The 53340-nt window shown below is 64.7% G+C and carries 47 protein-coding genes, 1 tRNA gene, 1 rRNA gene and 1 pseudogene; 38 read left to right on the top strand and 12 right to left on the bottom strand.

The genetic code is table 11. The annotated features are described in order from the left end of the window. Positions 1-215: 215 nt before the first annotated feature. The 19 genes from rrf (at position 216) to E3O46_RS17955 (ending at position 19418) form a co-directional block, all read left to right on the top strand. A 5S ribosomal RNA gene (rrf, locus tag E3O46_RS17870) occupies positions 216-332 on the top strand. A 157-nt stretch (positions 333-489) separates the two neighbouring features. Then, positions 490-2670 carry a primosomal protein gene (locus E3O46_RS18810; protein WP_241987462.1) on the top strand — a complete coding sequence of 727 codons (2181 nt, stop codon included), beginning with the start codon at positions 490-492 and terminating at the stop codon, positions 2668-2670. After that, on the top strand, positions 2663-3676 hold the full coding sequence (locus E3O46_RS17880) for an HAD-IIA family hydrolase (protein ID WP_420897760.1): 1014 nt from the start codon (positions 2663-2665) through the stop codon (positions 3674-3676). The genes E3O46_RS18810 and E3O46_RS17880 overlap by 8 nt, the downstream gene beginning before the upstream one ends. Before the next feature lie 64 nt (positions 3677-3740). Next, positions 3741-3875, top strand: a complete 135-nt coding sequence (locus E3O46_RS18895) for a hypothetical protein (protein ID WP_277612989.1) — start codon at positions 3741-3743, stop codon at positions 3873-3875. A 58-nt stretch (positions 3876-3933) separates the two neighbouring features. Further along, positions 3934-4734: a TlyA family RNA methyltransferase gene (locus E3O46_RS17885; RefSeq protein WP_134450266.1), complete on the top strand. Its 801-nt coding sequence runs from the start codon at positions 3934-3936 to the stop codon at positions 4732-4734. A gap of 4 nt (positions 4735-4738) precedes the next feature. Next, positions 4739-5659, top strand: coding sequence for an NAD kinase (locus E3O46_RS17890; RefSeq protein WP_134450153.1), 921 nt, complete (start codon positions 4739-4741; stop codon positions 5657-5659). Positions 5660-5752: 93 nt separating this feature from the next. Continuing rightward, on the top strand, positions 5753-7465 hold the full coding sequence (recN, locus tag E3O46_RS17895) for a DNA repair protein RecN (protein WP_134562269.1): 1713 nt from the start codon (positions 5753-5755) through the stop codon (positions 7463-7465). Between the two features lie 14 nt (positions 7466-7479). After that, entirely contained in the window at positions 7480-9222 is a 1743-nt protein-coding gene (locus E3O46_RS17900; protein WP_241975280.1) for a CTP synthase, read from the top strand. Between the two features lie 3 nt (positions 9223-9225). After that, complete coding sequence (locus E3O46_RS17905; protein ID WP_134558560.1) at positions 9226-9864, top strand: NUDIX domain-containing protein; 639 nt, start codon at positions 9226-9228, stop codon at positions 9862-9864. Beyond that, positions 9861-10766 carry a site-specific tyrosine recombinase XerD gene (gene xerD, locus E3O46_RS17910; RefSeq protein WP_134558559.1) on the top strand — a complete coding sequence of 302 codons (906 nt, stop codon included), beginning with the start codon at positions 9861-9863 and terminating at the stop codon, positions 10764-10766. Before E3O46_RS17905 ends, xerD begins: the two co-directional genes overlap by 4 nt. Positions 10767-10902: 136 nt before the next feature. Next, entirely contained in the window at positions 10903-11790 is an 888-nt protein-coding gene (locus E3O46_RS17915) for a ParA family protein (RefSeq protein ID WP_241975279.1), read from the top strand. Continuing rightward, on the top strand, positions 11774-12598 hold the full coding sequence (locus tag E3O46_RS17920; protein ID WP_134558558.1) for a segregation and condensation protein A: 825 nt from the start codon (positions 11774-11776) through the stop codon (positions 12596-12598). The genes E3O46_RS17915 and E3O46_RS17920 overlap by 17 nt, the downstream gene beginning before the upstream one ends. Next, positions 12588-13235, top strand: coding sequence for an SMC-Scp complex subunit ScpB (gene scpB, locus E3O46_RS17925; RefSeq protein ID WP_134562271.1), 648 nt, complete (start codon positions 12588-12590; stop codon positions 13233-13235). The genes E3O46_RS17920 and scpB overlap by 11 nt, the downstream gene beginning before the upstream one ends. Then, positions 13232-14020 carry a pseudouridine synthase gene (locus E3O46_RS17930; RefSeq protein ID WP_134450161.1) on the top strand — a complete coding sequence of 263 codons (789 nt, stop codon included), beginning with the start codon at positions 13232-13234 and terminating at the stop codon, positions 14018-14020. The genes scpB and E3O46_RS17930 overlap by 4 nt, the downstream gene beginning before the upstream one ends. 32 nt (positions 14021-14052) lie before the next feature. After that, positions 14053-15135: a prephenate dehydrogenase gene (locus E3O46_RS17935; RefSeq protein ID WP_241987463.1), complete on the top strand. Its 1083-nt coding sequence runs from the start codon at positions 14053-14055 to the stop codon at positions 15133-15135. Between the two features lie 3 nt (positions 15136-15138). Next, complete coding sequence (cmk, locus tag E3O46_RS17940) at positions 15139-15831, top strand: (d)CMP kinase (RefSeq protein ID WP_134450162.1); 693 nt, start codon at positions 15139-15141, stop codon at positions 15829-15831. Beyond that, positions 15824-17335 carry a ribosome biogenesis GTPase Der gene (gene der / locus E3O46_RS17945; protein ID WP_134450163.1) on the top strand — a complete coding sequence of 504 codons (1512 nt, stop codon included), beginning with the start codon at positions 15824-15826 and terminating at the stop codon, positions 17333-17335. The genes cmk and der overlap by 8 nt, the downstream gene beginning before the upstream one ends. A 252-nt stretch (positions 17336-17587) precedes the next feature. Then, positions 17588-19228 carry a hypothetical protein gene (locus tag E3O46_RS17950; RefSeq protein ID WP_134562273.1) on the top strand — a complete coding sequence of 547 codons (1641 nt, stop codon included), beginning with the start codon at positions 17588-17590 and terminating at the stop codon, positions 19226-19228. 113 nt (positions 19229-19341) lie between these two features. After that, positions 19342-19418: transfer RNA gene (locus tag E3O46_RS17955), tRNA-Pro, on the top strand. A gap of 233 nt (positions 19419-19651) precedes the next feature. On the opposite strand, the gene E3O46_RS17960 is transcribed toward E3O46_RS17955, so the two are convergent. From E3O46_RS17960 to E3O46_RS17985, 6 genes are all read right to left on the bottom strand, one after another. Then, entirely contained in the window at positions 19652-21577 is a 1926-nt protein-coding gene (locus E3O46_RS17960; protein ID WP_134562275.1) for a hypothetical protein, read from the bottom strand. Then, a complete protein-coding gene (locus tag E3O46_RS17965) occupies positions 21574-22575 on the bottom strand; it encodes a tyrosine-type recombinase/integrase (protein ID WP_166791101.1) in 1002 nt (333 codons plus the stop codon). The genes E3O46_RS17960 and E3O46_RS17965 overlap by 4 nt, the downstream gene beginning before the upstream one ends. 76 nt (positions 22576-22651) lie before the next feature. Further along, complete coding sequence (locus tag E3O46_RS17970; RefSeq protein ID WP_134562279.1) at positions 22652-23575, bottom strand: tyrosine-type recombinase/integrase; 924 nt, start codon at positions 23573-23575, stop codon at positions 22652-22654. Next, a complete protein-coding gene (locus E3O46_RS17975) occupies positions 23575-23877 on the bottom strand; it encodes a hypothetical protein (RefSeq protein WP_134562281.1) in 303 nt (100 codons plus the stop codon). The genes E3O46_RS17970 and E3O46_RS17975 overlap by 1 nt, the downstream gene beginning before the upstream one ends. Positions 23878-23909: 32 nt before the next feature. Next, positions 23910-24218, bottom strand: coding sequence for a hypothetical protein (locus E3O46_RS17980; protein WP_134562282.1), 309 nt, complete (start codon positions 24216-24218; stop codon positions 23910-23912). 85 nt (positions 24219-24303) lie between these two features. Beyond that, a complete protein-coding gene (locus E3O46_RS17985; protein WP_134562284.1) occupies positions 24304-24591 on the bottom strand; it encodes a hypothetical protein in 288 nt (95 codons plus the stop codon). A gap of 579 nt (positions 24592-25170) precedes the next feature. On the opposite strand from E3O46_RS17985, the gene E3O46_RS17990 reads away from it, so the two are divergent. From E3O46_RS17990 to E3O46_RS18015, 5 genes are all read left to right on the top strand, one after another. Then, positions 25171-25521, top strand: a complete 351-nt coding sequence (locus E3O46_RS17990) for a helicase associated domain-containing protein (RefSeq protein ID WP_134562286.1) — start codon at positions 25171-25173, stop codon at positions 25519-25521. A 176-nt stretch (positions 25522-25697) separates the two neighbouring features. After that, a complete protein-coding gene (locus E3O46_RS17995; RefSeq protein WP_134562288.1) occupies positions 25698-26594 on the top strand; it encodes a metallophosphoesterase family protein in 897 nt (298 codons plus the stop codon). Positions 26595-27088: 494 nt separating this feature from the next. Beyond that, entirely contained in the window at positions 27089-27277 is a 189-nt protein-coding gene (locus E3O46_RS18005) for a hypothetical protein (protein WP_134562290.1), read from the top strand. 160 nt (positions 27278-27437) lie between these two features. Then, positions 27438-28601, top strand: a complete 1164-nt coding sequence (locus E3O46_RS18010) for an ATP/GTP-binding protein (RefSeq protein WP_134562292.1) — start codon at positions 27438-27440, stop codon at positions 28599-28601. After that, positions 28598-28939 (top strand): hypothetical protein, encoded by a 342-nt coding sequence (locus tag E3O46_RS18015; protein ID WP_134562294.1) that lies wholly within the window; start codon positions 28598-28600, stop codon positions 28937-28939. The genes E3O46_RS18010 and E3O46_RS18015 overlap by 4 nt, the downstream gene beginning before the upstream one ends. 116 nt (positions 28940-29055) lie before the next feature. On the opposite strand, the gene E3O46_RS18815 is transcribed toward E3O46_RS18015, so the two are convergent. Then, positions 29056-29958, bottom strand: coding sequence for an Ltp family lipoprotein (locus E3O46_RS18815; protein WP_241987464.1), 903 nt, complete (start codon positions 29956-29958; stop codon positions 29056-29058). 73 nt (positions 29959-30031) lie between these two features. Continuing rightward, a complete protein-coding gene (locus E3O46_RS18025) occupies positions 30032-30559 on the bottom strand; it encodes a hypothetical protein (protein WP_134562296.1) in 528 nt (175 codons plus the stop codon). A 308-nt stretch (positions 30560-30867) separates the two neighbouring features. Between E3O46_RS18025 and E3O46_RS18030 the strand changes: the two genes are divergently transcribed. The 6 genes from E3O46_RS18030 to E3O46_RS18055 all read left to right on the top strand — a co-directional run bounded on the left by E3O46_RS18030 (position 30868) and on the right by E3O46_RS18055 (position 40544). Next, on the top strand, positions 30868-33054 hold the full coding sequence (locus tag E3O46_RS18030; protein ID WP_134562298.1) for a hypothetical protein: 2187 nt from the start codon (positions 30868-30870) through the stop codon (positions 33052-33054). Then, positions 33054-34670: a class I SAM-dependent DNA methyltransferase gene (locus E3O46_RS18035; RefSeq protein WP_134562300.1), complete on the top strand. Its 1617-nt coding sequence runs from the start codon at positions 33054-33056 to the stop codon at positions 34668-34670. Before E3O46_RS18030 ends, E3O46_RS18035 begins: the two co-directional genes overlap by 1 nt. Next, positions 34667-35788, top strand: coding sequence for a restriction endonuclease subunit S (locus E3O46_RS18040; protein ID WP_134562302.1), 1122 nt, complete (start codon positions 34667-34669; stop codon positions 35786-35788). Before E3O46_RS18035 ends, E3O46_RS18040 begins: the two co-directional genes overlap by 4 nt. Beyond that, entirely contained in the window at positions 35788-38976 is a 3189-nt protein-coding gene (locus tag E3O46_RS18045) for a type I restriction endonuclease subunit R (protein WP_134562304.1), read from the top strand. Before E3O46_RS18040 ends, E3O46_RS18045 begins: the two co-directional genes overlap by 1 nt. 85 nt (positions 38977-39061) lie before the next feature. Beyond that, complete coding sequence (locus E3O46_RS18050) at positions 39062-39508, top strand: hypothetical protein (protein WP_134562306.1); 447 nt, start codon at positions 39062-39064, stop codon at positions 39506-39508. A 10-nt stretch (positions 39509-39518) separates the two neighbouring features. Continuing rightward, entirely contained in the window at positions 39519-40544 is a 1026-nt protein-coding gene (locus E3O46_RS18055; RefSeq protein WP_166791102.1) for a serine/threonine-protein kinase, read from the top strand. 228 nt (positions 40545-40772) lie between these two features. On the opposite strand, the gene E3O46_RS18060 is transcribed toward E3O46_RS18055, so the two are convergent. Continuing rightward, the gene (locus tag E3O46_RS18060) at positions 40773-41351 is read right to left on the bottom strand and encodes a hypothetical protein (protein WP_134562310.1); all 579 of its coding nucleotides are present in this window, start codon (positions 41349-41351) and stop codon (positions 40773-40775) included. Between the two features lie 198 nt (positions 41352-41549). After that, the gene (locus E3O46_RS18065) at positions 41550-43391 is read right to left on the bottom strand and encodes a hypothetical protein (RefSeq protein ID WP_134562312.1); all 1842 of its coding nucleotides are present in this window, start codon (positions 43389-43391) and stop codon (positions 41550-41552) included. A 164-nt stretch (positions 43392-43555) separates the two neighbouring features. On the opposite strand from E3O46_RS18065, the pseudogene E3O46_RS18070 reads away from it, so the two are divergent. The 6 genes and pseudogenes from E3O46_RS18070 to E3O46_RS18095 all read left to right on the top strand — a co-directional run bounded on the left by E3O46_RS18070 (position 43556) and on the right by E3O46_RS18095 (position 48831). Further along, a pseudogene (locus E3O46_RS18070) lies at positions 43556-44704 on the top strand (IS3 family transposase). Positions 44705-44886: 182 nt separating this feature from the next. Continuing rightward, on the top strand, positions 44887-45066 hold the full coding sequence (locus E3O46_RS18075; protein WP_134562314.1) for a hypothetical protein: 180 nt from the start codon (positions 44887-44889) through the stop codon (positions 45064-45066). A 147-nt stretch (positions 45067-45213) separates the two neighbouring features. Next, positions 45214-46482: a hypothetical protein gene (locus tag E3O46_RS18080; RefSeq protein WP_134562316.1), complete on the top strand. Its 1269-nt coding sequence runs from the start codon at positions 45214-45216 to the stop codon at positions 46480-46482. 141 nt (positions 46483-46623) lie between these two features. Then, a complete protein-coding gene (locus E3O46_RS18085) occupies positions 46624-47331 on the top strand; it encodes a hypothetical protein (RefSeq protein ID WP_134562318.1) in 708 nt (235 codons plus the stop codon). Next, complete coding sequence (locus E3O46_RS18090; protein WP_134562320.1) at positions 47318-47956, top strand: hypothetical protein; 639 nt, start codon at positions 47318-47320, stop codon at positions 47954-47956. Before E3O46_RS18085 ends, E3O46_RS18090 begins: the two co-directional genes overlap by 14 nt. Next, positions 47953-48831 carry a nucleotidyltransferase family protein gene (locus E3O46_RS18095; RefSeq protein ID WP_134562322.1) on the top strand — a complete coding sequence of 293 codons (879 nt, stop codon included), beginning with the start codon at positions 47953-47955 and terminating at the stop codon, positions 48829-48831. Before E3O46_RS18090 ends, E3O46_RS18095 begins: the two co-directional genes overlap by 4 nt. Positions 48832-49028: 197 nt before the next feature. Here E3O46_RS18095 and E3O46_RS18100 read toward each other — a convergent pair whose 3' ends face one another. Then, on the bottom strand, positions 49029-50060 hold the full coding sequence (locus tag E3O46_RS18100) for a hypothetical protein (RefSeq protein WP_134562323.1): 1032 nt from the start codon (positions 50058-50060) through the stop codon (positions 49029-49031). A gap of 154 nt (positions 50061-50214) precedes the next feature. On the opposite strand from E3O46_RS18100, the gene E3O46_RS18105 reads away from it, so the two are divergent. Both E3O46_RS18105 and E3O46_RS18110 read left to right on the top strand, forming a co-directional pair. Next, a complete protein-coding gene (locus E3O46_RS18105; protein WP_241987466.1) occupies positions 50215-50805 on the top strand; it encodes a hypothetical protein in 591 nt (196 codons plus the stop codon). A gap of 385 nt (positions 50806-51190) precedes the next feature. Next, positions 51191-52111: a hypothetical protein gene (locus tag E3O46_RS18110; RefSeq protein WP_198413736.1), complete on the top strand. Its 921-nt coding sequence runs from the start codon at positions 51191-51193 to the stop codon at positions 52109-52111. 3 nt (positions 52112-52114) lie between these two features. Here E3O46_RS18110 and E3O46_RS18115 read toward each other — a convergent pair. After that, on the bottom strand, positions 52115-53340 hold a 1226-nt coding region (locus tag E3O46_RS18115), incomplete at its 5' end, for a hypothetical protein (protein ID WP_166791103.1).

Genomic DNA, 53340 nt, shown 5'->3' on the forward strand with positions numbered 1-53340 from the left:
CGCAGCTAGACTACTGCGTTGATAGGCCGGATGTGGAAGAGGGGACTAAAGACCCTTGGAGCTGACCGGTACTAATAAGCCAATAATTTGATAACACACCAGTTTGAATAAGCTGCAAGCGTCCACTATGTGGTTCTCGACGTACGGTCGAGAACAAACCCCTTCCAGGAGGGGTCTATAACTGAAAAATATAGAATCGATCCATCGAAAGATGTTTCGGCGGCTATAGCGAGAGGGAAACGCCCGGTCACATTCCGAACCCGGAAGCTAAGACTCTCAGCGCCGATGGTACTGCAGGGGGGACCCTGTGGGAGAGTAGGACACCGCCGGACTTAACTTAGCAACACCAGAAAAACACAAAATGGCCACCTAACGGGTGGCCNCAACACCAGAAATACACAAAATGGCCACCTAACGGGTGGCCATTTTGCGTTAAGCCGTAGGCTTGACGAGTCTGCCTTCGAGGCAACCAATTACACAGGAGACACAGTGAGCCCTTCAGGAACTAACGGTAATGACGCACGCGACGGCGGACGCCCGCCCGGGGCTCGCGGCAACAACGGCTCCGGCGGCTATCAGGGCCGCTCCGATCGCCCTCAGCGCGACGGTGAGCGTCCTCCCTATAAGGGCAACTCCGACCGTCCCCAGCGTGACGGCGAACGTCCCCCTTACCGTGGCACCAACGACCGTTCGCAGGGTGGCGAACGTGCACCGTACCGCGGAAACAATGACCGTCCCCAGGGCGACCGCCCCCAGTACGGCGACCGTCCCGCCTATCGCGGCAACACCGACCGCCCGCAGAGCGGCGAGCGTGCCCCGTACCGCGGGAACAGCGAGCGCCCCCAGGGCGATCGTCCCCAGTACCGTGCAAACAGCGACCGTCCGCAGCGCGACGGCGATCGTCCTCCGTACCGCGGCAACAACGAGCGTCCGCAGAGTGGCGAGCGTGCCCCTTACCGTGGCAATTCCGATCGTCCGCAGCGTGATGGTGAGCGTCCCCCCTACCGCGGGAACTCCGACCGTCCCCAGGGCGACCGTGCTCCGTACCGTGGCAACTCCGATCGTCCGCAGTCCGGTGAGCGCGCGCCCTACCGCGGCAACACTGAGCGCCCGCAGCGTGATGGTGAGCGTCCTCCGTACCGCGGTAATTCCGAGCGTCCGCAGTCGGGCGAGCGTGCCCCGTACCGCGGTAATTCCGAGCGCCCCCAGGGCGACCGTGCTCCGTACCGTGGCAACTCCGAGCGTCCGCAGTCCGGTGAGCGCGCGCCCTACCGCGGCAACACTGAGCGCCCGCAGCGTGATGGTGAGCGTCCTCCGTACCGCGGCAACTCCGATCGTCCGCAGTCGGGCGAGCGCGCCCCGTACCGTGGCAACTCCGACCGTCCGCAGGGCGGCGCCGAGCGCAAGCCCTGGTCGAAAGACGCGCCCCGCACCGACCGCCCGCAGCGCGACGGCGAACGTCCCGCGTACCGCGGCAACTCCGATCGTCCCCAGACCGGCGAGCGCAAGCCGTGGTCGAAGGACGCACCGCGCACCGAGCGTCCGCAGTCGGGCGGCGACCGCAAGCCCTGGGCGAACGCGACCCAGCGCGGCGGTTCGGCCACCCGCGCCGGAGCACCGCGCGGCGACGCCGGCAAGAAGCTCTGGACCCGCGACGGCGCCCCCGCCCGCGGCGACCGCGATGCCCGCGCCGTCGAAGAGGAAATGACCGAAGAGCAGCGGATGCAGCGCGAGCTGCGTTCGGTGCGCCCGCGCCACGACGACCCCGAGCTCCCCGACGACATCTCGTCTGCCGACCTCGACCGGATCGCACGGAATGAACTCAAGACCCTGACCAAGGACAACGCCGAGGCCGTCGGCGCCCACCTCGCCATGGCCGCCCGGGTCATCGACGAAGACCCCGAGCTCGCCCACCGTCACGTGATGAGCGCCGCCCGCCGTGCCGGCCGCATCGCGGTCGTGCGGGAGAGCCTCGCGATCACCGCGTACGCCACGGGCGACTTCGCCCTTGCTCTGCGCGAACTGCGCACCTACCGCCGCATCTCCGGGTCCAACTCGCAGCTGCCGCTCATGGTCGACAGCGAACGCGGCGTCGGTCGCCCGGACCGCGCCCTCGAGCTCGGCCGTTCCGTCGACCGCTCCACCCTGCCCGCCGGCGTCCAGGTCGCCCTGGCGATCGCGATGTCCGGTGCCCGTCTCGACCTCGGGGAGACCGAGGCCGCCCTGGCCGAGCTCGACATCCCGCAGCTCGACCCGAAGACCGCGTTCTCCTACAGTGCCGAGCTGTTCTCCGCCTACGCCGAGGTGCTCGAGGAACTCGGCCGCACCGACGAGGCCGCGCAGTGGAATGAGCGCGCCGACCGCGCGGATGCCGCCCAGGCATCCGCCGCTGACATCGACGAGACCATCGAGATTCTCGAGATCGACGAAGAGGACACCGACGACGAGTACTTCGACGTCGACGATGCGAGCGACGACGACGACGAAGACGGTGACGAGCCCGAAACCGACGAGCCCGCCGCCGAAATCGACGAGGTCGAAGAGCTCGATGAGATCGACGAGATCGACGTCGCCGACGAGACCATCGACGTGGTGCTGCCGGACTCCGAAGGGGACCCGGCGACGGGAACCGACGAGGAGTCCGATGCTCAGGCGCCGACGCATGAGTGAAACGACGACGCCGCTCACCGGCGTCGACGTGGTGCTCGCTGACCTCGACGGAGTCGTGTACCAGGGACCGCACGCGATCCCGTTCGCGATCGAGAGCCTGAACAAGGCCGCGGAGACCGTGCGGGTCGGCTACCTCACCAACAACGCCTCCCGCACCGACCAGACCGTCGCCGACCACCTCACCGAGCTCGGGCTGCACGCCCGCGCCGAGGACATCGTCACCTCGCCGCAGGCCGCCGTCCGGCTGCTCGCCCAGGAGGTGCCCGCCGGCGCGCGCATCCTCGTCATCGGGGGAGCCGGCCTTGTGAAGGAGGTCGAGAAGGGTGGATTCGAGATCACCCGCTCCGCCGACGACCACCCCGCAGCCGTGATCCAGGGCTTCACGCCCGAACTCGGCTGGAAGGACCTCGCCGAGGCGGCTTTCGCCCTGCACCCGAACGAAGACGGCATCGAGATCCCTTGGGTCGCGACGAACACCGACTGGACGATCCCCGTCGCCCGCGGCATCGCGCCCGGCAACGGCACTCTCGTCGCCGCCGTGCACAGCGCCGTCGGCCGTCTCCCGATCGTGGCAGGCAAGCCGGAGGTCGCGATCTTCGACGAAGCCATGACCCGCTTCCAGGCGAAGCACGCGCTCTTCATCGGCGACCGGCTCGACACCGACATCCTCGGCGCAAACCGGGCGGGCATTCCCGCGGTGCTCGTGCTGACCGGCATCGACAAGGCCAAGCAGGCCCTCGCCGCCGCAGAGAAGGAGCGCCCCCGCTTCATCCTCGACGACCTGCGCCAGCTCCACGAGCCCTACCCGGAGACCGTGTTTTCCAAGGACCGCGTCACTGCGACCGTCGCAGGCGCGAGCGTGCGCATCACTGGTGCCGACGTCGAGATCGTCGCGGAGGGCGACGGCGGGATTAACCTGCTCCGCGCCGCGTGCGCCGTGATCTGGGCGTCCGGCCGGCCCGTCTATGGGCTGAATGTTCCGGAGCGACTGTATCTCAGACGGTAACGTGGAGAGGGTGCAGCAGAACCCAGCGGACATCCCCCCGGGCGTCAGCCCCGAAAATGTGACCATGGCGGACGAACTCCTGTCCCGGCTCGGAGACATCGGCGACCTGCCCCTCGAAGACCGCGCGGCGGCATACGCGCAGTTGCACGACGAGCTGCGCACGCACCTCGAGGGCGGCGACAGTGCACCCCGGCCCTGAGGCGAACGCGGATGCCGGGGCGGACTCCGGGTCCGAGGCTGAGCTTGTTCCTGAGCGGATGCCCGACCAGCGCCTCGACACGGCCCTCGCCGACCGCGGGCTCGTGCGTTCGCGCACGGTAGCGGCGCAGGTGATCGCCGGAGGCCTCGTGACGGTCGACGGCCAGCCCGTCGTCAAGGCGTCCACCAAGGTGCGCGCCGACCAGGTGCTCGTCGTTGCCCCGACCGACCACTACGTCAGCCGCGGCGCCCACAAACTCATCGCGGCGCTCGATGCGTTCGACATCCCCGTCGCGGGCCGGACCGTGCTCGACGCGGGCGCCTCGACGGGCGGCTTCAGCCAGGTGCTCCTCGAACGCGGCGCCGCACAGGTGCTCGCCGTCGACGTCGGCCACGGCCAGCTCGCCCCCGAACTCGCCCTCGAACCGCGCCTCGCGGCCGTCGAGGGGTTCAACCTGCGCTACGCGACGCCGGAAACGCTCGCCGCGGCATCCGGTGTCGACACCCGCCCCGACCTCGTCGTCGGCGACCTGTCGTTCATCTCACTCCCGACCGTGCTGCCTGCCCTCGTGGCGACGGCAGCGGAGGGCGCCGATTTCGTGCTGCTGATCAAGCCGCAGTTCGAGGTCGGCAAGGAGAGCATCCGCGAGGGCGTCGTGCACCGGCCGGCCCTGCGCGCCGACGCGATCGCCGGCGTGCTCTGGGCGGGCTGGGACCTCGGCCTCCGCACAAACGGCCTGATCGCATCCCCGATCGTCGGCGCCGCGGGCAATCGGGAGTATCTGTGCTGGATGAGCGCGCGGGTGGGCAGCAATCCGACAGAATGGATCGACCGCACAACGGCACTGGTGGGAGCGTGACGAGATGACTGCATCACCCCGGCACATCCTTGTCGTCGCGCACACCGGGCGCACGGACTCGCTCCGGGCTGCTGTGACCGTCTGCCAGCAGCTCCTCGCCTCTGACGCGACCCCCGTGCTCGCGCCGACCGAACTCACGGACATCCTCGCCGCCTGCCCCGAGCTCGACGGCCGTCTCGCCATCCTCGGCGAAACCGTGCAGGCGACCGAGCTCGAGCTCGTCATCGTCCTCGGCGGCGACGGCACCATCCTGCGCGCCGCCGAGGTCGTGCGCGGCTGCTCGGCGCCCCTGCTCGGCATCAACCTCGGTCACGTCGGCTTCCTCGCCGAGAGCGAACGCGACGACCTCGGCGAAGCCGTGCGCCGCGCCCTCCTCCGCGACTACCTCGTCGAAGAGCGCATGGCCCTCGCCGTGCGGGTCAAACTCGGCGACGAGGTCATCTACGAAACCTGGGCCCTCAACGAGGCGACGGTCGAAAAGGCGAGCCGTGAGCGGATGCTCGAAGTCGTCGTCGAGGTCGACGGCCGGCCGCTCTCCTCCTTCGGCTGCGACGGCATCGTGATGTCCACCCCGACCGGATCGACCGCGTACGCCTTCTCGGCGGGCGGCCCGATCGTCTGGCCGAGCCTCGACGCGCTCCTGCTCGTCCCGCTCAGCGCCCACGCGCTCTTCTCCCGCCCGCTCGTCGTCGGGCCGGACTCGTCGCTCGCCGTCGAGGTGCTCGCGCACTACGGCGGAGCCGCGGTGCTCTGCGCCGACGGCCGCCGGGTGCACGACCTGCCCGCCGGATCCCGCGTGATCGTGCGCCGCTCCCCGGTGCCGGTGCGCCTCGCCCGCCTGCACTCCGGCCCGTTCACCGACCGCCTGGTGAACAAGTTCAACCTGCCCGTCACGGGCTGGCGCGGACCGGTCGGACGTGAGTGAGCGCCGCGTGAGTGAGCCCCGCGTGGATGAGCCCTGCGCGCCTCGCGCGAGTGAGCCGCGCGTGACCAGGCCCGTCGCGGGGGAGGCCCGCTCGTGATCGAAGAACTCGTCATCCGCGACCTCGGCGTGATCAAGGAAGCCACCCTCCCGCTCGGCCCCGGTTTCACCGCCGTCACGGGCGAGACCGGCGCGGGCAAGACCATGGTCGTCACCGCGCTCGGCCTGCTGCTCGGCGCCCGCGCAGACCCCGGCCTCGTGCGCCACGGCGCGCAGCAGACCTGGGTCGAGGGCCGCTGGCAGGTCGACGCCGACGGCACCGTCGCCGGCCGCGTGCGCGACGCCGGGGGAGACCTCGACGGCCCGGACCTCATCCTCAGCCGTTCGGTTTCGGCCGAGGGCCGCAGCCGCGCCATCGTCGGCGGCCGCAGCGCCCCCGCGAGCGTGCTCGGCGACCTCGGCGGCGACCTCGTCGTCGTGCACGGGCAGTCCGACCAGGTCCGACTCCGCTCCGCCGGCGCCCAGCGCGCCGCCCTCGACCGCTTCGCCGGCCCCGAACTCGGCCCGGTGCTCACCGACTTCGAGACCCACTACCACCGCTGGCAGGACGACCGCGCCGAACTCGCCCGCCTTGTCACCGAACAGGACGAGCGCACGAGCGAGGCCGCCGACCTCCGCGCCGCCATCGACGAGATCGAGGCGATCGCCCCGCAGGCGGCCGAAGACGACGACCTCGCCGCCCGCGCCGAACGGCTCGGCAACCTCGAGGAGCTCCGGCTCGCCGCCGCCCAGTCCCGTGAACTCCTCTCCGCGGAAGAGAACCCCGACGGGCTTCCGGATGCCGTCACCCTGCTCGACGCCGCGCGCCGGCAACTCGAACGCGCCGGCGACCACGACCCTGCCCTGTCCGAGCTCGCCCAGAGCCTCGCCAATGCCGGCTTCCTCGTGGCGGATGTCGCCGCGCAGCTCTCGAGCTACCTCGCCGGCCTCGACGCCGACGGCGCCCGCGAGCTCGAGATCGTGCAGGAGCGACGGGCCGTGCTGACCGGCCTGGCCCGCAAGTACGCCGGCGGCCTCGACGAGGCGATCGCCTTCCTCGACACCGGCAGCGCCCGCCTGCTCGAACTCGACGGGGACACCGACCGGATCGAGCAGCTCCGCGTCGACACCGAAGCCGAGCTGCTCGTCGTCGAGGCTCTCGCGGACCGGCTCACCGGCATCCGCACCACGGCGGCCGCAGCCCTCGGCACCGCCGTCACGGCCGAGCTCAGTGCCCTCGCGATGCCCGACGCCGCCCTCGTCGTCGAGGTCGACAGCGGAGGAGAGCTCACCGCGCACGGCCGCGACCAGGTCGGCATCCTCCTGCGCCCGCACGCGGGAGCCGAACCGCGCACCCTCGCCCGCGGCGCGTCCGGCGGCGAACTGTCCCGGGTGATGCTCGCCATCGAAGTCGTGATCAACGCGACAGACCCGGTTCCGACCTTCGTCTTCGACGAGGTCGACGCCGGCGTCGGCGGCGCGGCCGCGATCGAGATCGGCAGAAGGCTCGCCCGGCTTGCCGAAACCGCCCAGGTCATCGTGGTGACCCATCTCGCCCAGGTCGCGGCCTTCGCGGGCAACCACCTGAGCGTCGTCAAGGACAGCGACGGTTCCGTCACAGAGTCGAGTGTTCGCCAGCTGACCGGCGACGATCGCGCCGCCGAAATGGCCCGGCTGTTGTCCGGCCTGCCCGACTCCGTGAGCGGCCTCGAACACGCCCGCGAACTGATGAACCTCGCGAGTGCTGGCGGATCCACGAAGATCCGATGATAGAGTCGAAGCCCGTGGTGGAAAATAGAAACGCGGACAATTCAGACGGCACGACCAAGCACATCTTTGTGACTGGTGGTGTCGTTTCTTCATTAGGCAAGGGCCTGACGGCGGCAAGCCTCGGCAATCTCCTGACGGCCAGCGGCTTACGCGTGGTCATGCAGAAGCTCGACCCCTACCTCAACGTGGACCCGGGAACGATGAACCCGTTCCAGCACGGCGAGGTCTTCGTCACGGACGACGGCGCGGAGACCGACCTCGACATCGGTCACTACGAGCGGTTCCTCGACATCAACCTCAACCAGGCCGCGAACGTCACCACCGGCCAGGTCTATTCGCAGGTGATCGCGAAGGAACGCCGCGGCGAGTACCTCGGCGACACCGTGCAGGTCATCCCGCACATCACCGACGAGATCAAGCGCCGGATGCGCCTCCAGGCCGACGACGCGCTGCGCCCCGACGTGATCATCTCCGAGATCGGCGGCACCGTCGGCGACATCGAGTCGCAGCCGTTCCTCGAGGCCGCCCGCCAGGTGCGCCACGAGCTCGGCCGCCAGAACGTGTTCTTCGTGCACGTCTCCCTCGTGCCCTTCCTCGGCGCGGCCGGCGAGCAGAAGACCAAGCCCACCCAGCACTCCGTCGCCGCGCTCCGCTCGATCGGTATCCAGCCCGACGCGCTCGTGCTGCGCAGCGACCGTCCCGTCTCCGACGCCAACAAGCGGAAGATCGCGCTGATGTGCGACGTCGACGAAGACGCCGTGGTCAACTGCGTCGACGTGCCCAGCATCTACGAGATCCCCGCCGTGCTGCACGAGCAGGGCCTCGACAAATACATCACCGACCACCTCGGCCTGCCCGTCACGAGCGTCGACTGGACCGGCTGGCAGAAGGTGCTCGACGCCGTGCGCGAACCCAAGCACGAGGTCACGATCGGCCTCGTCGGCAAGTACATCGACCTGCCCGACGCCTACCTCTCCGTCACCGAGGCCCTCCGCGCCGGCGGCTTCGCCCACAAGACCAAGGTCCACGTCCGCTGGATCGCCTCAGACGAGTGCGAGACCGAGGAAGGCGCCACCCGCCTGCTCGGCGACCTCGACGGGATCTGCGTTCCCGGCGGCTTCGGCGTGCGCGGCATCGAGGGCAAGCTCGGGGCTCTCCGCTTCGCCCGCGAGAACGGCATCCCGGTGCTCGGTCTCTGCCTCGGCCTGCAGTGCATGGTCATCGAATACGCCCGCAACAAGGCCGGCCTCACCGGGGCGTCCTCCTCCGAGTTCGACCCGGACACCGAGTTCCCCGTGATCGCGACCATGGAAGAGCAGGTCGAGATCATCGCCGGCGGCGACCTCGGCGGCACCATGCGCCTCGGCCTCTACCCGGCCGACCTCGCGGCGGGCTCCCTCGTCGCCGAGCTCTACGGGGCCCCCTCGGCTTCCGAACGCCACCGTCACCGCTACGAGGTCAACAACGCGTTCCGCGAACAGATCGCGGATGCCGGCATGTGGTTCTCCGGGACCTCTCCCGACGGCCACCTGGTCGAGTACGTCGAGCTGCCGCGTGCAGAGCACCCGTTCTACGTCGGGACCCAGGCCCACCCGGAGCTCCGCTCGCGCCCGAGCCACGCGCATCCGCTCTTCCGCGGCCTGATCGGCGCCGCACTCGACCGCCAGCAGGCCAGCCGCCTGTTCGAGGTCAACGAGGGCAACGACACGGGCGACGAGACCGTCGACGTCGCTGCGGTCGTCGGCGCCGAGGCCTGAGCCGTGACTGAGCTCCTCGAGGACGAGGTCGCCTCCGCGGCGGTCTCCGAGTCCGATGTGGTCTTCGCCGGCCACGTCTGGGACATCCGCAAGGACACCTTCCGCTACGGCGACTCCGACATCGTGCGCGACTACGTCGACCACACCGGTGCCGTCGCCGTCTTCGCCCTCGACGAGGACGACCGGGTGCTGCTGATCAAGCAGTACCGGCACCCCGTCGGCATGCGCGAGTGGGAACTGCCCGCCGGCCTCCTCGACGAGGCCAACGAGCATCCGGTCGAGGCGGCCAAGCGCGAACTGGGCGAGGAAACCGACTACGTCGCCGCCGAGTGGCACGTTCTGAGCGAGTTCTACACGTCACCGGGCGGCAGCAACGAGGCCTTGCGCGTCTACCTGGCCCGCGGCCTCACCGCCGCGCCCGAGGTCTTCAACCGCACCGAAGAGGAAGCCGACATGGAGATCCGCTGGGTCCCCTTCGCCGACTGCCTCGACGCCGTGCTCGCACGCCGGGTGCAGAACCCCGCGCTCGTGATCTCGGTGCTCGCCGCGTTCGCCGCGAAGGAACGCAACTGGAGCACCCTCGGCGCCGCAGACCTGCCCTGGCCGCGGCACCCGAACAATTGGAATCACACCGGCCGATGACGGTCGCGGCGGCGGTCGAAGCGTTCCTGCGGCACGTCGCGATCGAGCGCGGGCTCAGCGCGAACACCGTCGCCGCCTATCGGCGCGACCTCGTGGTCTACGCCGGCTGGCTCGAGGCCGAGGGCCTCACCGAACCCGGTCAGGTCACGGCGCTGCACGTCTCCGCGTTCGTGCGGCACCTCGCGACCCGATCCGAGTCGCCGCTCACGGCCGCGTCGATCGCGCGGATGCTGTCGACCGTGCGCGGGCTGCACCGGTTCCTGCTCGAGGAATCCCTCGTCGACGCGGACGTCGCCCACGACGTGAAACCGCCGAAGCTCGCGACCCGGCTGCCGAAGGCCATCAGCATCGAGCAGGTGGCCCTGCTGCTCGCGGCGACCGACGGCGAGGACGTTCACCAGCTGCGCGACAAGGCGCTCCTCGAATTGCTCTACGCGACCGGCGCGCGCATCTCCGAGGCCGTCGACCTCAACGTCGACGACGTGCTCGACCTCGACGTCGTACGGCTCACCGGCAAGGGCGACAAGCAACGCCTGGTTCCGGTCGGCAGCTTCGCCCGTGCGGCCGTTGAGGCCTACCTGGTGCGGGGGAGGCCCCTGCTCTCTGCACGCGGCCCTGCGACCCCCGCGCTCTTCCTCGGGCTGCGCGGCCGGCGCCTCGGCCGCCAGAACGCCTGGCTCCTGATCCGCGCCGCCGCCGAGCGCGCCGGCCTCGAGGGCCACGTCTCGCCGCACACGCTCCGGCACTCCTTCGCGACGCACCTCCTCGCCGGCGGCGCCGACGTGCGCGTCGTGCAGGAACTCCTCGGCCACTCCTCCGTCGCGACGACCCAGCTGTACACCCTCGTCACGGCGGACACCCTCCGCGACATGTACACCACGGCACACCCGCGCGCCCGCTGAGCCCGCTGAATCCGGGGCATCCGCGGTATCAGGCGGATGCGGAACCGCGGCTTCCCGGCGATCCTTGCGGAAGGGCGCCGATCGGCTCGCTACACTCGACTGAGTGATGGGTGCAGGACGGAACGAGGACACCGGAGTGAAGCGCGAAAAAGCTGACCGGACACTACTCCCCGGATTCGAGGACGTGGTCGTCGGTGCGACCGGACGGCCGAAACACGAATTCGACGAACCCGCGGCGCTGAAAAGCCACGGCCCCGCGCGCATCATCTCGCTCTGCAACCAGAAGGGCGGCGTCGGCAAGACGACGACCACCATCAACCTGGGTGCCGCACTCGCCGGTTACGGCCGCCGCGTGCTCGCCATCGACTTCGACCCCCAGGGCGCACTCTCCGCGGGCCTCGGCATCCCCACGCACGACCTGCCGACCGTCTACGACCTGCTGCTCGGCAACAAGTACACCCCGGCCGAGGTCATCCAGAAGACCGCTGTCGAGAACCTCGACATCATGCCCGCGAACATCGACCTCTCCGCCGCGGAGGTGCACCTCGTCAACGAGGTCGCCCGCGAGCAGATCCTCGCCCGGGTGCTCCGCAAGGTGTCCGCCGACTACGACGTCATCCTGATCGACTGCCAGCCCTCGCTCGGCATCCTCACCGTCAACGCCCTGACCGCGAGCCACGGCGTGCTCATCCCGCTCGAGTGCGAATTCTTCGCCCTGCGCGGCGTCGCCCTCCTGATCGAGACCATCGACAAGGTGCGCGACCGCCTCAACCCCGCGATCGAACTCGACGGCATCCTCGCGACCATGTTCGACTCGCGCACGCTGCACTCCCGCGAGGTCCTCGAGCGCGTCGTCGACGCCTTCGGCGACAGCGTGCTCGAAACCGTCATCGGCCGCACGGTGAAGTTTCCAGACGCGAGCGTCGCCGGGGTGCCGATCACCGAGTTCGCGCCGGAACACGCGGCCGCCAAGGCCTACCGCCAGGCGGCGCGGGAACTGATCCAGCGTGGCGCTGTCGCCTGACACCGTCCCCTCGCGGACATTCTCGGTCGCCCTGGGCAACTTCGAGGGCCCGTTCGACCTGCTGCTCTCCCTGATCGGCAAGCACGAACTCGACATCACCGAGGTGTCGCTCAGCCGCGTCACCGACGAGTTCATCGCCCACCTCAAGGGGCTCGACCAGGCCGAGGAACTCGACCAGGCGAGCGAATTCCTCGTCGTCGCCGCGACCCTGCTCGACCTCAAGGTCGCAGGGCTCCTGCCGCAGGGCGAGCTCGTCGACGCCGAGGATGCCGCCTTGCTCGAGGCGAGGGACCTGCTGTTCGCCCGGCTCCTGCAGTACCGCGCCTTCAAGACCGCCTCGGCCTGGTTCCTCGGCCGGATCGAGGTCGAGTCCGGCCGGCACGTGCGTTCCGTGCGCCTCGAGGACAAGTTCCGGCAGCAGACCCCTGAGCTCGTCTGGACGCTCTCCCTCGCCGACTTCGCCGCCCTCGCCACCCGGGCGCTCACCCCGCGTGAGGTGCCCACCGTGGGGCTGGACCACCTGCACGCGCCGCTGGTCAGCATCCGTGAGCAGGCGGCCTGGCTCGTCGGGATGCTGCGCTCAGGCGACACGCTCACCTTCCGTGAACTCATTGCCGACGTCGAACTGACCGGCGTGATCATCGCGCGTTTTCTCGCCGTGCTCGAGCTCTACCGGCGCGGCTTCCTCTCCTTCGACCAGCTCGAACCCCTCGGCGACCTGAGCCTGCACTGGAGTGCCGCGGCGTCCCCGGACGAGGACTGGTCGGACGACACCCTCGCGAACCTCGGAGCGGACTATGACAACTGACACCCTGGCCGGCCCCGGTGCAGGAACCGGCGCGACCCGCACGCCCGGCGCAGCTCCTGCACCCGGCAGCGCACTTGCCGTCGAGGCCGCCGCCCTGGACCGCTCTCTCGAGGCGATCCTGATGGTCGCCGACGAACCGCAGAGCCTGCTGCACCTCGGCACCGCGCTCCGCAGGCCGCTGAGCGACGTGCGCCGCTCGATCGCCCGGCTCGTCGCCGACTTCGACGGCACGGCAGGCACCGTGCGCCGCGGTTTCGAGCTGCGCGAGGTCGCCGGCGGCTGGCGCATCTACGTGCGACCGGAATACGACACCGCCGTCGCCGACTTCGTGCTCACCCAGAACCCGAGCAAACTGTCCCAGGCGGCCCTCGAGACCCTCGCCGTGATCGCATACAAGCAACCGATCAGCCGCGGGGCGGTAGCCTCAATCAGGGCCGTTAACGTGGACTCGGTCGTACGCACCCTCGTGGGGCGCGGCCTGATCACCGAGGTCTTCACCGATAGTGAGACCGGTGCGATCAACTACGGCACCACAGACTTGCTGCTCACACAGCTGGGAATCAACTCGCTCGACGAGTTGCCCTACTTATCGCCCCTGCTCGCAGACGGCGCAAATGGATTTGAGGATTCACCATGACGATCGACCCCCAGGGCACGCCCACCAACCCGGAAGCCGCCGCGGACGGCGTTCGTCTGCAGAAGGTGATGGCCTCGGCCGGTGTCGCCTCCCGCCGGGTCTCCGAAGACCTCATCGCCGCGGGCCGGGTGCGCGTGAACGGCAAGGTCGTCACCGAACTCGGGCGTCGCATCCACCCGGACCACGACCAGATCATGGTCGACAACGTCGCCATCCAGCTCGACACCAGCCGCCGCTACGTGATGCTCAACAAGCCCGTCGGCGTCGTCTCCTCGATGCAGGACGAGAGCGGTCGCCCCGACCTGCGCGAATTCACCGAGCAGTTCGAGGAGCGCCTCTTCAACGTCGGCCGCCTCGACGCCATGACGAGCGGCCTGCTCATCCTGACCAACGACGGCGACCTCGCCCACATCCTCGCGCACCCCTCCTTCGGCGTGATGAAGACCTATATCGCCAAGGTCGAGGGCCGCGTCACCGCGCAGACCATCCAGTTGCTGCAGACCGGCATCGAACTCGACGACGGTCCGATCAACGCCGACAAGGCCCGGATCCTGACGAGCCCTCCCGGCGACGGCTTCAGCCTCGTCGAGCTCACCCTGCACTCCGGGCGCAACCGGATCGTGCGCCGGATGATGGAGGCCGTCGGCCACCCCGTCGTCGACCTCGTCCGCCGCCAGTTCGGGCCCCTGCACCTCGGCACCCTGCGGGCCGGTGACCTGCGCGACTTGACTAAGGTTGAACTCGGTCAGCTGCTCACGATTTCGCGGGCGGACACCGAATACTAGAGGCACAACACGCACGAAGTCAGGAGACACCCGTGGTCGAAAGTCGCCTGATCGGGCCCGTGCGCGTCGTCGGCACCGGGCTGCTCGGCACGAGCATCGGCCTCGGCCTCCGCGCGCGCGGCATCGAGGTCATCCTCGCCGACGCCTCGCCGACGAACCTCAGCATCGCGATCGATTACGGCGCCGGCCGGGCGGCCCTGGCCGGCGACCGGCCGCAGCTCATCGTCGTGTGCGTGCCGCCGGACGTGACCGCCGAGATCGTCGCCCGCGAACTCGAGTCCTTCCCCGACGCCATCGTGACGGATGTCGCGAGCGTCAAGCTCGCGCCCCTCGCCGAACTGCGCGCCCGCGGCGCCGACATCTCCCGCTACATCGGCTCGCACCCCCTCGCCGGCCGCGAACGCGGGGGACCCCTCGCCGGACGCGCCGACCTCTTCCTCGGCCGGCCCTGGGTCGTCGCCGCCCACGACGGCATCAGCTACCAGCAGGCCACCGCGATCGACGACCTCATCCTCGACCTCGGTGCGACCCTCGTGGAGATGAGCCCCGAGGACCACGACCGCGGCGTCGCCCTCGTCTCCCACGTGCCCCAGGTCGTCTCGACCCTGATGGCCCGGCGTCTCACGGATGCCCCCGCCGCGTCCCTCAACCTCGCCGGCCAGGGCCTCCGCGACGTGACCCGTGTCGCGGCGAGCGACCCCGAACTGTGGGTGCAGATCCTCGGCGCGAACGCGGCCCCGGTGCGCGAGATCCTCACCGCATACCGAGACGACCTCGACCGCTTCATCACCGCCCTCGCCGACCCGGCGGCCCCCGGCGCCCGCCGCCGCGTCGCCGAAGAACTCGCCGGCGGCAACGCCGGCGTCTCCCGGCTGCCCGGCAAGCACGGCCACGACCGCCGCTTCGTCTCCCTGACCGTGATGGTCGACGACACACCCGGCCAGATCGCGCGGCTCCTCAACGAGATCGGCGCCCTCGGTGTCAACGTCGAAGACCTCCGGCTCGAGCACTCACCCGGTGCGGAACTCGGCCTCGCCGAGATCTCCGTGCTTCCAGAGGCCGTCACCCGCCTCACCGAAGAGCTGGCCGCGCGCGGCTGGCGGATTGCCGGCTAGCACATGACTGAATCCACGCATCCGCTCGTCGTCGCCATCGACGGCCCCGCCGGAAGCGGCAAGTCGAGCGTCAGCCGCGCCGTGGCCCGCCGCCTCGGCTACGGCTACCTCGACACCGGCGCCGCCTACCGGGCCCTCGCCTGGTTCGTGCGCGACCGCGCCATCGACCCCGCTGACACGGATGCCGTCATCGGCGCCCTGCCCTCCTTCGACTATGCGATCGGCACAGACCCCGACGACCCGGCCGTCAGCGTCGGAGCGGTCGACGTCACCGAGGCCATCCGGGAGCCGGCCGTCTCGGCGATCGTGAGCGCCGTCGCCCGCGTCCCCGCCGTGCGCGCCCACCTCACCGCGCTGTTCCGCAGCATCGCAGCGGGCGTCGACCGGCCCGGAATCGTGGTCGAAGGACGGGACATCACGACCGTCGTCGCACCGGAGGCGGAGGTCCGGATCCTGCTCACGGCATCCGAACAAGCTAGAATGGCTAGGCGCTCTGCGGAAATATCGACTCAATCGGCTCAAACCGTGGCAGATCAGTTGCGATCGAGGGATCGCGCCGACTCACAGGTCGTCGAATTCATGAGCGCCGCAGACGGTGTGAACACCGTCGACTCCACCCATCTCGACTTCGAACAGACCATTGGCGCGGTCATCGAGGTCATCAACACACGTACCGCGAGGACCTCGCATGACTAACGAATACGACGAAACACTTCCCGATCTCGACCCCGACCTCGGGGCGAGACTGGACGATCTCGACGACGACCTGGCGACACAGCGCGCCGCCGCCCTCCGCACCGGGCTCAACGACTACGACCTCGACGACGAGGACTTCGACGTCCTCGACTCGGTGACGGACGACCCCGACGCAATCACCTACCTCCCGGCCCTGCCGGTCATCGCCATCGTCGGCCGCCCGAACGTGGGCAAGTCGGCGCTCGTCAACCGCATCCTCGGCCGCCGTGAGGCCGTCGTGGAGAACACCCCCGGCGTCACCCGCGACCGCGTCACCTACAAGGGCGAATGGCACGAACGCAAGTTCAGCATCGTCGACACCGGCGGCTGGGAGCCCGACGCCAAGGGCATCGACGCCTCCGTCGCCATGCAGGCCGAGCTCGCCATCGAGCTGTGCGACGTCGTCATGTTCGTCGTCGACTCCAACGTGGGCCCGACCTCGACCGATGAAGCCGTCGTTCGCCTGCTCCGCAAGGCCGGCAAGCCGGTCTTCCTCGTCGCCAACAAGGTCGACGACGTGCGCCAGGAGCCCGAATCGGCCAACCTGTGGTCGCTCGGCCTCGGCCAGCCGTGGCCCGTCTCGGCCCTGCACGGCCGCGGCGTCGCCGACCTGCTCGACGCGATCCTCGAGAAGCTTCCCGAGATCTCCGCCGTCGCCAAGCAGGAAGTCGGCGGCCCCCGCCGCGTCGCCATCCTCGGCCGCCCGAACGTCGGCAAGTCCAGCCTCCTGAACAAGGTCGTCGGCGAAGAGCGCGTTGTCGTCAACGAGCTCGCCGGCACCACCCGCGACCCGGTCGACGAGCAGGTCGAGCTCGGCGGCAAGGTGTGGCGCTTCGTCGACACCGCCGGCATCCGCCGTCGCGTGCACCTCTCCCAGGGTGCCGACTTCTACGCCTCGCTCCGCACGAGCGCCGCGCTCGAAAAGGCCGAGGTCGCCGTCGTACTCATCGACGTGACCGAGGTCATCTCCGAGCAGGACGTGCGCGTCATCGACCTCGTCCTCGAATCGGGCCGCGCCCTCGTGCTCGCCTTCAACAAGTGGGACCAGATCGACGACGACCGTCGCCGATACCTCGAGCGCGAGATCGAGCTCGACCTCGCCCACGTGGCCTGGGCCCCCCGCGTGAACATCTCGGCGAAGACCGGCCGCCACATGGAGAAGCTCGTCCCCGCCCTCGAGGTCGCCCTCGAGTCGTGGGACACCCGCGTCGCCACCGGCAAGTTCAACGCCTTCCTCGCCGAACTCGCCGCCGAGCACCCGCACCCCGTGCGCAGCGGCAAGCAGCCGCGCATCCTGTTCGGCACCCAGGCCTCGAGCCGCCCGCCGACCTTCGTCATCTTCACCACCGGGTTCCTCGACCCGGGCTACCGTCGCTTCATCCAGCGTCGCCTCCGCGAGGTCTACGGCTTCGAGGGCAGCCCGATCAACATCAGCATGCGCGTCCGCGAGAAGCGCAAGCGCTAAGCAGTCGTTCCACGCTTGACCTGACGCATGCGTCGCCTTCCCCCTGCGGGAAGGCGGCGCATCCGTCGTTTAAGCGCCTGTCGGCGTGGACGTGTCGACAGGCGTCGGCGGATGCGCTTCGCCCCGAAGCGGGGACTGTCGCCCACCCGGGACCTGCTCTACATTCGGGCTAGCGCACCTGTGGCGCCACACGTGTTGGATCCCCGCCCGAATCGGGGATTTCGACATTCAAGCCTTACCCGAGGATTGTCCATGCATACGAAGTTCCCTGCTTCGCTGACCCGAAAACGTTTCGCCGCCCGAACGGTGCCGCCCGCCGCACCGCTCGCGTCGACTGCGCCGTCGGATGCCCGCATCGCGCCGCCCGCTGCCCGGGCATCGCGCCGAGGCGTCCCCGAGATCGCCTATGGTCGCGCCGCCATCTTCACCGTGGTGGTCGGCTGGGCTGCCCTGCTCGCCGTCGTCATCCTCCGCCAGACGGGAATCGACGGCGCGCCCTGGTCGGTCCTCGACCGTGCGCTGTCCGTGGCCGGCGCGACCCTGTGTGCGATCGCGCTCCTCTGCTACCTCGCGGCTCGGCAGGGCGCCCTGATCCGGCTGAACGAGCACGTGCGGGTTCCGCGCCGGGAACTGGAGCGTCACTTCGCCGCTCGCCAGGAGGCCCTGACCGTGCTCGTCGCCGGTGGCGACGGCGCCGGTGCCCGAACGGGGTCGCACGCCCTGCGCGCGTCGCTCTGGTCCGCGGCCCTGCAGGAATACCCGACGCTCCGGGTCGTGCTGCTGCTCGACGCCAGCTCAGAGCCGAGCGCCCAGGCCGAGGCCCTGATGATCGTGCGCCGGCTCACCGATGCCCTGGCCGAACCCCGCGCCCGGTTCGAGGACGCCCTGTTCGTGCTGGAGCTCGAACTCGCCTGGGGCCACGACGCGACCGACGCCCACGAGGTGGCCGAAGACCTCATCGACGGCCTCGCCGCCGACTACCGCTGGGCCGTCGCCTGGCTGGCCCGGCAGCGCCTCGACGAGGCCGTCACCGACCCGTCGAGCGCCATCTTCAGCACGCACACCCTCGGCGGTCCCGCCGCCGACTTCGCCCGCATCGCCGCGGACCTCGACCGGGCCATCTCCGAGCACATCCCGCAGACCCCCGAGCGGATGCTGCGCCTCCAGCGCCGCCTCGCGTGGACGTTCTCCGCCGAACTGGAGATCTTCGACGGCAGCCTCGCCGGCTACGTGGACCAGATCGGTAACACTGCCACTGCCACAGGCGACGTCGCTGAGACGGACTACCTGCTCACCCTCGGCCCGGACGCCCAGCTCCTCAGCGACTACTGCCTGCGCTCGATCTACTTCCTCGACGAACCGGAGCACCGCGGTGTCGCCGTGGTCCAAACCCCGTCGTTCCCGCAGGGCGGCCAGTGCACCGGGCGATTCTTCCCAGGGATCCGCAGCCTCCTGCACCGCAGTGCGTCCCGGTATGGGGCCTCCTTCTGGGTCGGGTCCACCGCGCTCATCCGCACGAGCGCGCTCGGCGATTTCCGTGGCGGTCGGCCCGGGGGAGTGGCGGCCCTGCCCGCCGAAGCGGATGCCCCCCGCGGCCTGGCCATGCCGGCCCGCGCCGGGTCCGGGCCGGCCTCACCCGCCTCACCGTCCGCACCTGGCTCGGTTTCCGCGGTCGACCTGGGCGTGCGCGGCTGGACGCTCGCGAATTTCCCGGAGCGCCTCAGCTTCAGCCCGGCGGCCCCCGGATTCGGTTCGGTCATCGTGCAGCACCGCCGCCCGCTCCTTGGCGATGCCGTTTTGCTGCCCCGGATCTGGCGGCAGCTGCGCCGCGAGTTCGGGGCCGGGCGGTCCGCTGGCGGGAGCGGTCGTTCGCCCCGGTGGACGCCGCGCTGAGGGACGGGCGTCGCCGGGCATCCGTTGTGCACACAAGAGGTCGCCGGAGGCGGTAAGCTTTCTAAGTTGTCTCCTGCAGAATGCGCTTCTCGAAGTGTGTTGGCGGAGGGTGACGGGCTGTAGCGCAGCTTGGTAGCGCACCTGACTGGGGGTCAGGGGGTCGCAGGTTCAAATCCTGTCAGCCCGACCAAAGGGCCGTTCGCGAAACTGTTCACGAAACCGGCCATGAAGTCGAAATAGAAAACGCTCCTGAGGATTCTCAGGAGCGTTTTCTTGTTTCTGGACTCTTTCGGGGACTTGATGCCTCCTATTTCTCGAGTCGAGAGGTAATTTTTGTCTTGACGGCAGTTTTTGTGCGCGTTGGATTGTCTCGAATGCGGGTGGGTTGCCCTCTCGGGCAGTATCGGTCCTGGAGTGAGGACGTTAAGTCCGTAGCGGTGGACCGCCGGTCTCATCGGTCGTTGGTGGTTTGGCTTTGTCTGGTCGTGCCACACCCGGTGGATACGTGTCGGTGTACGGGTTGTAGAACTCGCGATCGCGACGACGCACCGTGCGGACGACAGGTTCTCCGTTGCTTTGTCGCTTCGCTTCCTCTTTGATCTTGTCGCTGATGAAAGCGGCGATCTTGCGGAGGTTGAAGTTCGTCAGAAGTATGGTCACGATGATCTGGGCAGCGCCGAATCCGCGGACGCGGCGGCGGGTGGCGGATTCGATGTCTTCGGTTCCGCCACTCTTGATTTGTTCATTTAGGGACTCGATGGAGTTGCGCGCATGGGTGTGGAATTCGTCCCATTCCTTGGTCCCGTATTCGAACGCCTGGGCTTGGCGTATATTCTTCGCAGTGTCGAATGAGACGGAGTGCTGGCTGCAGATTTTGTCTGCAAAGTCGGGCAGGTCGTCGCTTTCGACGCCTGGGCGGGTCTTGTCCGTCACGGTCTTCAGGAGTTCGCGAAGAGGACACGTCACGGTTGGGCTGGGGCCGAGGGCGGGGCAGCGCAACACGACGCGGCCCTTAGCGTCTGCCTTCTCTTTGACGTGGAGCTGAAATGCTTTGCGACTCTTGATGCGCTCACGGTATGTTTCGGTGTCGATGAGGCCCCCGTGCAGTTCCTTGGTCGCGTATTGGAGCGATTCGGGCGTACCAGGGCAGTAGGTTCCACCTTCAATATAGAGAGCGCCGTGGTCGCCACCCTGGGGTCCGAGGCGGTCGATGCGGTAGTCGGTGGAGGCTTCGAAGCCTTCTTCCCGAGCGTCATGATGGAGTCGTTCCGGCAGTGAGTTTGCAAAGTATTGTTTGTCTGCGTCAGCAACCCCGGGCTCGAGCCCGAGCGTCTTGGCTGATCGCATGAGGGAGACGGCTTCTTCAGCGACGCGGACGTTGGGCAGGCTCATGGTCGCGGCAACGGCCAGCGCGGGGAATCTGTGTTTCCCGGGCTCTTCAGAGTCGACCCGGACGGCGATGTTGATTTCCCAGCCCCATCGATACTCGTCTGTGCTGGCTTTCCGGTCGGGGGTGGTGAGGTCCACTTGTCCCTTGGCAGCATCGGTTCGAGGCCCGCTGCTGACGTGCCACCCGGCGAAGGCGTCGACTGGACCTGGTTTCAGCGTTTTCTTCTCCTGGACCTTGGCCTCTTCGGCTACCCGCCTGGCGAGGTTCTTGCGCGAGTAGCCTTTTGTGGTCGGGGTTCCGACGAACGTTTGATCGAAGGAAAGGTCAATCTTCTTGGAGGCGCGACGAATGGGGCGTGACTGCTCGTTGAAGGTCATGACCAGCATGAGCTTGCTGAATTCATCGAGTCGTTGCTTGCGGCTTTCTTCCAACTGGATGTCGTGCGTGCGCAGGATTTCCTGAATTTCTGCATACGTCTTGCCGCGATGACGTTCCTGTGGGAAGGGATCCATCAGATCATTCATGCGTTGAAAGGCTCGGGTGGTGTTGCTGTACCAGCGGGCCTTCTCGCCAATATGGCCAACGAATGCCGAGTGTGGTGCTTCCAGGTTAAGCAGGGCGCGTGAGGCGTCGCTGAGGCGGAACATGAAGATGTCGCGCAAGTTGGTCATGAACATTGCTGAGCCTTCTTTGGCCAACAGCAGCATGCCGGTGATCATTGCCCGCTCCGAGATGAGGGAAGGTCGTCCGCCGATACTGAACGCGACTGCATCCTCGTCGCGCCATGCCTGAAGTCTCTCGAGGACTCCGGCCTTGCGGACTCGGCCCTCCATGAGAGCCACGGTTTCATCGTCGATCAGCTGGTGGATTCGGCCTCGGCCCATGACTTCTGCTTGCGTCATCCCGCCGAGATCTGGCTCGTAGCCGGTGAATCCGTAGTCAATGTCGCCGGCGCTCATCGGGCTACCTCTTCACCAATGATGAGACCAACGTATTCCGCAAGGTCCAACGGCTGCGCGTGCGCCAGGTGTTTATTGAGGCTGGCGGCCGAGGTGAAGCCGGCGATTGCGGTGAGGATGGGCAGGGGGAGCCCGTTGTCGATCTGGGCGACGATCCAGGTTGCGCGGAGCCGGGACACGGTCGCTCGTACTCGAGCGGGGTGGTCGGTCAGGAAAGTCTGAATGGCACGGGGCCGGTATTCGTTGAAGCGGTACGCGCGGAAGACGTATTCGTCCGGATTCGTACGGCCAAGCAGGCTTCGAAGCAGAGTGCGGTTCCACGGGTTTCGAACTGGAACCCGGCGCGACCGGCTTCCGGGAATATTCAGAAAGATTCGGCCGTCGACTATGTCAACATCGCCGATTCGCATGTCGATGATCTCATCTGCGCGCAGTCCGGCGCCGCCGGCGAGTCCCAGGAGAGCCTGGGCGTTCTGTCGTTTCAACGGTGTGGTGAGGCTGGCCGCCCAGCTATGCATCGACGCGACGTCGGCCATGCTGAACGGACGACGGCTGGGACGGCGCCGAAGGTTCGGCAGGCGTTTGACCTCGGTGTGAGCGAGGTTCTCGGCAATGGTGCCGAGCTGACGCACGATTCCCCACCGGTGAGATTCGGAGTGCTTCGGGAGGCGTTCCTGCAGATATCGGTAGACGTGATTCTGCGTGTAAACGCGCTCGACGGTGAGAGTGGTTCCCATAGATGCCCACACCCAAACGTTGAACCGGGCCGACATGGTCATCAGACGGCGCACGGTCTCGAAGGTCCGGGGTTTCATCTTGAGGGCGTTAACGATCGTGAATTCGCGCACTGCCTCCCACTGCATGGAGGACACCTGCGGCCGGTAGCGGATGATGACGTGCCACACGTGTTCGGGTAGTTCCGGATCCAATGCCCGTAGGTGCGCGTAGCGTGCTGAGTCGGTATCGAAAATGTCGTTGAGTCGGTCTCTTGTGTTCACAGGCCTTACGTGTGCGGCGCCTCTCCGACGCCAACACCGGAATTCCGTGAGTCCCGACACCATGAACTCGCCAAAACTACTGGTCAGCCCGTTTTCTCGCCAGATTAGGGTCGGGCGAGAACTGGGGTCGTACCCCCGTTCTGGGGGTGAAAGTTGCGATTTTGTCTAGTGCTGCGAGGTTCTTGAGCCCGGCGATGCGCAAGAGTTGCTGGGGTGGTGTGCCGTCGCGGAGATGCTCGAGTAGCCAAGTGGCGCGCATGCGGCTGGGACGGACGTCCAATTCGGTGCGGGCCCGCAGCAGAAAATCAGTGACTTGCCCCGATGTCGCGCTGACGCGGCCCGGTCGAAAGAGCCAGTCGCCGGGCTGGAGGTCCGAGAGGATCCGGCGTAGCGGACGTTCCCAGTCTGCTCGAATCGGCACGACCCGCTGGCGGCCTTCCCACACGATCACCTGGATGGTGCCGGTCCGGGTGTCAATGTCGGAAACACGAACCCCCAGGATCTCTCGCGCCGCAAGGCCAGCTCCGAGGCCCAGCGCGAGGAGGGCGATTGCATCACGACGCCGGTGCTCGGTTCCCTGTGACCTTGCCCAGCTGTATAGTTGCGCAACTTCCGTCGACGAGTACGGTTTCGTGGGCGCGGACCGGGAGATCGGCCGACGGCTTCGATTCAGATCATCGGGGTTCAGCGTCTCGATGGTGAGCCATAGCGTCGCCCGGTGGGTTGCTCTGCTTCCCTTGGTATATCTCGTCATCGCCAGGTGAATGAACTCCTCCACGACGCTTCGGCGGAACATCCGTTTCCGGTCCAGCGGTGTGCCGCGGCTCTGCCAACACCACAGTACAAACGCGACGATCGCGGGGTAGAGGGACCTCTCGTCGCGACCCGTGGCCGCAGATGTGTCTGTGACGGCGGCGCTGACGAATTCGCCGATGACGTCCCAGTACGGCAGCGCGTTGATGGGGCGGTAGTCTCTCGGCGGTACCAGGTCAGTAGTCATTAGCGGACCAGCGCTTTGGGGACTGACTCTATGCGAGTGACGGGCGTGGATTCTCGGGTCGTGAGCCACACGCCCGGCACGTTGAGATTGATCAACAGCACCAGCGGGCGTCCGACCCGACAGCGAACGACTTCGAGAAGGTCGATATCTTCGCCGTCACGGCGCAGCTGAAGCCGGTCGGGAAATGAAGGACTGGGCACTCGTCGCAGAAGGCGGCGATCGAGGTCCAGCCAATATCGGCTGGCGGATTGCGTGGTCACGACGTAGCAGCCGGTTGCGTCGTCGGTCAGTGAATCCACCATGATCTCCCCTTGGGGTCGATACTCCGGTTGTACTACTCGTCTGCAGTCGGGGCGAAGCCGGCTGTATTGGCGTCGATGCTCCGAATCGTGCTCGACATCTGCCAGTAGTGCTCGAGGAATTTCATCTCGTCCGCGTCGGGTTCCATGAGCCAATACCCTCGTGCCCCTACGGTGCAGTGGATAATTTCAAGAATCGGGCGCGTGCAATCATTTACGGTCGGGCTCGCATCGCGGCCGGGAATTCGTGTGACGGTCATCGCATCGAGGTCGAACTGGTACTTGGAGCCGACCGTGGTCACGGTCCAGCATCCGCCTTCGTCCCCCGTCAATGACTGCTTCATGTTCAGATCCTTTCCTCAAAACGTTCAAGATGATGTCGCTCATGCGTGGGCAATGTGGGAGCTCCGAAGAGTTCACTCGTCGGCCTTATGTCGGCAACGGGTCGATCCGGACGACGGCGGTGGAAATGCGCGTCGTCACCAAGACTCCGGGTGCGTTCAAATCGATCCGCAGCACCATCCGGTGTCCAATGCGGCACTCCACGATCTCGATTAGATCGATGCTCTCGCCGTCACGGCGCAGACGACGTAGTTCTTGGAACACTGGTCCCGGCGCGCGGCGCAGGACCCGCCTGTCCAGGTCCAGAACATATCGACTCCCGGACTCGGTGGCCACGACGAATTGTCCGGTGGCATCATCCGTCAAGAGATCCATCGTGGGCCACCATGCCTGCCTATCGCGATGCAAAGGGTGGAAGTCATGGCGCATCCCGTCCCGCTGGGAAGGATGCCCGCCTGTCGGAACTCTCCGGCCCGCTGATTTCCACCGTAGGGAAACTCGCAGTTTCAAACCGCCGACTCAGCGACAAATCCCTCCCAGAAGCGCCGCCCACGCAATCGGTGCGTGATGTCGAGTCGTCTGACTGAGAACAACCCGCAGTGCGGCCACGGATTCGCCGACGGAATCTCCTGATTTCGAGATCGCACCCGCATCATCGTGCAGTCCCGCGCATGAGCTCGTCGAGGCCACCACTCGGGTGGCCACGACGGGCTAGCAATGACCGACACGAATTCCCCCATCCACCTCCACGCCAGGGCCGAAGGACTCTGGAAGCGACAACTCCCGGACGACCTGCCCTCCGCGTGGTACGCGGTAGCCGATGCGAACGTCGCACAGAGTGTCTGCCCTCACGCCGCTACAACCAGGCGGGCCGCACGGTGGGCCACGGCGCTCTACCGTTACGAAGAGTTCTGGCGCGAAACCGGGCACACGCCCCGCGAGAGCACCCGGAACATGGCAACTCTTCCGGACGACGAGAGGCACCAGGGCGAATGGGCTCGGTACCAGCGCCGCTTCGAAGAGAAACTCTGCCTCTACCAGACCATCCGTCTGGATATTTCACCGGCTTTCGAGTGGGATCCCCACGAGCACGCCTGGCAGACGAACTTCGCGGCCTGCATCCAGCACGTCCAGACATACGGGAAGTTGCCACACCTCAACGGTGCCGACAAGGTCGAGTTCGCGCTTGCACGTTGGCTGGGCCGCCAGCTTCGACAGCAGCAAAGGGGCGCCCAACCCGCGGGCCGCGCCGCGCAGCTCGCCACGCTCCTGACCCTCCAAAGGTTGGCAGTGAAGACGGAATGACTCCGAAGCGGCTATCGACCGGTGCGAGCGATCAACAAAACACCGATGCAACGACAAAAGGGGGATTCGGCGCAGCGAACCGGCCCGGTGGACCGTAGTTTGAAAGACATGTGGATAGCCAGCACACTGCCAGCGACCGCGGATCACGCAGCCTCAGGCCTCTCTCGAAGGGCGCGATGATGGACTCCGCTGGCAATGGAACGTTATCGACGGCTGATCGAATCGGCTTCCTCGGCGATACCCATGGCGATCTCGAACATGTCCTTGTCGTCTCCCGCTCCATGCAATTCCGCGGCATTCAGGTGCTTGTGGTTCTGGGCGATTTCGGCTTCGTCTGGGGCGGACACAACTGGGCCATCGGCCTCGACAAACTGAGCCGGCGGCTGGCCGGCGCCGACCAGGTCCTGTACTTCGTGGACGGAAATCATGAGGACTTCGACCGCCTTTACCGATTCCCTCTCTCTGACGATGGTCTGCGCTGGATTCGACCCACTATCGCTCATATCCCGCGTGGCTACCGGACAGTCCTCGCTTCCGGTCTGACTCTCGCCGCACTGGGAGGTGCGAACTCGATTGACATCGGTCATCGTGTCATTGGGCGCTCCGTCTGGGTCGAGGAATCGATCACCGAAACCGACCTCGCTACCCTCGGACACGAACCCGCCGACTTGCTGATCGGGCATGACGCTCCTCTGCACGTTCCCACGCTGGACTCGTGGCTGGAATCCACCGAGAAGTATTGGCCGGCTGCCGGCGTTCAGTATTCAGCGGTCGGCCGAGCCATGTTCCACCGCGGCTTCCTGCAGGTGCGTCCGAGGCTGTATCTCGGCGGTCACTACCATCGGCACATCGACGAAGTCGTCGAGTACACGTCCGGTTCTGAACAGCTCGTCACCCGCGTCGTGATTCTGGAGGAGAGCGGTTCTGCGATCGCCATCAGCCAGTGCATCCTCGACGTGCGCACTCTCGACCTGGAGTACGTCCCGCGCCACCCACACCGCAAGACTGACGCGCAGGAGCATCAGCGGCCCGGCCATGGCAAGACGCGTCCGACCGAGGAAGGGGACTCGTGAGCGCCGAAGAGACGGTCCGGCATGTCGTCGGGATAGCGGGGCGAGGATGAATTTCGACCGTGACCGGGCGTCCGCCTGGATCCCGTTCGAGGGCGAAGCTCGCCGGCGAGTGATTCGACACCCACGTCTGGATCGTGATGGTCTCTACCTCTTCGGCCGGCGATGGTCTGCAGAATCGCTCACCTTGACCACAGCGGAGTTCGCCGCTCTCCTCACGGGGAAGACTCTGGCCGTAGACATCTCAGGCGAATACATCCTCTACCTAGGCGTCGACCTGGCTGACGGTCCTGCCGGACCTACTGAAGACGGGAGCCTCAATGCCGGACCCCGATGAACAGCTCGCACTGAATCGGAGCGGCGTGTGGCTGCTTGAGACAGCGTCCGGAGCTCGCCTGCTGGTCGCAATCGTTATCGATCCCGTCCCGTCCCGCCCGCTGGTCACGGTTACTCGCTATGCCGCGGAGGGGAATGGCGCGAACGTGAACGGAGTACCCATGACGATGGCAGCGTCGGAACCGCCGCGCATCGGCGACCGCTGGTGCACGACCGTGATCGGGATCGACTCCGAGTACCCGGCCTACGACGAAATCGTCCACGACGGTGGATCTCGCATCTACGTCAGCACGCCGGTCGTCAGTATCCAGCGATTGACCTTCGACCAGGTCCTTCGAGCTACGCAGTAGCCACGCCGGTTTGTCGCCGGCCTGGCTGGGAGCACCACGTCCTAGGTGGGATCAGGTGCGCCACGCAGGCGAGTCCTCGCAGAGTCCGATTCCGCTGCCATGATTCGACCGTAGTTGATTAGCGGATTTCTGGAAGTGTACTGTGCCATACGCTGCACATATGGAACTGAAGAGAGCACTCGAGCAACACATTGCGGTATTTGGCGAGAGTGGTAGCGGAAAGACCGTGATGCTCTCCTCGTTCTATGGAGCAACACAAGAGCCTTATTACCTTCAAAAGAGTTTGTTCAATGTTGTAGCCGACGACATCGGTAAAGGCAACAAGCTGCATCGAAACTACCTTGGCATGAGGGACTCGGCGCGTCTGCCACTGGTCACTCGCTTCTCTGCCACGTCGTACTCCTTTTCAGTGAAGCTGAAAGCTGCATCTGATGCCAAGGCGATGAAGGCGCGAGCGTTCGACGCCCTGCGCCTCGTCTGGCATGACTACCCGGGGGAGTGGTTCGAGCAGGCTGTGAGCGGGCCAGAGGAGTCCCAGCGCCGAGTGGACACATTCAAGTCCTTGTTGGGTTCCGATGTCGCTCTCCTGCTGGTAGACGGCCAAAAGTTGCTGGACAACGCCGGAGAGGAGGACCGGTACCTGAAATCGTTGTTGACAAATTTCCGCAACGGGCTGTTGTCCCTTAAAGATGACCTTCTGGTGGATGGCAAGCCTCTCGTCGAGTTTCCGCGTATCTGGGTCATGGCGCTGTCCAAGTCCGATCTTCTGCCAGATATGAGCGTGTTTAACTTCCGGGATCTTCTCATCGAGAAGGCCTGCGATGACATCGACGAACTGAGAAAGGTGCTCGCTGGGTTCGTGGAGGGCAGCGACGCGCTGTCAGTGGGTGAGGACTTCCTGTTGCTTTCGTCGGCGAAGTTCGACGCAGGCAAGATTGAGGTGACCAAACGAGTTGGCCTTGAGCTCGTCCTTCCATTGGCCGCAATGCTCCCATTCGAGCGACACGTCAGGTGGGCCCAGGCCAAAGTCATGCCCGGAAAAGTGGCCGAGAACCTACTCAGCGGCGCCGGAGCGTTGGCTGCCGTATTGCTTGGCGGAAAGGTCAAGAAGCCTGGCCCCGTCGGCGTTGTGATGAGTATGGTCAGCCTTCTGCTCACCAAGGAAAGCTTGGACGACGCGGTCAAGCTGGCCGGCGACAAACTCAAGGTGTTGAACTCTGAAGCGCTGGCAAAGAGAGACTACCTGCGAGCCACTTTAACCGGGTTCCGGATCGACTTGGAAAACGGCGAAAAGGAGCAGATCCTTCTCAGGAGTAAGCGATGAGCCTCATCTGGGCCACTCGAGGGCGGACCTGGGGCTTTCGGTTTCTGCGTGACGGGGGATTTCCCGATCCACTTCCGGAATACGACCGAGCCTTCTCGGGCGTCGAAGACGTGGCGGAGGTCTGGCGCCGCGTCGCCGAGGTGGTTGTCCTGCGTTTCCCAGATCCTGAGGGACGCCAAGACCTGGCTGGCAGAGTCATCCCACACGAATTCGTCGTCTTCGGACCCTTAGCCGAAGGGATCGACTCCGTTGAAAATGGTCTTCGGAAGGTCTGGCCACTGGTCGCTGCCGAATACGCCCGTGTCTGGAATCTACCCAATCCGCACTCTGCTGGTTAATGATCTCAGCGGCGTCATTCATCTCGTCAGCACGTGCCCGACTACCAGTTGCTTGGCTGAGGAAGGAAACGCCGGGAACCCCGCCCGCGGGCAGGGTTCCCTCCTTGGACAACGGCCTAGTCGCTCAGGTGCTGGATTGCGTAGTCAGCTTCATCAGCGGTGAACTTTTCGCCGTAAGCGCTGGAGAGCTGGTCACGAATCGCCTCGGGCGACATGGACATTTGGTCCTGGTACGACTTCGACTTGGCGAGAGCGTTCGCGTTCCAGTCGGCCTGGACGTTATCCACCGCGTATTGAGCCGCCTCCGGCGGGAACTGCTCGCCATACTCCGATGTGAGCTGATCGTAGATTCCCGCCTTGCTCATATGCATCGTCTTCGAGTAGCTAGTGGCCTTGGCTAGTGCGGACTTGTACGCGGCGGGCACGGCCGGAGCCGGGGCGGCCGCAACCGGTGCGGCAGGCGCAGGTGCGGTCGTCTCCACCGGTGCGGGTGGTACGGTTGCAACCGGCGTCGGTATTGCAGTCGCGACGGGCGTCGGTGCAGCACTGGCGGTCGGTGCCGCGCTTGGGGCGCTGATGGAAACCGTTGTCGCGGTCTTGCCCGCGTTGGCCGCGTTGACACTCGATGTGACGATCGAGAGCAGGATGCCGGCGGCCGTAATGATCAAGGCGATCTTCCGGTGTTCCCGGTAGCCGACGAGCGTGTGGCCCTGCTTGTCGCGCTGCGCTCCCGTGAGCACCAGGATCAGATCCACGAGCCACCAGACACCGAAGCCGCCAAAGGTAACCAGTTTGAGTAGGCCGGTGCCGACCTTGCCGAGGTAGAAGCGGTCGATGCCGAGCCCGCCGAGCAGCCAGGCGAAGAGCCAGGTGACGACGAAGGATTTTCCGGGGGTGGGTGCCGGCGTGTAACCGCCGGGCGTGCCTTGGGATGTCGGCGCGGCGTAGGTATTGACTGTCTGTTCCTTCTGTCCGGCGGGAACGCCAGCTGGGTTGGTCTGGGGGACGTTGTTGGTCATGGTGTGTTCTCCGGTTCGGTGTGTGTGTGCTGCTGACAAATGTGAGTGGGACAGGGATAGGAATGCGAGGCTGCTACTTCGCGACGACCTCGATCACGATGTCGAGGCCGTTGTCCGGGTGATATCCCCACGACGCGGAGTAGTCCTTCCAAGTCGCGGTCTGGCGACCGTCGAGAGCGCGGGTGCTATCGATGCGGCTGATCATGCTGTCGGGGGCTTCCAGCTGGGTGAAGACGCAGGCGAGGTCAGTCATCTTGGCGCCGGCGGACTTGGCGCCGGAGCTCTTCATCGAGATGCTCTGTCCTTTGTCGCCAACGGTGATCGACGCGTTCCCCGTGACGTGGCAGGCCGTGGCGGCATCCGTCATCGGCGTGGTCGCCGCGAGCGTGCTGATATTGCCGGCGAGAAGACCGATACCGAGGGTGCCGAGAACGCCGACAAGTAGTCCGAGTCCGACGCCCGCGGCGCTAAGGCGGAGCTCTCGTTTGGTAAAGACCGGTGCCGACGTGAGTGCCGGAGGTTCCGCATGCGGGGCGCCCGTTGCTGGGTCGCCACTGGCCATTGTCGATTCCGGTGTCGCGTGTTCATCATCTGTGTGCATGGTGGGACCTCGTGTCGGTGTCATGGTGGGGTGGTGCTGTGGGTGATTGGTCGTCGTTCGGCTGGCGTCTCAATGTGGGGAGTGGGCGGCAGGCGCCGAGCGGTTGTTCCCCCTGGTGCTCGCCCGGCGCCTGCCTCCTACGCCGAATCCTTCGGGTGAATCGGTCGCAGAGCCAAGCTAGGGCTCGGCGGGGCTGCTAGTGCCACGAGACCGTGATAACGGGGGTTATCACTAAATCGCAGTTTCACGGCGAATTTTGGCCTAGCCTGAACTCACGCCAGCAACAGACGATGAAGGGGGAATCGCACATGAGCATCGCCGAACCGGCACTTCTGATGTCGATGTCCGACATCGCAGCCCTCGCCCGGGTGCAGCGTCCCGTCGTCTCGGTCTGGCGCAGCCGGTCCGCGCTGACGGACACACCGTTCCCGGCCCCTGCTGCCCTGCGAAACGGTCGCGAGTTGTTCGACGCTACCGCGGTCGGCGCTTGGCTCAGCGATACCGGCCACGGCAACAATCCCCAGGCGTCAGCGGATGCCGCGGCGCACGCGGTCCTGGACGGCCAGACGCGCACCCAGGCCGACACCTTCCACACGGTAACGGCACTCCTCGCCCTCCGCAGTGTGATCGGTCGGCCTCTGGGTACGCTCTCGGGTTCCGACCTTGTCGATGCCGCCGATGAACACGACCCAGACGATGACGCGTTCTACCGCGAGATCGAGGCGATCGGCGCGGCATCCGCTGGCCTTGTCGGATATGTCGACGCACTTGTCGAGGCTGCATATGGCGAGGCGGAAGCGTTCGAGCGGCTCCTCGCGGATCAGTTCAAGCGCGAGCCCCAGGGTGCCAGCGGCACCACTTTGAGCGACGAGGGACTAAACCTGATTGCTCGCACCGCCCACGCCCTCGCAGGAACCCAGCCCAGCGAATCAGTGTTTGTCGACGCGACCGGCGGTGCAAGCGACGTGCTCCTTGCCATCGCCCACACTGAATACGCATCTGGTGACCTGACCGTTGTCACTGCGAACGACGATAGTGACACCGCGCGGATGGTGCGCCGACGGCTTCTCGTGCACCGAATCGCCCGGGACGGGCTCGAGGTCCAATCGTCGGGAGCCTTCTCCGTGACCGGCCGCGCCGTGCATGTCGCCCAGCTGCCCCCTGCGACGGAGCCCTGGATGAGCGCAGCGGGCATGCTCTCCGCGATCGAACAGATCGTGCTGCAGATGGACGATGACCAGCTCGCGGTCGTCCTGGCGCCGAGCGCAGTGTTGAGCGACTCCGGCCTCTCCCGTGACACCGACGCCGTGCGGTCGTCCCTGCTGCGTTCCGGACGCGTTCGTGCCATCGTGCGGCTACCGGCCGGGCTCCTCACGTATAAACCGCAGCGGGTGCAGACCCTGTGGGTACTGGGTGCCGCCCATGCCCGCGTTCCACTGGTCGATCGCTGGACCATGGTCGCCGACCTCTCAGCCCAGCGACTCAATCCAACAGCCATCGAGGACCTAGTCAGCGACCTCGTCGCATCCCTCGGCGACCGCGCCACTGTGCGCGCCCATGCCTTCCGCTTCGCCCGCCTCGTGCTTACCCGCAGCCTGCTCGCGAGCCGCGACTCCCTGGTCGCCGGCGCGCACAGCACCGCTCGCGCGGCGAGCAGCGCGCAGGGTACTGAACTGGCCCTGCGCGTCGACGAGCTCATTCGTGCGCTGAACGATCCGGTACCTGCGTTACCGCCCGGCAGAGCAGCGGCGAATGCCTCGGATGCGCCCTTCAGCCCCGTCGGTTTCGCGATCACGCTCCAACCAGTCAGCTCCGACAACCCTTCCAGCTCCACAACGCAGCCACCGACGGCATCAGTCGAGCAATTACTCGCAAATCGGCATCTCCGCTACTTTCCGGGCAACCGTATCGATATCGCTGACCTTGACGTGGCCCCTCGGGGCGCCCCTGGTACTCCAGCCATGGGCACTCGCTCGACGGGCATCCGTGTGATCGGCCCACCGGAAGTCTGCGGTGACGTGACAGTCGGGGACCGTCGGATCGACCCATTACTCTTCGCTACCGGGTATCCCGCCGGCCGCGTGACGGAACCGGGCGACGTGATCTTCTGCACGGCCCCGAGCCTCGCCGCCATCGTGGACGAGGACGGCACCTCCGTTGTTCTCTTCCCTGCCCGGATCCTGCGCATCAACCCCGGCAACCCGAACGGGCTGCTGAGTGCGGTGCTCGCCGCTGACATCGCAGCATTGCCCGCAGGGGACAGGCGCTGGCGCCGATGGCGACCGCGCCAGATACCAGACGCGCAGCGCACTGCCCTCGCTGGCGCCCTCGCGTCGGTACGGTTGGAGCAGCAGCACGCCCAGCGACGCCTCGCGCAGCTCGATGAACTGACCGACCTAGTCATGGCCGGCGTCACCGCTGGAACCCTCACGTTTTCTCAGGCCGCAGGCCCGCAGATTTCACCAACACTTGCTCCATCGGAAGGAACCCCCTAATGCCACCGAAAGTCAAAGTCGCCGCGCTGCCGTCGACCATGAAGGAACTCAAGGACACCCTCTGGAAGGCCGCCGACAAACTTCGGGGCTCCATGGATGCCTCGCAATACAAGGACGTCATCCTTGGCCTTGTTTTCCTCAAATACGTCTCCGACGCCTTCGATGAGCGCCGTGAGCAGATCCGCACCGAACTGGAGGCCGATGGCCAGAACGAGGACCAGATCGGCCAGCTCATCGACGACGTCGATGAGTACACCGGTCAGGGCGTCTTCTGGGTCGGCGCCCGCGCCCGCTGGAACTACCTCGCCGAGAACGCGAAGGGCCTGCCAGCCACCCAAGGAGAGGCACCGAGGTCAATTGGACTGCTCATCGACGAGGCGATGGACGTGATCTCCGCCGACAACCCGACCCTCGCCGGGTCACTCCCGCGCATCTACAACCGCGACAACATCGATCAACGACGTCTCGGCGAACTTCTCGACCTGCTTAACTCGGCTCGATTCACCGGCCAGGGCGCCACAAAAGCCCGAGACATTCTGGGCGAGGTGTACGAATATTTCCTGGAGAAGTTCGCCCATGCCGAAGGCAAGCGTGGTGGTGAGTTCTACACGCCCGCAGGCGTAGTCCGCGTGCTCGTAGAAGTCCTCGAACCCACGCACGGCCGCGTGTACGACCCGTGCTGCGGCTCCGGCGGCATGTTCGTGCAAACCGAGAAGTTTCTCGAGTCGCACCACAGGGAGGGCTCGAACATTTCTGTCTACGGTCAGGAGCTTAACGAGCGTACTTGGCGGATGGCCAAGATGAACCTCGCCATCCACGGTCTCAATGGAAACCTCGCTGGCCGCTGGGGTGACACATTCGCCCGCGACCAGCACCCCGACATGCAGGCCGACTACGTGCTCGCCAATCCGCCCTTTAACATCAAGGACTGGGCCCGGAGCGAGAGCGACCCCCGTTGGAAGTACGGCGTGCCCCCGGCCGGCAACGCCAACTACGCCTGGATCCAGCACATCATCTCCAAACTCGCCCCCGGCGGCAGCGCCGGTGTGGTGATGGCAAACGGTTCGATGTCGTCGAACTCCGGCGGGGAGGGCGAGATTCGGGCCCAACTCGTTGAGGCGGACCTCGTCTCATGCATGATCGCGCTGCCCACCCAGCTATTCCGTAGCACGGGTATCCCAGTCTGTACATGGTTCTTCGCCAAGGACAAGACTGCCGGCGAGCAGGGCAGCGTCGACCGCACAGGCCAGGTGCTCTTCATCGATGCACGAAATCTCGGCTACATGGTCGACCGCGCTGAGCGTGCACTCTCCGAAGAGGACATCGCCAAGATCGCCGGCACTTACCACGCGTGGCGCGGTACCTCGTCGGCGAGGGATGCTGCGTTGACTTACATAGACGAGCCCGGCTTCGCCTGTTCTGTTTCACTGACTCAAATCAAGGCGGCGGACTATGCGCTCACCCCCGGCCGTTACGTTGGTGCGGCAGATGTTGAGGACGATGGGGAGCCCATCGAGGAGAAGATTGCAAGACTCACCGACGATCTCTACGTCCAGTTCTTGGAGTCGGAGCGACTCGCCGGAGTCGTGCGCGAGCAGCTTCGGAGAGTGTCGTGACTGACTGGGAAGTCAAGACTCTTGACCAGGTAGTCAATCTTCGTCGTGGTTTTGACCTGCCGCAACAATCACGGAGGCCTGGCCAGTTTCCCGTTCTGACATCGGGCGCAACGGCGGGATGGCACGACGAGGGTCCCATTAAGGGCCCAGGCATGGTGATCGGGCGAGCAACGAACCTGGGCGAGCCAACGTGGTCAGATACGGACTACTGGCCGTTGAACACAACGTTGTACGTGGCTGACTTCCTTGGAAACGAGCCAAAGTGGGTCTTTCACCTGTTTGAATCGCTCGATCTCACTGGGTACGATTCTGGTTCCGTGCAGCCTATGCTCAATCGGAACTACATTGCCAAAGTGTCAGTTCGCGTGCCCCCTTTGCAGACCCAGCGGGCGATTTCAGAGGTGTTGGGGGCGCTCTCCGACAAAATCAACGCCAACACTAAGCTGGCTCAGTTGTCCGCAGACTTGGCATCGGTCCTTTTCAACGACGAGCTCCGTGGTGCTTCATGGTCAGACAGGACCTTTGACGACCTGGCGAAAGTGAGCGGTGGGGGTACACCGAGCACAAAGGTCGCTGAGTACTGGGACGGGGACGTGAACTGGGCAACGCCCACGGACGTCACGTGCCTAGTCGGACCATACCTCTGGGAGACCAGTCGTCGAATCACAAAGGAGGGGCTCAGTGCTTGTTCATCGGGATTGTTTGAGCCTGGCGCGATTCTCATGACCTCGCGGGCAACTATCGGGGCTTTTGCGGTCGCGCAACTCACTACCTCCGTTAATCAGGGGTTTATCGTTGTGCAGCCGAAGGAGGCCGCGCTCAAATGGTGGTTGTTTCACGAGATGCGGTCGCGGGTTGAAGAGTTTATTTCGCTGGCCAACGGCGCAACCTTCCTCGAGCTCAGCCGCGGTAACTTCCGAAAGCTCAATCTTCGCTTGGCTGAGGATTCGGCAATGCGCGAATTCGGCGTACGTGTCGACAGCTTGCATGCCGCTGCGTCTTCTGCATTGCAGGAGAACCGCACTCTCGCCGTAACCAGGGATGCACTCCTCCCGCAGCTCATGTCTGGCAAGCTTCGGGTTAGGGATGCAGAGAAAGCACTTGAGGGGGTGCTCTGATGGCGGGATTTTCGGAAGCGGAGTGGGAGCAGGTGGCGCTCGAGCTGCTGAGCGAACCGCTGGGCTGGCAGCCGAAGACGGGTGAGCAGCTCGCACCGGGCAGCGGGGAGCGAGACAGCTGGGATGAGCTGCTCATCCGTCCGAGGCTGCGGGACGCGCTCCGGCGGCTGAATCCGACGGTTCCGGTGGAGTACGTGCAGCAGGCGCTCGCCGAGATCGCCTCGCCGAAGTCGCAGGACGCGATCACCGAGAATCAGCGCATCCATGACTACCTGATCGACGGGTTCCGGCTGAGCTATATCGCCGACGATGGCGCCGAGGTGAATCCGAGCATTCGTCTGGTTAGCGCCGAGCCGTCGGAGAACGACTGGCTCGCGGTGAACCAGGTCACGCTCATCCGCGGCGACTTCAAACGGCGCTTCGATCTCGTGCTGTACTGCAACGGCATGCCGGTGAGCATCGTGGAGCTCAAGAAGGCCGGCAGCGAGACGGCCGATGTCGCCGCGGCGCACGCCCAGCTGCAGACGTACCTGCGCGAGTTCCCGATGGCATTCCGGTTCTGCGTGTTCACGCTCGCCAGCGACGGGATCTTAGCCAAGTACGGTACCCCGTTCACGCCACTCAACCACTTCTCACCGTGGAACGTCGACGACGACGGTATCCCGGTGAAGCCGGGTGACACGAACGACTGGGACGCGACCACCGGCATGGAGATCGCGCTGGTCGGTCTGTACAACCAGGAACGGTTCCTTCAACTGTTGCGGTCCTTTACCGCGTTTGATGAGGGGGCCGATGGCCTCGCCAAGCGCATAGCCAAACCTCACCAGTATTTCGCCGTCACCAAGGCCGTGGGCAGCACAGTTCAGGCGGTGGAGAGCAACGGCAAGGCCGGCGTGGTGTGGCACACACAGGGCTCAGGCAAGTCAATGGAGATGGAGCTCTACACCAACCTGGTGTCGCGGCATCCGAAGCTCAAAAACCCTACGGTCGTGGTGATCACCGACCGCAACGAGCTCGACGGACAGCTCTACGAGACGTTTGCGGCGAGCCTGCTGCTGCCTGAGAAGCCGCGGCAGATCAAGCGCCGCAGCGAGCTGCGCGACGAGCTCAGCAACCGCACGACCGGCGGCATCTACTTCACCACGCTGCAGAAGTTCGGGCGGAGCGAGGCTGAGAAGCAGGCCGGCGCTGAGCATCCGCTGCTCTCGGACCGGCGCAACATCATCGTCGTCGTCGACGAGGCGCACCGCAGCCACTACGACGACCTCGACGGCTACGCTCGCCACCTCCGCGACGCACTGCCGCACGCCACCCTCATCGCCTTCACAGGCACGCCCATTTCCTTCGACGACCGCAATACCCGCGAGGTATTTGGCGAATACATCGACATCTACGACCTCTCCCGTGCCGTCGATGACGGCGCCACCGTGCCGGTGTATTTCGAGCCGCGTCTGATCAAGGTGAACCTGGCCACGGCGGTCACGGACGAGATTCTCGACAAGGCCGCTGACGAGGCCACCGTGGGACTCGACGACACCGAACGGGCGCGGATCGAGGCATCCGTCGCCGTGGTCAACGCCGTCTACGGCGCACCAGAGCGCATCGCCGCCCTCGCCGAGGACATCGTGGCGCACTGGGAGAATCGGCGGGGCCAGATGACAAAGTTCATCGAGTCGCCCGGCAAGGCCATGATCGTGGGTGGAACGCGCGAGATCTGCGCGAACCTGTACTCGGCGATCGTGGCGTTGCGACCCGACTGGCACTCCAATGACCTCGACAGGGGCGTCATCAAGGTCGTCTATTCGGGCACGGCATCCGACAAGCCGCCCGTCATCGACCACGTGCGCCGCGATTCAGCCAATGCCGTCATCAAGGCACGGCTCAAAGACGTCGACGATGAGCTCCAGCTGGTGATCGTGAAAGACATGATGCTCACCGGCTACGACTCGCCGCCACTGCACACTCTCTACCTGGACAGACCGCTGAAGGGTGCGCTGCTGATGCAGACGCTCGCCCGGGTGAACCGCACGTTCCGCGGCAAGGAAGACGGGCTGCTTGTCGCCTACGCGCCGCTCGCCGACAACCTCGCCAAGGCGCTAGGCGAATACACGAAGACCGATCAGGATCGGAAGCCCATCGGGCGCGACGTCGACGATGCCATCGTGCTCACGGTGTCGCTCGTGGACACGCTGCGGGAAATGCTCACCGGGTACGACTGGAAGGCCGACCTGGCCAAGGGCGGGCCGAAGCGATACCTGCATGCGGTGACCGGGTCGGTGAACTATCTGCGTGATCCGGCGACGCCGGGCAACCAAGTCGAGGAGGGAACTGAGACTCTTGCGGCCGCGTACCGACGCTACTCGGGGCAGCTCTCCCGGGCGTGGGCGCTCTGCTCGGGCGCCGGCTCCCAGGAGCTCGAGGAGCGCCGGCCTGAAATCCAACTGTACGAAGAGGTGCGGGTGTGGATGGCGAAGTTCGACGCCGCCGACCGACAGGCCAGGGGAGAGCCTGTGCCCGAGGACGTTCAGCGTCTGCTCGGTGAGCTGATCGCATCCGCCACGTCATCGGGAGGGGTGCTCGACATCTACGAGGCCGCCGGCATGCCGAAGCCGACCCTGGACGATCTCAGCCCGGCGTTCATCGCGAAGACGCAGCAGGCCCGCAACCCGCAGCTTGCCATCGAGGCGCTGCGGAAGCTGCTCACTGAGGAGTCCGCGCGCTCCACACGCAACAACCTCGTGCGCCAGCGCGCCTTCTCGGACCGGATCTCCGAACTGATGAACAAGTACACGAACCAGCAGCTGACTTCAGCGGAGGTCATCGCCGAGCTCGTTGCCCTAGCCCGTGAGGTCGCAGCAGAGGCGAACCGCGGGGCCGGATTCGCGCCTCCGCTGAGCCACGATGAGCTCGCGTTCTACGACGCTGTGGCGGAGAACGAGTCGGCTGTCGAGCTGCAGGGCGAGAGCGTATTGGCAGAGATCGCTCGAGAACTGGTCGCAGTGATGCGCCGCGACGTGCGTACCGACTGGACTGTGCGTGACGACGTAAAAGCCAAGCTACGATCCTCGATCAAACGACTGCTTGTGAAGTACGGGTATCCGCCGGATCGCCAGCCCGTGGCCATCAAGCTCGTGATGGAGCAGATGGAGTCCATGGCGCCCCGATACAGCGAAGAGCGGGCAGCCTAGGTGGGCATCGTCGAACGACTCAATCCGACAACCGCGGCGGTCGACCTCGACCGCAGCCACGAAACGACGAAATGAGCGCCGAGTTTTGAAGGTCATTGGCATCAAGAACGGCAAGGATACTTTCGGCTGGGTAATCGTGGAGGGGGAAGCCCGGGAAGATGCGACCGTGCTGGACTTCAAGGAGGTCTCCGCGCCGTCTGGAACTCGTCCAGAGCAGCTCTCCTGGTTGCGGCGAGAACTCATCGAAGTACTAGAGCGGCAGGATGTGGACTACGCGTCATTGAGGTTGGCCGAGGCCGGACGAACCGGCACTGCAAACTTCGGCCGAGCGGAAATGGACGGAGTCACTCAGGCCACGTTGGCGGACCTCCACGTGCCGATGAAGGGCTACAAGAGCGCGACCGTACGAAGCGCGTTCGGCAAGACCAAACCAATCGCCGACGCCGTCATCGAATCGTTGCCTTGCGTGTCCTCGTCGGCGAAGACTCGGCGTGATCAGCTCGTGGTCGCTATCGCGCAATTCCCGATCTAACGGCGACCACGTGTCATATACATCGATTCGACGGTTGGGAGCCGGTTCTTTCGGCGAGGTTTGGTTGGAGTTTGACGACGCCCTCGGCCGTCAATGCGCAACCAAATATCTCAATGCGGCCGGGCTCACACCTGGTGCGGACGTTCACGCCGAGGCGCAGGCGATGGTGATAGCCCAACACCCCAATGTCGTCGCAGTGTATTCCGCGGATGAAGTCAGAGGCGCTCCCGTCATACGCATGGAGTACCTACCCAATGGCAGTGTTGAGGACAAATACCACGGAGCGGCCGTGGCAGTGGGCGACGCAGTCCGGTTAATTGAAGAAGCCTGCCGCGGGGTAGAACACCTACACGCCTGCGGACTCTTGCACCGCGACATCAAACCAGCGAACCTCATGCTCGACGAAAACGGCGTGGCGAAGGTCAGCGACTTTGGACTCTCATGCCAGCGAGGCGCAACCGAAGGCGTGCCGCCCTGGAACTATATGGTGCACTTGCCTCCGGAAGCAGTTGGGACTGCTGGCGGAATCACCACGCCCGTGGGCGACGTCTACGGCCTGGGAATCACCGCATTCAGGCTCCTCAATGGCGACTCGATGTTCAAGCAATCCTTTGTGTCCACGGCTGAACTCCTAGCGGCGATTGCGGCGGGGACTTATCCGGTGCGGAATCGATGGCTGCCGCAAATTCACCCTGCATTGAGGAAGACGATTCGAAAGGCGCTCAATGTGAAGCCTGGAGAGCGATATCAAAGTGCCGCAGATTTTCGACACGCCTTGGAGAAAGCCCGCCCGCTCGTGTCATGGGCTCAGGGCGACCATGCGCATTCCTGGGATGGGTTCTCACCTCGGAACGGCACCTCGTGGCGAGCAGAATGCCTCCCATCACGCGGGGCAGACCGCTTCACTCTTGAACGGCGCTTGTCGGGGCGAAACTGGCGCAATGTCGGTTCAGACTCGAAGGTCTTCGCATCGTCAGGTGAGGCGCTCAACTATGCCGAACAAGTCCTTGGACGCCTCGCCGCGACCGGTTCTTGAACTCGGTCCTGCGCGTCCACATCTATTGGGACCGCTCTGCCGCACCGGGTTCATTGGTGTCGCGCACCCGGCGACCGAAGATATCGAGGACCTAGTCCGATCGCAAATACGCAAATTGAGCCTCGAGTACGTGTGCATCGCCGAAGGCCGGGCTCTGGACGCTGCTGCCGTAGTCCAGGAAGGTTAGAGCCGCCCAGTGCGCATCGGCATCCGCAGAGGCGGGGACCCTTATATGAGACTGCTGAATGACTCGTTGAACCCCCGGATATCTGGGATCTCGCCGAACTGGGCATCAAGGAAACGTGACCAGGCGTGCGCCGCCAGCATGTCGATCGCGAAGATCGGTGCACCCACAAACGCGCCCGGCAGCCGGTAAATCGCCACACCATTCTTCGAACCCAGGTAAGCAACACCATCGCCCAAGCGAATTCTCAGCGCAAGGAGGACCGAGCGAGCGTTGCGCTTCGTGCTGCGCCTGGCGAAAGGAACGTGAACCAATCCGGTCGCAGCGCTCGCCGCAGCAACCTCAAGCTCGTTGAGCAGTTCTACCAATTCCCCAGGTACGACGTCCATATCGAGGAGTGAGATCTGGGCGGATACCTCGGTGCCGGTCATCCCGTCCCTCAGTTCCAGGTCGGTCTCGTATCCATCTACGCTCCACACGTTGATCGTGACGCCGGCGGGCATGGATGGCTGCAGAGCGCCGGTCAGGTGCTGGGCGATGTCGTCGGGCGATGTCTTCGCGTCAAACAAGTCAGTGATTTCGCTGAGGTCGAGGTGGGCCAGCGGGGTAATGGTGTTGTACATGGTTCTCCAGGGGTTTGATTGAGGTGTGAGATGGAGGTCCAGGTGGCCGCTCCAAGGAGTACATGCGCGGGCGGATTCGCCGCGAGAGAGTTGTCGATGACCCGGCCGCAATTCTGTCGCTGTCACTATTGACGCCGATGTTCACGGACGCATGTTCGTCTTTCTGCGTCCGTCTTCTGCTTTTGGACAGGACCATCCTCAGAATGCTGGTCGTTCGGGTCGCCGCGCTGTCCGCGGAGTGACCTTCTCGGGTGTTTTCCCCGCGCTTGTGGTCTGAGCGTGGCTGAAGGTCTCGGTGTTCATGAAGGCGGCGATTGTGCGGAGGTTGTAGTTGGTGAGCAGGATCGTCACGAAGACTTGAGCTGCGGCGAATCCGCGCGCGGTGCGGCGGGAGGCGTCATCGAGGCTCTCGAAATCGTGGCTATTGATACTGGCGTTCAGGCTTTCAGCGGAGTTCCGTGCGTGGGCATGAAATTTCTGCCACGCCGTGCTCCCATACGTGATGGCCTGACGCTCGCGCACACCGTCGTATTTGTAAAAGGTCACAGACTGCTGGGTGCAGATCTTGTCGGGAGAATCCGGGAGGTCATCATTGGCGACGTGAGGGCTGGCCGAGTTGATGTGGTCTGCTGGAAGCGTCCGCAGGGGGCAGACGACGGTCGGACTGGCTCCGGCGGCGGGGCACATCATGCGGATCCGGCCCTGGTCATCGGGCTTGCCCTTGGGACGAAGCTCGAAGGGAACGCGTGCCTGAATGAGACGTTCGTATGTCACTGCGTCGATGGCGCCGTTGACGTGATCCTTGGACGCGTTTTGGAGCGTCGTGGGCATGCTGGGGCAGTACGCCTTGCCTTCGATAAAGGTTGCTCCGGACTGGACGCCGTGCACCCCGAGTCGCTCGACGCGGTAGTCGGTCGAGGGCGTGAAGCCAAGGTCGAAGGTGGGCTCGTGGAGGCGTTCGACACGAGAACTGGCGAAGTAACCTTTGTCGGCGTCAACGATCCCGGGGGCGAGGCCGGTGCCCAGTGCCGAGCGCATCAGCGAGACGGCTTCTTCGTCCACACCGATGTTCGGCATGCTCAGGGTCGCACTGATCGCCAGCTTCGGGAATCGGGATTCTCCGGGGCGTTCCGAGTCGACGCGTACGGCGATATTGGCCGCCCAGCCCCAGCGAAAGTCGCTCCGGTTGTTGGGCGTGGGGCGCGCCCACCAGCCGGCGAACACGTCGATCGGTTCGCGATCCAGGGACCGCGGCTCGGTGCCGATTTCGTCCGCAACGTTTCTTGCCAGGTTCCGTTTGTTGTAGCCGCCTCGGGTGGGTGATGCGATGAATGTCTGGTCGACGGCGAGGTCGATGTGTCGGGTGGCACTGCGGAGGTGCTGCGGCTGCTGCATGAATGTCATGTGCAGGAACGCCTCCGTGAACTCGTCCAGTCGGAGCTTCATCTTCTTCTTTCGGTCGGCGTCGTGCGCGTCCAGAACGGCTTGGACCTCTGTATAGGTCCGCGCCGCGTCCCTTTCCTGAGGGAAGGGATCCATCAGAGCGAGCAGGCGATGGAACGCGCGGTGGGTGCCGCCGTACCAACGCTTGTCCTCCCGGGCATCACCCAGGGAAGCCGGTGCGACGTAGGAGAGGTTCAGAAGCGTGCGCGACTCTATCGTCAGGCGGTTCTGGAACACCACGGCCAGTGAGCCGATCTGGAGCGGACAATGTTCGCTGGACAGCAGGAGAAGCCCCACCAGGATGGCGTGGTCAGAGATGAGGCTGGGGCGTGCGCACGTACAGGTGGTGTGAATGTCCTCGCATCGCCAGGCGGTGAGCTTGTCGAGGATGCCCATCTGGAGGACCCGGGAGTGGGCCAGGGCGACCTGCTGCGAGGTGAAGACATGATCGGTGCGACCGCCGCTCTGGACTTCGGATGCGCTCATGCCGCCGAAATCCGGGTCGCCTGGTGTGGCGGTGATGCCAGGACACATGATTGCTCGCGTCCTGGCACGGCGGTTGGGTTTGGAGTTGTCGTTGAATCGGTTCTTTGTCATGAAGAGTATGTGTGCGGCGGTTTTGGGCTTCCGAAGAGTTTTCTGCCGTATTGCGCATGGTCGATCTCATCCCGTGACATTAATAACTGATCAAGGGGGACTGCTGTCGGTTTGATTGACTCCTGATTTGTGAGGATTTCGGTTCTCACGGAAGGATGTTCATCGTGCCAAGAGCTTTCCCCATCGAGTTCCGTCGTGACGTGGTTGCCGTCGCCCGGAAGAACGAGGTCCCAATCGCGCGGGTCGCGAAAGACTTCGGGATCTCGGAGTCATGTCTGCAACGCTGGCTGAAACTGGCCGATATTGAGGATGGCAACCGACCCGGCGTCACCCATGCCGATGCTGCCGAGCTGCGGGAGGCGAGGAAACGGATTCGACTGCTGGAGCCGGAGAACGAGATCCTGCGCCGGGCTGCCGCGTATCTGTCTCAGGCGTCGCTCCCAAAATGATGTTCCCGCTGGTCCACGAGTTGGCCGCCGACCGGAGAATTCCGGTCGCGGTGACCTGCCGGGTGCTGGGCTTCTCCAAGCAGGCGTATTTCACCTGGCGGAGGGCTCCGGTGTCGAGCGCGACTGGGACAACGCGCACTTGATCAACGCCGCCCTGGCCATCCACGGTGACGAGCCGGGTTTCGGGTATCGGTTCATCGCCGACGAGATCGAGGCCGAGTCCGGGATCAGAGCGTCGGAGCGGCGTGTGTGGCGGCTATGCTCCCAGCAGAGGATCTGGTCGCATTTCTCCAAGAAACGCGGCCTGAACCGCGAAGCCGGACCGCCCGTCCACGACGATCTCGTGCAACGGCAGTTCACCGCTAACGGGCGAACCAGCTCTGGCTGACCGATATCACCGAGCACTGGACCGACGAGGGCAAGCTCTATCTCTGCGCGATCAAGGACCTCTGGTCGAACCGGATCGTGGGCTACTCGATCGACTCCCGGATGACCGCCGACCTCGCCGTCGCGGCCCTCCGAAACGCGGTCGCCCTCCGCGATATCGACGGGACCACACTGCACTCCGATCGCGGGTCGCAGTTCCGGTCGAGGAAGTTCGTTGAGCTGCTGCGCCACGCGGGCATCACCGGGTCCATGGGCCGCGTCGGCGCGTGCGGCGATAACGCCGCGATGGAGTCGTTCTTCGCCCTGCTGCAGAAGAACGTCCTCGACAAGAAACGGTGGCAGACCCGGCAAGAACTGCGGCTCGAGATCGTGACCTGGATCGAACGAACCTACCACCGCAGGCGTCGCCAACGCGGACTCGGCCGGCTCACCCCGATCGAGTTCGAGATGATTGAACCTGCCGCTCACGCGGCGTAGAAACTACAAACTGCGAGAGTCAACTAAACCGACAGCAGTCCCAAACGTTCAGGCTTTCATTCGCCTATGGCGTTGGTCTGTGCTGAGCGAATCGCGCGGGCTTACTTGCCCCTTTTCTCCTTGTCCCGATGCCGGCGTCGGAAGGACGGGGCAGTGTCGCAGGTCGGGTCTAACCTTCTGCCATGGACATCAATCTTGGTCAGCTCTTTCTTCAGGCTTTTATCGACGGCTCCGCTCTCGTCGCTGACGCGGGTTGGCAGACGATGGTGGACAACCCATGGATGTTCCTGCTCGTGCCCGGCATGCTCCTACTCGGGCTCGCCTCTAGGCGCGTCAAGCGCCATCCGCGTCGCAGCTTTTGAGCACCTCCAATCGCGGCGGGGTACCTGCCGCGGGTAAGGCATGACTCTCATGCTGTCCTTGATGTCTCGCTCGCCGTGTTGCTGACGTCAACTCGCATCGACGGGGAGCAAGATACTGACGCAACGATGTCGATGCTTGGAGTGCGTATGAATGCAGGCAAGTCCGATCTCACGCCCAACACGCTCGCGAAGTCGGTCGTGGACCGGTACCTGACGTCCAGGGACTTCAATGGCCTCTACCTTCCCGCTGATGCTGACCCGCACGTCGTGGACAAGGCGAAGGAACTCGTCGCCGGCGGGAACCTTCAGGTGATGGTTTCGGAGGTGGACTACCCGAACCCACACATCCGGCCCTGGCCGTCGCGCCGCACGGCTGAGTCCCAGATCGCATCGCTAGAGGACCTCTCTACTGCCGAGTACGGGCTATGCCTCTATCCGACCCCGCTGGCACTCAAAGGCGTGCGTGTCCCAGCGCGGCTCAAGGGGCAGCCTTTTGCAGCCGCCCTGGCGAAGGGACGCGGCACCCTCGAGCTCGCGTACTTCTGCGCCGATGTCCTGGAGCCTTATCGAAACGACCCGCGATACCACTTTCGATACTGGGACTTCGGTGTTGAGATGGGCATCGGCGACGAGGCCTATCTCGACGAGAGCGAGCTCGAGCGCGACAAGGTGTCTCTTAGCCACCTCGGCTTTGCGTACGACCTGTCGGGCTATGAACGCAAGGACGTCAACACACCGATCGTGCGCCGTGTGGCGGCCTTCTACGGCGATCTCGCCAAATTGACTCCCGAGCATCAACAGCGCTGGCTGTCCTATCAGGTCACTGAAGACGGACTCAACCCTCACCCCGCTTGGTGGATGACTCAGATGGGCGAATGGGCCGACGGTATCGGGCCGTTCGACCATCTCTTTCTCGAGATCGAGAATTTGAACGCGCTGTGGCAGGGCGCATTCGGCCAGCCACTCTTCACACACCTGGAACGACCGCAGGACTTCGGTTGGATACTTCGGCCTTCGCAACGCGAATGGGACGAGTTCATCGTGCAACTCGACAAAGTCCTCTCGGAAAACATCCGCCACGACGCGCTGGACGCTGCCGGCACACCGCGCAAGGACTCGCATGACCAAGCGATGGGGACGCTCACCCGCCTAGCCAACTTCATCGAGGGAAAAGGCATCGACAAAGCCGTCGTCACCGACCTCATGCGACCGCTGCGCGAGATTCGTCGCGCGCGTCAGAAGCCCGCCCACGCGCTGCGGACGAACATCACGGACAAGACTTTTGTCCACCGTCAGGTCGCGCTTCTCGAAGATCTCAACTCAGCGCTTACGGAACTCGGGCGTTGGCTATCCACCCACCCGAAGAATCGCGGCTGGAAATCGAGCTTCGAGCCTGATGAGTACTACCGGATGTAGTTGGTCCATCCACTGAACGTCACCGTCGTGACGAAGCCGCCGCTCCCACATGATTGTTAAACCTTCAGGTGGCCGCAGCGGCCTACTGATCATCAGCTGCTACCTGGCGTGAGGGTGCCATCCGGCATGCATACTCATAGAATGAGCGATTCTTGTGTACGTGGAAAGGCGAACCCCAGTCAGGCGACGCGGTTCCGGCTCTGGGCAGACTCAGCGGGATACTGTCAGAGTCCCACTTGCCAGAAGGCGCTGTTCGTCGATTTACAGAGCGGCAGTTCAGCCCACTTCGGCGAAATTGCCCACGTAATTGCCGCAAGCGGTGACGGCCCACGCGGCGATGCGAGTGTGGACGAACCAGATCTAGGCGCGTGGGATAACCTGATTCTTCTTTGCGCCAACTGCCACACGATCGCAGACAAGGCGCCCATTGATCATCCAGTTGAGATGCTTCTTGCGTGGAAAGAAGGGCGGCTGGCAGTAATAGAGGCTGCCTTGGGGATCGCATCCTTCGCATCGAGAGCGGAAGCGCGCACAGCTATCGAGCCATACGCGACCCAGAACCGTTATCTTCATCGCACCATCGGACCTGACAACGAGTATCGCTTCAATCCCGAGGCGGAGGAAGCCGCCATGTGGCAGCACGATATGGTCGAGACCGTTATCCCTAATCACCGACGGATCCTCCGGATCATCGACGCGAATACTCAGTTGCTTACTCCGGCGGAGAAGGAGGTCGTCGCTGAGTACCGCAGCCACGTGGACGGCCTCACTTATCGTCACCAAGGTGAAGGCGGTCTGAAGACGGTACTATTCCCCAAAGCGATGGAGGGCATCTTTGGGGACAGTTGACGACTTCGTCCTGAACAAGTACAAGTCCCTTTACGACGGCGTCGTGGTGGACGCAGAAGCTGACGGTGACTACGTCAGCATCACGCGCCGCGAACAACGCCCCATCCGATTCGCGGTGATCAAGAAACAGAACGTGATCGCGGACGACATCGCGCATCTGCTCGGTGGTGACGTCGACTTCATCGTGAATATCCCAAGGACCGGCATTTTCCAAGCCGACGCGATTAATCTCTGCTTGGAGAAGGAGGTCGCGTGGGGAGGATTGGCGGATAGTATGCGAGCCGTCAGGCTCGATGACCCACAGACCTATGTTCCGGAGAACCTCGCGTTCGTCATGCGAGGCCTACTCCGCCACTCGCATGTGGAATCCGTCTCTCACCTAGACAGCCGCAGACTCCGCATCACCCGCACAGATGGCCTCCCGGAGCTAGTGCTCTACATCGAAGACTCCTACCAGGCTGAGGTCACCACAGTCCATTTCGCGATTGATCGATGCTCCCCGTTTGACATCTTCGTCGCCACGAACCCCAACGCTGGGCCAACGAAGAATGCGATGGCCGCAGCCCAGGATGCAGGGGTGGAGATCCTACGCTGGGCGGACACCCTGCGGCGCCTTCGGCAATGATCGTCGATGAGTTAGCGGGGCTCAGGGAGGTGGCTCGGCGGCATCCCCGCCTCGCACTCTATGTTTTTGGGTCGACGGTGCACGGGCCAGAAGCGCCGATCGACCTTGACGTCCTCGCTGTGTACGAAACGTTCGAGGACTATAAGGCGTTCCGCCTCGACCTTGATGGGTTGGCGTTTGCGCCTGTCGTGGACCTGGTCTCCATGACGCCTGCAGAAATCCACAGCTCGGGGTTCCTGCACAGATCACGAGCAGTCGCTCTGGCCGAAGCCGAACTCTTCCGTAGCGAAACCGTCTCCCAAAGCTCTCCCCATGGCATAGCTGAGCCGGACTACGCAGTGCCAGCGTTGTCCTCTTCAGAAGGGTACGAAGGCGTGCACCCCACTTTTGACGTCGCAAGCCTGGGGCGCTGGGACTCGGACGAGGGGGTTTTCGTGATCGACACGATCGAACTCGGTCTTCCTCAGGCTTCGCAGGGTGACGATACGCAGGCAACGGCACTGATCGGCGAGTGGAGGCGCGGGCTTCTGACCTTGGGCCCACCAGAAGACGTGCCGCTTAGCGTCATAGATGCAAGCATCCAGGGAGTCTTGCGCAGTGAGCCGCTAGAGCACTACCTCTCCGACCGCGGGGGCACGTTCGCAAAAGAGCCTTCGTCCTGGGGTGCTGAGGGCCCGCTGGCTGTTGAACTGGTTGACGGCCGCACAGTTCTCGTGGACGGGAACCACCGCTGGGCCGCCGCGAAAATCCGCGACGATGCAACATTTCGCGCACAGATTCTCCGGCCGGGAACATCCTTCTCCGCTGACACCGACTGGGGTGCGATGCAGTTGTCCCAGCTCGTCGAAAGGCACCGTCGGCGCGCTGTGAGCTGAGCGCGGTGAGAACGGATGGCACCGTCATATCTGGTGATAGCGGGTCGGCAGCGGTCGCAGGTCCCACTGGACATCGAGGTCGTGGGCGACTTGTCACCGTCACATTGCCTCCGATTTTCGCCGGACAACACGAATGACCGAGACTGTGCGGTTACAGTGTGATCGCAGCAACCCGTCTGTCAGCAGCCACAAATGACTCAGAACGGCGTGTCGTCTCCATGCTGGCCGAATCGCTGCCACGGGTCCTGCTCTGGGAACGGCACTGCCGCTGTCTGCGCCGCGCGTTCGAGGCGCTCGCGATCTTCGCGTGCAGCCGCCGTGTCGGCCTCGCGCCTTTCGCGCGCGGCCACGATGTCGCGTGGCTCCCGGTTCGATAGCCGCACCATGAGCGCGCCGACGACGTGCATCATGAGCCAGGCGTCCGCCTTCGTCACATCGCCCTCGCGATGACGGTGGGCGTTTCCACGGTCGGACCGGTCTGCGTTTACCCAACCAATTAGGGGCTTCATGAGAGAGCGATCGGCGGGACTGATGACATTTTGGCGTTGTGCGTTGTCGAGCTGGTCGGAAACCGAGTTCCCTTCGACGCCGAGTGCCCGGAAGAACTCCTGAAGCGAGGTGGCAGCCTGCGTCAGCGCGACATCCGTCTCGCCCTTCGAGAGTCGCGTAAGCGCACTCTGGTAGGCGTTGGACGCTGTGTTGAACACGGGGTCGTCGCCGAGGAGGATGGTCGCGGGCCGCAGGACCTCGGAGTGCATTACGTAGTTTCCGCGCTCCTGGAATCGCCCGTCTTCGAAAAGCCAGTCGGCGCGGGCGTGCAGCAACCTGTCGTTGACAACCTCGATGAAAGCGTCGACGTTGTACTCCGGCTCCACATCGGGGCGGTTGCCGTACCCCGAGTCTTCCCACTCCTCGTCGTGGTCGGAGAGCCAGAGGAACGCGTTCACAACCGCGGCCAGAGCATCGAGTCGTTCGTGGTCGTCACCTTCGCCACGCAGGCGGTTCGCGCTCACCCACACATTCGAGTTGAGTTCACCTAGGCGCTTGTCGGCCATGTCGAGCACCCGTCTCGGCATGTTCGTGAAGGTCTCCAGTGCTGCCATAACCTCGGTACCCACCGGGGTCGGACATCCGTCTAGCCAGCTGATGCCAGTCTCCAGTTCCGCGACAGCTTGCTCACGGCGGCGGCGAAGCTCGGACGGCAGCGGGTCAAGGCGGGTATCTCGCACGCAGTCAGTGTATCGAGCCGCGTACGTCAGCAGGGCGGGTCAGTGAACGGGGCGATACGCTGCAACCAGCGAGCGTGCCGATGCAAAACGACCGGGTGCACGAAAGCTGTCCAGGTCTGCTGAGCATTGTCGGATTAGGCCTGGGAACCCTGCCATGCTGACCTACATGGTAGACACCAAAATGAGCAAGTCGGCCGGCGAGCATTGGACCTGCGCTGCGCTCTCCCTCCTTGGCTGGGGCGTCGCGCTCACGCGCGATGGCCTCGAGCGGACGGACATACTCGCCGTGCAGACGACAGGCGATCGGCGGATGATCGAGGTTCAGGTGAAGGCCGCGCGTGGTGTCGGAGACAAGGTCAGCTGGCCTTTGGGTCCCAACGCTCAGCTGCCCTCGATTTCCGACCGGGAATGGTTCGTACTCGTGATGCTTCCCGACAATCTGGTGACGTCACCGCGCGCGTTCGTGGTGCCGCGCGACCATGTCGCAGCCGCTGCGTGGATCTCGCATATGAACTGGCTCACCGACCCGTCCGCGGAGCCGGGGAAACGCAATGCGCCAGTGGAGAGAGCACGGGTGTTGGCCCCGGTTTGGAGCCGCTACGAGAATCGGTGGGATCTTCTCAACGCCAGCGCACGTGATGCGCCGGTGCTTCTCCCACCGGAGTACCGGGATTTAGCACAAGAACCGCATGTAGGCCTCCCGCCTCAGCACCCGTGGCACTCCGGCGTGCCGGAATGGCAGTAGACCTGAGAGCGCAGAACCGCCGGAGCGAATGCACAGCGTTCGAAGCGCGCCGCGCACACTGTCCCGGCTGATGTCTGCCCCCCCTCTGATTGAATGAGTTCAACCAGAAGACGGGGACGATCCGAATGGCGGCGCGAGGTCAAGATCGGCTAACGTCTGGACCGACAACTGCAGCAGATTCTGCAGGTGCTGCTCGGCACCTCTATGAATGCCTGCCTGAATAGATGACTCTGTCCGCGGTCGATGACACGCTTGGCATCCGTGAACCGAATCACCAGGGTGCTACCCCTGATGCAGCCGAGGCTCAGTCACATTAGTGCCCCACATTTTCGCCGAGTCTCCTACTCTGGGAGCGAAGCCACGAACAACGACGGGTCGGGTGTACATGGACATCGGTGACGAACAGATCTACCGCTTGCGTGACTACGCTCCGTCAGAACGGGTGAAGATAACCGCCATCGACACGGGCAAGAAGAATCACCCTCGTTATGACATCGAACACCTTGACGGTGATCAAGCCGGAATGGTGGAGAACATCCCGGGCGGCCGTCTTCGGGGACCCTGGTCGGGGGTCCGTGAATACGACGCGCTCTGGGCGAACTGGCAGCGGATCAACGATTTCGATCTGACCGAGACGGAGCAAGATGCCACCGAAAGGGTGTTCTCTCTGCTGATCCCCATTGAGGTCGCGCAAAGGGAGTGGACTCCGGTCCGATATGCGACCGCCGTTCACGAACCTGCCCAGTTGGCGAAGCTGATCGGGCTTCCTATGGCTGACCTGCTTGCTCAGATCGATTCGTTCACAGTCGGTGGGGTGACAATGCTCTCGCTTGAGGGGACGCTCTTGATCTCTGAGTATGCGTGCCGGATCCGTCCAGTGCCTGTGCTCGACTGGGTGATATCTGACGAAAGTGAGTACCGCGAGAAGACCAAACATGGCCGCAATTTCGTCTCCTCTGGTAATCGAGCGGCTTCGTCATCTCCCGAGTGGGAGTACCAGTGGTACCTCGAAAGCGTTCGCCCGGTTCATGAGCTACTACGCGCTTGGTGCGGACATCGCGCAGCGACCATGCACGAGCGCTTGGCCGCCGCGGAAGCTGAGGTGCACCGCCTCGACTCCCTCATCGTTCGCCTCATTGACGAGCTCAAAGCCAACGACCACTCGACGGTTGCTGAGATTATCGAGCGGACTCATGAGGAAGAACGGATCACGCCCGTGAGTGTTCGTCCGATCGTTGACCGGCCGTTGAAGCCCTCGGAGATCCCTGTCCGTTACGAACGGGCGCCGCGACGCTGGGGCCACTGACGCTCAGGGGCGAAACAGCCCACGGGAACCCATGTACGGTTTCAGGTCTGTGTGCGACGGTTCAGGAATCAAAGGCGGTGGCGCGGCAGATTTGTGGAGCGGATCCATTGCATCGGCCTGATTCTCGATCTGTCCAGCCCAGGCGAGCGCCCTAGTTCGTCGTTCCTGGTCAAGAGGGGAAGCCCAACTTCGGATTGCTTCTGCGTATCGGCGTAGCTCCGATATCTGGTTCCACTGTCTAGCCTGGGCGAGCATCTCGTCGATCACGCGCTGCTCCTTGAACCTGATGATGGCTCGGTCTCGTGCAATATCCCACTCGCGTTGAGCTTCTTCACGCCGTCGTTGGTTCGCTTCACTCCTGCGCAACTCGGCGTCGCGAGATACGACCTGTGCTCCGTGGCGAAAACGGATCTCTTCAAGGACTTGCCCGAGGTCTTCCTCGAGCCGATGCGCGTCGGACTCGCTCCACTCTTTGCCCCAAAAAACGCCAGGGCCATCGAGCGCGATACCGAGAAATTTGTCACGGACGTCGTCATGATCAGGGAACAGGTAGCCCTGCCGTGCCCTGTTGAGCTCCCGTTCGGTCGGCTCGTGAGGGATGCGCAACAGCGCTTGAGTCATCCACAATCGCACTTCGCCAGCCTCGCCCGCGAACACGAGCTCGTCGCGAAGCGGACTCGAGGCTGTGCTCGTGCCGCGGACCACCCGTGCTGTTGCAGCGGTGACCGTCATTCCATCCTCGCGAGCCCCGGTCACGAGTGCTTCAAGTAGCCGAAGCGCACGATCGCGAGGTTCTCCCGTCACTTGAAACGTCGAGCTCTCTGACAAGGCCCGAACTACATCACTCTGTTCTGGTGCGAGGCTATGCCCGCGAACCGGTTTGGATACCTCCACCTGCCACGCCGGCAGCTTGCCCAACGTCGTCCACAGCTCATCCTTGTCACCGGCTCTCCTGCGGCGAAACGTAATCTGCATATCTTCGGGAACGAGACCCTCCCGTCGTGCTTTTAACGCGCGCTGTCGGTGCAATCGTTCGTCCGCCTGCGGCACATGAATACCCAGCCTGCCAGCGTCGGAAAGCGCGCTCACATACAACTCAATCTGTCCCGGCTTCTTCAGCTGTCGGCGGCCATGACAAGCTGCCCATAGGCGGCCATGGAACTGCCCGCTGACGGCCAGTAGAACTGCCCGCTGGTGGCCATGAGATCTGCCCACTTCCTGATCTGAAC

Origin of the sequence: Cryobacterium glucosi (genome assembly GCF_004402235.1) — a bacterium.
Classification (GTDB): Bacteria; Actinomycetota; Actinomycetes; order Actinomycetales; family Microbacteriaceae; genus Cryobacterium; species Cryobacterium glucosi.

Bases quoted from the DNA above. Each gene is read 5' to 3' on its own strand.
- E3O46_RS17885 (WP_134450266.1), top strand. From the start codon at position 3,934: ATGCCCGACCAGCGCCTCGACACGGCCCTCGCCGACCGCGGGCTCGTG.
- E3O46_RS17980 (WP_134562282.1), bottom strand. From the start codon at position 24,218: ATGAAGCAGTCATTGACGGGGGACGAAGGCGGATGCTGGACCGTGACC.
- E3O46_RS18085 (WP_134562318.1), top strand. From the start codon at position 46,624: ATGAGCGATTCTTGTGTACGTGGAAAGGCGAACCCCAGTCAGGCGACG.
- E3O46_RS17930 (WP_134450161.1), top strand. From the start codon at position 13,232: ATGACGATCGACCCCCAGGGCACGCCCACCAACCCGGAAGCCGCCGCG.
- E3O46_RS18060 (WP_134562310.1), bottom strand. From the start codon at position 41,351: ATGTACAACACCATTACCCCGCTGGCCCACCTCGACCTCAGCGAAATC.
- E3O46_RS17970 (WP_134562279.1), bottom strand. From the start codon at position 23,575: ATGACTACTGACCTGGTACCGCCGAGAGACTACCGCCCCATCAACGCG.
- E3O46_RS18075 (WP_134562314.1), top strand. From the start codon at position 44,887: ATGGACATCAATCTTGGTCAGCTCTTTCTTCAGGCTTTTATCGACGGC.
- E3O46_RS18895 (WP_277612989.1), top strand. From the start codon at position 3,741: ATGGCGGACGAACTCCTGTCCCGGCTCGGAGACATCGGCGACCTGCCC.
- E3O46_RS18815 (WP_241987464.1), bottom strand. From the start codon at position 29,958: ATGACCAACAACGTCCCCCAGACCAACCCAGCTGGCGTTCCCGCCGGA.
- E3O46_RS18110 (WP_198413736.1), top strand. From the start codon at position 51,191: ATGGACATCGGTGACGAACAGATCTACCGCTTGCGTGACTACGCTCCG.
- xerD (WP_134558559.1), top strand. From the start codon at position 9,861: ATGACGGTCGCGGCGGCGGTCGAAGCGTTCCTGCGGCACGTCGCGATC.
- E3O46_RS18035 (WP_134562300.1), top strand. From the start codon at position 33,054: ATGCCACCGAAAGTCAAAGTCGCCGCGCTGCCGTCGACCATGAAGGAA.
- E3O46_RS17985 (WP_134562284.1), bottom strand. From the start codon at position 24,591: ATGGATCTCTTGACGGATGATGCCACCGGACAATTCGTCGTGGCCACC.
- E3O46_RS18045 (WP_134562304.1), top strand. From the start codon at position 35,788: ATGGCGGGATTTTCGGAAGCGGAGTGGGAGCAGGTGGCGCTCGAGCTG.
- E3O46_RS17990 (WP_134562286.1), top strand. From the start codon at position 25,171: ATGGCAACTCTTCCGGACGACGAGAGGCACCAGGGCGAATGGGCTCGG.
- E3O46_RS18015 (WP_134562294.1), top strand. From the start codon at position 28,598: ATGAGCCTCATCTGGGCCACTCGAGGGCGGACCTGGGGCTTTCGGTTT.
- E3O46_RS18030 (WP_134562298.1), top strand. From the start codon at position 30,868: ATGAGCATCGCCGAACCGGCACTTCTGATGTCGATGTCCGACATCGCA.
- der (WP_134450163.1), top strand. From the start codon at position 15,824: ATGACTAACGAATACGACGAAACACTTCCCGATCTCGACCCCGACCTC.
- E3O46_RS18095 (WP_134562322.1), top strand. From the start codon at position 47,953: ATGATCGTCGATGAGTTAGCGGGGCTCAGGGAGGTGGCTCGGCGGCAT.
- E3O46_RS18065 (WP_134562312.1), bottom strand. From the start codon at position 43,391: ATGACAAAGAACCGATTCAACGACAACTCCAAACCCAACCGCCGTGCC.
- E3O46_RS17995 (WP_134562288.1), top strand. From the start codon at position 25,698: ATGATGGACTCCGCTGGCAATGGAACGTTATCGACGGCTGATCGAATC.
- scpB (WP_134562271.1), top strand. From the start codon at position 12,588: ATGACAACTGACACCCTGGCCGGCCCCGGTGCAGGAACCGGCGCGACC.
- E3O46_RS17960 (WP_134562275.1), bottom strand. From the start codon at position 21,577: ATGAGCGCCGGCGACATTGACTACGGATTCACCGGCTACGAGCCAGAT.
- E3O46_RS18105 (WP_241987466.1), top strand. From the start codon at position 50,215: ATGCTGACCTACATGGTAGACACCAAAATGAGCAAGTCGGCCGGCGAG.
- E3O46_RS18005 (WP_134562290.1), top strand. From the start codon at position 27,089: ATGACGATGGCAGCGTCGGAACCGCCGCGCATCGGCGACCGCTGGTGC.
- E3O46_RS17890 (WP_134450153.1), top strand. From the start codon at position 4,739: ATGACTGCATCACCCCGGCACATCCTTGTCGTCGCGCACACCGGGCGC.
- E3O46_RS17950 (WP_134562273.1), top strand. From the start codon at position 17,588: ATGCATACGAAGTTCCCTGCTTCGCTGACCCGAAAACGTTTCGCCGCC.
- E3O46_RS17880 (WP_420897760.1), top strand. From the start codon at position 2,663: ATGAGTGAAACGACGACGCCGCTCACCGGCGTCGACGTGGTGCTCGCT.
- E3O46_RS17975 (WP_134562281.1), bottom strand. From the start codon at position 23,877: ATGGTGGATTCACTGACCGACGACGCAACCGGCTGCTACGTCGTGACC.
- cmk (WP_134450162.1), top strand. From the start codon at position 15,139: ATGACTGAATCCACGCATCCGCTCGTCGTCGCCATCGACGGCCCCGCC.
- E3O46_RS18080 (WP_134562316.1), top strand. From the start codon at position 45,214: ATGAATGCAGGCAAGTCCGATCTCACGCCCAACACGCTCGCGAAGTCG.
- E3O46_RS18025 (WP_134562296.1), bottom strand. From the start codon at position 30,559: ATGCACACAGATGATGAACACGCGACACCGGAATCGACAATGGCCAGT.
- E3O46_RS18010 (WP_134562292.1), top strand. From the start codon at position 27,438: ATGGAACTGAAGAGAGCACTCGAGCAACACATTGCGGTATTTGGCGAG.